The sequence below is a fragment of the Kitasatospora sp. CM 4170 genome, from assembly GCF_032110285.1.
Lineage (GTDB): Bacteria > Actinomycetota > Actinomycetes > Streptomycetales > Streptomycetaceae > Kitasatospora > Kitasatospora aburaviensis.
In genome coordinates this window covers 4,685,462-4,743,132 of the sequence record NZ_CP134877.1, presented here as the reverse complement: position 1 = coordinate 4,743,132, position 57,671 = coordinate 4,685,462, and the positions used below count along the sequence as shown (strand labels likewise).

At 72.6% G+C, this 57,671-nt stretch carries 48 protein-coding genes and 2 pseudogenes (2 of these 50 running past the window's edge); 29 read left to right on the top strand and 21 right to left on the bottom strand.

Annotated features, from left to right (window positions below; genetic code table 11):
- From yidC to RMN57_RS20080, 6 genes are all read left to right on the top strand, one after another.
- Window positions 1-179, top strand: the final stretch of a protein-coding gene (gene yidC, locus RMN57_RS20105; protein ID WP_313764731.1) for a membrane protein insertase YidC. The gene continues 994 nt to the left of window position 1, outside the view; the window shows 179 of its 1,173 coding nt (coding positions 995-1,173); its start codon lies off the left edge, out of view; its stop codon occupies window positions 177-179.
- Between the two features lie 84 nt (window positions 180-263).
- Complete coding sequence (locus RMN57_RS20100) at window positions 264-794, top strand: R3H domain-containing nucleic acid-binding protein (RefSeq protein ID WP_313764730.1); 531 nt, start codon at window positions 264-266, stop codon at window positions 792-794.
- Window positions 795-973: 179 nt separating this feature from the next.
- Window positions 974-1,846, top strand: a complete 873-nt coding sequence (gene rsmG, locus RMN57_RS20095) for a 16S rRNA (guanine(527)-N(7))-methyltransferase RsmG (protein WP_313764729.1) — start codon at window positions 974-976, stop codon at window positions 1,844-1,846.
- Between the two features lie 217 nt (window positions 1,847-2,063).
- Window positions 2,064-3,074: a ParA family protein gene (locus RMN57_RS20090; protein ID WP_313764728.1), complete on the top strand. Its 1,011-nt coding sequence runs from the start codon at window positions 2,064-2,066 to the stop codon at window positions 3,072-3,074.
- Window positions 3,071-4,171 (top strand): ParB/RepB/Spo0J family partition protein, encoded by a 1,101-nt coding sequence (locus RMN57_RS20085; RefSeq protein ID WP_313764727.1) that lies wholly within the window; start codon window positions 3,071-3,073, stop codon window positions 4,169-4,171. Before RMN57_RS20090 ends, RMN57_RS20085 begins: the two co-directional genes overlap by 4 nt.
- 141 nt (window positions 4,172-4,312) lie before the next feature.
- Entirely contained in the window at window positions 4,313-4,930 is a 618-nt protein-coding gene (locus RMN57_RS20080; RefSeq protein WP_313764726.1) for a GNAT family N-acetyltransferase, read from the top strand.
- 147 nt (window positions 4,931-5,077) lie between these two features.
- Here the strand turns inward: RMN57_RS20080 and trxA are convergent, their stop codons facing one another.
- The 7 genes from trxA to RMN57_RS20045 form a co-directional block, all read right to left on the bottom strand.
- On the bottom strand, window positions 5,078-5,404 hold the full coding sequence (gene trxA, locus RMN57_RS20075; RefSeq protein ID WP_313764725.1) for a thioredoxin: 327 nt from the start codon (window positions 5,402-5,404) through the stop codon (window positions 5,078-5,080).
- A 139-nt stretch (window positions 5,405-5,543) separates the two neighbouring features.
- Window positions 5,544-6,509, bottom strand: coding sequence for a thioredoxin-disulfide reductase (trxB, locus tag RMN57_RS20070; protein WP_313764724.1), 966 nt, complete (start codon window positions 6,507-6,509; stop codon window positions 5,544-5,546).
- Between the two features lie 275 nt (window positions 6,510-6,784).
- Window positions 6,785-7,855 (bottom strand): hypothetical protein, encoded by a 1,071-nt coding sequence (locus RMN57_RS20065; protein ID WP_313764723.1) that lies wholly within the window; start codon window positions 7,853-7,855, stop codon window positions 6,785-6,787.
- Window positions 7,852-8,622 (bottom strand): RNA polymerase sigma factor SigM, encoded by a 771-nt coding sequence (gene sigM, locus RMN57_RS20060; protein WP_313764722.1) that lies wholly within the window; start codon window positions 8,620-8,622, stop codon window positions 7,852-7,854. Before sigM ends, RMN57_RS20065 begins: the two co-directional genes overlap by 4 nt.
- A 44-nt stretch (window positions 8,623-8,666) precedes the next feature.
- Window positions 8,667-10,583: a serine/threonine protein kinase gene (locus RMN57_RS20055; RefSeq protein ID WP_313764721.1), complete on the bottom strand. Its 1,917-nt coding sequence runs from the start codon at window positions 10,581-10,583 to the stop codon at window positions 8,667-8,669.
- A gap of 316 nt (window positions 10,584-10,899) precedes the next feature.
- Entirely contained in the window at window positions 10,900-13,431 is a 2,532-nt protein-coding gene (gene murJ, locus RMN57_RS20050) for a murein biosynthesis integral membrane protein MurJ (protein WP_313764720.1), read from the bottom strand.
- 58 nt (window positions 13,432-13,489) lie between these two features.
- Window positions 13,490-15,967, bottom strand: coding sequence for a DUF6049 family protein (locus RMN57_RS20045; protein WP_313764719.1), 2,478 nt, complete (start codon window positions 15,965-15,967; stop codon window positions 13,490-13,492).
- Between the two features lie 564 nt (window positions 15,968-16,531).
- Here RMN57_RS20045 and RMN57_RS20040 point away from each other — a divergent pair.
- The gene (locus RMN57_RS20040; protein ID WP_313767891.1) at window positions 16,532-17,941 is read left to right on the top strand and encodes a CCA tRNA nucleotidyltransferase; all 1,410 of its coding nucleotides are present in this window, start codon (window positions 16,532-16,534) and stop codon (window positions 17,939-17,941) included.
- A 129-nt stretch (window positions 17,942-18,070) separates the two neighbouring features.
- Here RMN57_RS20040 and RMN57_RS20035 read toward each other — a convergent pair whose 3' ends face one another.
- The 5 genes from RMN57_RS20035 to RMN57_RS20015 all read right to left on the bottom strand — a co-directional run bounded on the left by RMN57_RS20035 (window position 18,071) and on the right by RMN57_RS20015 (window position 23,336).
- Window positions 18,071-19,135, bottom strand: a complete 1,065-nt coding sequence (locus tag RMN57_RS20035; protein WP_313764718.1) for a hypothetical protein — start codon at window positions 19,133-19,135, stop codon at window positions 18,071-18,073.
- 37 nt (window positions 19,136-19,172) lie between these two features.
- Window positions 19,173-19,856, bottom strand: coding sequence for a hypothetical protein (locus RMN57_RS20030; protein WP_313764717.1), 684 nt, complete (start codon window positions 19,854-19,856; stop codon window positions 19,173-19,175).
- A gap of 94 nt (window positions 19,857-19,950) precedes the next feature.
- Window positions 19,951-21,288 carry an MFS transporter gene (locus RMN57_RS20025; RefSeq protein ID WP_313764716.1) on the bottom strand — a complete coding sequence of 446 codons (1,338 nt, stop codon included), beginning with the start codon at window positions 21,286-21,288 and terminating at the stop codon, window positions 19,951-19,953.
- 134 nt (window positions 21,289-21,422) lie between these two features.
- On the bottom strand, window positions 21,423-22,505 hold the full coding sequence (locus tag RMN57_RS20020) for an inositol-3-phosphate synthase (protein WP_313764715.1): 1,083 nt from the start codon (window positions 22,503-22,505) through the stop codon (window positions 21,423-21,425).
- 129 nt (window positions 22,506-22,634) lie between these two features.
- The gene (locus RMN57_RS20015) at window positions 22,635-23,336 is read right to left on the bottom strand and encodes a PadR family transcriptional regulator (RefSeq protein WP_313764714.1); all 702 of its coding nucleotides are present in this window, start codon (window positions 23,334-23,336) and stop codon (window positions 22,635-22,637) included.
- A 377-nt stretch (window positions 23,337-23,713) separates the two neighbouring features.
- On the opposite strand from RMN57_RS20015, the gene RMN57_RS20010 reads away from it, so the two are divergent.
- A complete protein-coding gene (locus RMN57_RS20010) occupies window positions 23,714-26,374 on the top strand; it encodes a transglycosylase domain-containing protein (RefSeq protein ID WP_313764713.1) in 2,661 nt (886 codons plus the stop codon).
- 146 nt (window positions 26,375-26,520) lie between these two features.
- Window positions 26,521-28,176: a glycosyltransferase 87 family protein gene (locus RMN57_RS20005; protein WP_313764712.1), complete on the top strand. Its 1,656-nt coding sequence runs from the start codon at window positions 26,521-26,523 to the stop codon at window positions 28,174-28,176.
- Window positions 28,177-28,183: 7 nt separating this feature from the next.
- Here RMN57_RS20005 and RMN57_RS20000 read toward each other — a convergent pair whose 3' ends face one another.
- From RMN57_RS20000 to RMN57_RS19985, 4 genes are all read right to left on the bottom strand, one after another.
- Window positions 28,184-29,218, bottom strand: coding sequence for an alanine racemase (locus RMN57_RS20000; protein ID WP_313764711.1), 1,035 nt, complete (start codon window positions 29,216-29,218; stop codon window positions 28,184-28,186).
- A gap of 53 nt (window positions 29,219-29,271) precedes the next feature.
- The gene (locus RMN57_RS19995; protein ID WP_238860433.1) at window positions 29,272-30,390 is read right to left on the bottom strand and encodes a peptidoglycan bridge formation glycyltransferase FemA/FemB family protein; all 1,119 of its coding nucleotides are present in this window, start codon (window positions 30,388-30,390) and stop codon (window positions 29,272-29,274) included.
- A gap of 210 nt (window positions 30,391-30,600) precedes the next feature.
- Window positions 30,601-31,554, bottom strand: a complete 954-nt coding sequence (locus RMN57_RS19990; protein WP_313764710.1) for an IS481 family transposase — start codon at window positions 31,552-31,554, stop codon at window positions 30,601-30,603.
- 116 nt (window positions 31,555-31,670) lie between these two features.
- Window positions 31,671-31,967, bottom strand: coding sequence for a hypothetical protein (locus RMN57_RS19985; protein WP_313764709.1), 297 nt, complete (start codon window positions 31,965-31,967; stop codon window positions 31,671-31,673).
- Between the two features lie 299 nt (window positions 31,968-32,266).
- On the opposite strand from RMN57_RS19985, the gene rpsF reads away from it, so the two are divergent.
- The 4 genes from rpsF to rplI all read left to right on the top strand — a co-directional run bounded on the left by rpsF (window position 32,267) and on the right by rplI (window position 34,030).
- Entirely contained in the window at window positions 32,267-32,557 is a 291-nt protein-coding gene (gene rpsF / locus RMN57_RS19980; protein WP_148643846.1) for a 30S ribosomal protein S6, read from the top strand.
- A 97-nt stretch (window positions 32,558-32,654) separates the two neighbouring features.
- Window positions 32,655-33,251 carry a single-stranded DNA-binding protein gene (locus RMN57_RS19975; RefSeq protein ID WP_238860429.1) on the top strand — a complete coding sequence of 199 codons (597 nt, stop codon included), beginning with the start codon at window positions 32,655-32,657 and terminating at the stop codon, window positions 33,249-33,251.
- Between the two features lie 78 nt (window positions 33,252-33,329).
- Window positions 33,330-33,566, top strand: coding sequence for a 30S ribosomal protein S18 (gene rpsR, locus RMN57_RS19970; RefSeq protein WP_030304537.1), 237 nt, complete (start codon window positions 33,330-33,332; stop codon window positions 33,564-33,566).
- Window positions 33,567-33,583: 17 nt separating this feature from the next.
- Window positions 33,584-34,030, top strand: a complete 447-nt coding sequence (gene rplI / locus RMN57_RS19965; protein WP_313764708.1) for a 50S ribosomal protein L9 — start codon at window positions 33,584-33,586, stop codon at window positions 34,028-34,030.
- Window positions 34,031-34,169: 139 nt separating this feature from the next.
- On the opposite strand, the gene RMN57_RS19960 is transcribed toward rplI, so the two are convergent.
- On the bottom strand, window positions 34,170-35,498 hold the full coding sequence (locus RMN57_RS19960) for an MATE family efflux transporter (RefSeq protein ID WP_313764707.1): 1,329 nt from the start codon (window positions 35,496-35,498) through the stop codon (window positions 34,170-34,172).
- Between the two features lie 529 nt (window positions 35,499-36,027).
- Between RMN57_RS19960 and dnaB the strand changes: the two genes are divergently transcribed.
- From dnaB to RMN57_RS19935, 5 genes are all read left to right on the top strand, one after another.
- On the top strand, window positions 36,028-37,572 hold the full coding sequence (gene dnaB / locus RMN57_RS19955; RefSeq protein ID WP_313767890.1) for a replicative DNA helicase: 1,545 nt from the start codon (window positions 36,028-36,030) through the stop codon (window positions 37,570-37,572).
- Window positions 37,573-37,836: 264 nt separating this feature from the next.
- Complete coding sequence (locus RMN57_RS19950; protein WP_313764706.1) at window positions 37,837-38,487, top strand: TnsA-like heteromeric transposase endonuclease subunit; 651 nt, start codon at window positions 37,837-37,839, stop codon at window positions 38,485-38,487.
- On the top strand, window positions 38,484-40,601 hold the full coding sequence (locus RMN57_RS19945) for a helix-turn-helix domain-containing protein (protein WP_313764705.1): 2,118 nt from the start codon (window positions 38,484-38,486) through the stop codon (window positions 40,599-40,601). Before RMN57_RS19950 ends, RMN57_RS19945 begins: the two co-directional genes overlap by 4 nt.
- The gene (locus tag RMN57_RS19940) at window positions 40,598-41,716 is read left to right on the top strand and encodes an AAA family ATPase (protein WP_313764704.1); all 1,119 of its coding nucleotides are present in this window, start codon (window positions 40,598-40,600) and stop codon (window positions 41,714-41,716) included. Before RMN57_RS19945 ends, RMN57_RS19940 begins: the two co-directional genes overlap by 4 nt.
- Entirely contained in the window at window positions 41,713-44,070 is a 2,358-nt protein-coding gene (locus tag RMN57_RS19935) for a TniQ family protein (protein ID WP_313764703.1), read from the top strand. Before RMN57_RS19940 ends, RMN57_RS19935 begins: the two co-directional genes overlap by 4 nt.
- A gap of 19 nt (window positions 44,071-44,089) precedes the next feature.
- On the opposite strand, the gene RMN57_RS19930 is transcribed toward RMN57_RS19935, so the two are convergent.
- On the bottom strand, window positions 44,090-44,470 hold the full coding sequence (locus RMN57_RS19930; protein WP_313764702.1) for a hypothetical protein: 381 nt from the start codon (window positions 44,468-44,470) through the stop codon (window positions 44,090-44,092).
- A gap of 101 nt (window positions 44,471-44,571) precedes the next feature.
- Here RMN57_RS19930 and RMN57_RS19925 point away from each other — a divergent pair, with 101 nt between their 5' ends.
- Window positions 44,572-44,901 carry a hypothetical protein gene (locus tag RMN57_RS19925; RefSeq protein WP_380234873.1) on the top strand — a complete coding sequence of 110 codons (330 nt, stop codon included), beginning with the start codon at window positions 44,572-44,574 and terminating at the stop codon, window positions 44,899-44,901.
- Window positions 44,902-44,913: 12 nt separating this feature from the next.
- Window positions 44,914-45,327, top strand: a complete 414-nt coding sequence (locus RMN57_RS19920; protein ID WP_313764700.1) for a hypothetical protein — start codon at window positions 44,914-44,916, stop codon at window positions 45,325-45,327.
- A 160-nt stretch (window positions 45,328-45,487) separates the two neighbouring features.
- On the opposite strand, the gene RMN57_RS19915 is transcribed toward RMN57_RS19920, so the two are convergent.
- Entirely contained in the window at window positions 45,488-46,054 is a 567-nt protein-coding gene (locus tag RMN57_RS19915) for a dihydrofolate reductase family protein (protein ID WP_313764699.1), read from the bottom strand.
- Between the two features lie 266 nt (window positions 46,055-46,320).
- Between RMN57_RS19915 and RMN57_RS19910 the strand changes: the two genes are divergently transcribed.
- Window positions 46,321-47,760 (top strand): acyltransferase, encoded by a 1,440-nt coding sequence (locus tag RMN57_RS19910; RefSeq protein WP_313764698.1) that lies wholly within the window; start codon window positions 46,321-46,323, stop codon window positions 47,758-47,760.
- Window positions 47,761-47,844: 84 nt separating this feature from the next.
- Here the strand turns inward: RMN57_RS19910 and manA are convergent, their stop codons facing one another.
- Window positions 47,845-49,050 (bottom strand): mannose-6-phosphate isomerase, class I, encoded by a 1,206-nt coding sequence (gene manA, locus RMN57_RS19905; protein ID WP_313764697.1) that lies wholly within the window; start codon window positions 49,048-49,050, stop codon window positions 47,845-47,847.
- 249 nt (window positions 49,051-49,299) lie between these two features.
- On the opposite strand from manA, the gene RMN57_RS19900 reads away from it, so the two are divergent.
- From RMN57_RS19900 to RMN57_RS19880, 5 genes and pseudogenes are all read left to right on the top strand, one after another.
- Window positions 49,300-50,061 (top strand): polyprenol monophosphomannose synthase, encoded by a 762-nt coding sequence (locus RMN57_RS19900; RefSeq protein ID WP_313764696.1) that lies wholly within the window; start codon window positions 49,300-49,302, stop codon window positions 50,059-50,061.
- A gap of 186 nt (window positions 50,062-50,247) precedes the next feature.
- Window positions 50,248-51,195 carry an MBL fold metallo-hydrolase gene (locus RMN57_RS19895; RefSeq protein WP_313764695.1) on the top strand — a complete coding sequence of 316 codons (948 nt, stop codon included), beginning with the start codon at window positions 50,248-50,250 and terminating at the stop codon, window positions 51,193-51,195.
- Between the two features lie 97 nt (window positions 51,196-51,292).
- Window positions 51,293-51,856 (top strand): annotated as a pseudogene (locus tag RMN57_RS19890) (molybdenum cofactor guanylyltransferase); the annotation flags it as partial.
- 103 nt (window positions 51,857-51,959) lie between these two features.
- Window positions 51,960-52,305: pseudogene (locus tag RMN57_RS19885) on the top strand (DUF6457 domain-containing protein); the annotation flags it as partial.
- The gene (locus RMN57_RS19880) at window positions 52,302-53,507 is read left to right on the top strand and encodes a molybdopterin molybdotransferase MoeA (protein WP_313764694.1); all 1,206 of its coding nucleotides are present in this window, start codon (window positions 52,302-52,304) and stop codon (window positions 53,505-53,507) included. The pseudogene RMN57_RS19885 and the gene RMN57_RS19880, both read left to right, overlap by 4 nt.
- Window positions 53,508-53,543: 36 nt before the next feature.
- Here the strand turns inward: RMN57_RS19880 and RMN57_RS19875 are convergent, their stop codons facing one another.
- On the bottom strand, window positions 53,544-54,653 hold the full coding sequence (locus RMN57_RS19875) for a potassium channel family protein (RefSeq protein WP_380234823.1): 1,110 nt from the start codon (window positions 54,651-54,653) through the stop codon (window positions 53,544-53,546).
- A 154-nt stretch (window positions 54,654-54,807) separates the two neighbouring features.
- On the opposite strand from RMN57_RS19875, the gene RMN57_RS19870 reads away from it, so the two are divergent.
- The 3 genes from RMN57_RS19870 to RMN57_RS19860 all read left to right on the top strand — a co-directional run.
- Window positions 54,808-55,785 (top strand): NAD(P)H-quinone oxidoreductase, encoded by a 978-nt coding sequence (locus RMN57_RS19870; protein ID WP_313764693.1) that lies wholly within the window; start codon window positions 54,808-54,810, stop codon window positions 55,783-55,785.
- Between the two features lie 201 nt (window positions 55,786-55,986).
- A complete protein-coding gene (locus tag RMN57_RS19865; protein WP_313764692.1) occupies window positions 55,987-57,078 on the top strand; it encodes a hypothetical protein in 1,092 nt (363 codons plus the stop codon).
- Between the two features lie 296 nt (window positions 57,079-57,374).
- Window positions 57,375-57,671 carry the 5' portion of a bacterial proteasome activator family protein gene (locus RMN57_RS19860; RefSeq protein ID WP_313767888.1) on the top strand. The gene runs 261 nt beyond the window's last position, so only the first 297 of its 558 coding nucleotides appear in the window; it begins with the start codon at window positions 57,375-57,377; the stop codon falls past the right edge of the window.

Sequence of the window (57,671 nt, the reverse complement as noted above, 5' to 3'; positions counted from 1 at the left end):
CCGAGTCGGCCCAGGCCGTTCCGGCCGACTCCGGCCAGGCCGTCCCGGCCGAGTCCGGCAGCAGCAAGCCCGCCGCCGCCCGACCCGCCGGCGGTAAGCCGGCCCCGGCCCGGCAGAGCGGTCGGCAGCAGCCCCGGCGCGGCGGCCAGGGCGGCCAGCGGCCGAAGAAGAAGTCCTGACCCGACCGGACCCGGACCGTCCCGGCGGCCCACGAACCTCGTTCCCGGCCCACCACCCGGGCCCATCCCCGAAGGAGTCCATCAGTGACGGAAGGCACCACCTCCGCCGTCGAGGTCGAGGCCGCTGCCAGCGCCGACGAGGGCCTCATCGCCCGTCTGGAGCAGGAAGGCGACATCGCGGCGGACTACCTGGAGGGTCTGCTCGACATCGCCGACCTCGACGGTGACATCGACATGGACGTCGAGGGCGACCGCGCCCTGGTCTCCATCGTCAGCGACGGCAACGACCGCTCGCTGCAGCGCCTGGTCGGCCAGGACGGCGAGGTGCTGGAGGCGCTGCAGGAGCTGACCCGGTTGGCTGTCCACCGGGAGACCGGCGAGCGCAGCCGCCTCATGCTGGACATTGCCGGCTTCCGGGCCCGCAAGCGTTCGGAGCTGGCCACGCTCGGCGCCCAGGCGGCCGAGCAGGCGAAGAGCACGGGGGAGCAGGTCAAGCTGCGGCCGATGACGCCGTTCGAGCGCAAGGTCGTCCACGACGCGGTGGCCGCGGCCGGTCTGCGCAGCGAGTCGGAGGGCGAAGAGCCCCAGCGGTGCGTGGTCGTGCTGCCGGTCTGAGCCCGGAGTCGACGACGGCCGCCCCGGCGGTCGGCGGTCTTCAAGAGGACGCGACCCCGTCCGCTTCGTGCGGGCGGGGTCGCCGTCCCTCCGCCGGGTGTCACGGCCCGGCGGGGAGATGTTTCACGTGAAACGGTGTGAAGAGCGGGTCGGTGGATCCGGGGAGCGGAGAGGTCGAGATGGACACGGAGAGCGCGGCTGCCGGTGAGCCGGTGACGGGCGTCGGCGGTTCGGCCGCTGAGGGCCCGGCCGGTTCCGCCCAGGCGGACCAGGCCGGCGAGGGCCAGGTCGCCGACGGCGCGGCGGCCGCGGAGCTGACCGAGGCCCCGCCGGTGGCACGGGAGGTCTTCGGCGACCGCTTCGACGCCGCGGTCCGCTACACCGAGCTGCTGGCCACGGCCGGCGTCCGGCGCGGGCTGATCGGCCCGCGCGAGGTGCCGCGGCTCTGGGACCGCCACGTGCTGAACTGCGCGGTGCTGGCCGAGCTGCTGCCGCCCGGTTCCACCCTGTGCGACGTCGGTTCGGGGGCCGGGCTGCCCGGCATCCCGGTCGCGCTGGCCCGCCCGGACGTCTCGGTGACGCTGCTGGAGCCGCTGCTGCGCCGGACCACCTTCCTGGAGGAGGTCGTCCGCGAGCTGGGGCTGGAGAACGTCACCGTGCTGCGCGGCCGGGCCGAGGAGATGGTCGGCAAGCTGGCCGTGGACGTGGTGACGGCCCGCGCCGTGGCTCCGCTGGAGCGGCTGGCCGGCTGGGGTCTGCCGCTGCTGCGTCCGCACGGCCAGATGCTGGCGCTCAAGGGCGACAGCGCCGAGCAGGAGCTGGCGGAGTCGCGGGCCGGGCTGGCCAAGCTCGGCGCGGTCGAGTGGTCGGTCATCTCGGTCGGCGAGGGCACCCTGGAGACCTCGACCCGGGTGGTCCAGGTCAAGGCCGGGGAGAGCCCCGGCGGGGTGAAGGCCGCCACCCGGCGGGCCAAGGCGGCCCGGGCCGGGCGCACCGCCGGTGCCGCCCGGGGCGCCGAGCGCGGTCGGGGCGGGCGGCGCCGCGGCCGCTGACGCGGGTGACGCTCGACACGGGCGGGTGGTCCTCCGGACCGCCCGCCCGTTGGTCGTTTCGGGGGACAACCCGGCAATCGGAGTGTCGCACCGTCAGAAATCCGACATTGCGGGCATGGTGTTTCACGTGAAACGTCGCTCCCTGCTTTCCGGAATCCTCTCTCGCAGCCGGGCGGCGACTGTTGCCGCTCCGGTTTCACGTGAAACACTGAGCCCCATGCAGGACTCGGAGACCATCGACCAGATCGATGACACGCCCATCGCGCGTGCTGCCCAGGCTGCGGTCCAGGCGATCGGCCGGGCGGGCGAGGGGCTGCCCCGGCCCGCCGCGACCAGGGTGATCGTCGTCGCCAACCAGAAGGGCGGGGTGGGCAAGACCACCACCACCGTCAACCTGGCCGCCTCGCTCGCCATGCACGGACTGCGCGTCCTGGTGATCGACCTCGACCCGCAGGGCAACGCCTCCACGGCGCTGGGCATCGACCACCACGCCGAGGTGCCGTCGATCTACGACGTCCTGGTGGAGGGCAAGCCGCTGGCCGACGTGGTGCAGCCGGTGGTGGACGTCGAGGGGCTCTTCTGCTGCCCCGCCACCATCGACCTGGCCGGCGCGGAGATCGAGCTGGTCTCGCTGGTGGCCCGGGAGAGCCGGCTCCAGCGCGCCATCGCCGCCTACGAGCAGCCGCTGGACTACATCCTGATCGACTGCCCGCCCTCCCTCGGCCTGCTGACGGTCAACGCCCTGGTGGCCGGCCAGGAGGTGCTGATCCCGATCCAGTGCGAGTACTACGCGCTGGAGGGGCTCGGTCAGCTGCTGCGCAACGTCGAGCTGGTCCGGGCGCACCTCAACCCCGGGCTGCACGTCTCCACCATCCTGCTCACCATGTACGACGCGCGCACCCGGCTGGCCGCCCAGGTCGCCGAGGAGGTCCGGACGCACTTCCAGCAGGAGGTGCTGCACACCGCGATCCCGCGCTCGGTCCGCATCTCTGAGGCGCCGAGCTACGGGCAGACGGTGTTGACCTACGATCCGGGTTCGACCGGTGCGCTCTCCTACCTGGAGGCCGCCCGGGAGCTGGCGATGCGCGCGGCGGGCGTCGCCGGGGCCGCCGGCTCGCTGGTGGGCCAGCAGCGCGACGGCCAGCAGAACGGCCGGCCGCAGGGCGTCGGCGAGACGGGGCACGGCGCCCCGATGGCACAGCACGGTACGACGGAGGGCAATCGGTGAGTGGTCGCAGGGGTCTCGGACGTGGGCTCGGGGCGCTGATCCCGGCCGCCACACCGGCGGCCGGCGGGGCGGCGCAGCCCGCGACCGCCACGCCCGCGCCGGGCTCGACGGTGCCCGTGGTGACGGTGTCGCCGACCGCGGTGCCGGTGCTGCCGACCGGGCGGGGCACGGTGGCCGCCAAGGTCGCCGCGGAGAGCCTGCGGGGGCAGGCCGACCGGGCGGCCGAGTCCGCCGGGTCGGAGCTCGCCCCGGTGGACGGCGCGCGCTTCGCGGAGCTGCCGCTGGACGCGATCACGCCCAACCCGTGCCAGCCCCGCGTGGTCTTCGACGAGGACAAGCTGGCCGAGCTGGTCGCCTCGATCAAGGAGGTGGGCCTGCTCCAGCCGGTGGTGGTGCGGCAGGTCTCGCCCGAGCGCTTCGAGCTCATCATGGGCGAGCGGCGCTGGCGGGCCTCCCGGGAGGCCGGTCTGGAGCGGATCCCGGCGATCGTCCGGGCCACCGAGGACGACAAGCTGCTGCTGGACGCCCTGCTGGAGAACCTGCACCGGGCGGAGCTGAACCCGCTGGAAGAGGCCGCCGCCTACGACCAGCTGCTGCGGGACTTCTCCTGCACCCATGACGAGCTGGCGGACCGGATCGGCCGCTCGCGCTCGCACGTCTCGAACACGCTGCGGCTGCTGAAGCTGTCGCCGGCCGTGCAGCGGAGGGTCGCCGCCGGGGTGCTGACCGCGGGCCACGCCCGGGCGCTGCTCGGGGTGCCGGACGGCGAGCGGCAGGACCAGCTGGCCCGGCGGATCATCGCCGAGGGCCTCTCGGTGCGGACCACCGAGGAGATCGTCGCGGTGATGGACCGCGAGGAGAAGCCGGCGCGGGCGGCCGGGCCGAAGGCGGGCAAGCTGCTCTCCCCGGCCTTCAACGACCTGGCGAGCCGGCTCTCCGACCGCTTCGACACCCGGGTCAAGGTCGAGGTCTCGCAGCGCGGCGGCAAGCTGGGCAAGGGCAAGGTCGTGCTGGAGTTCGGCTCAGTGGAGGACCTCAACCGGATCCTGGACAGTCTGGCCCCCGGCGAGGACGGGCTCCGGCTGTCGCAGGGCTGATCGGCTGTCGCAGGGCTGATCGGGCCGAGGGCGCTACCCGGTGGGTGCATGTTCCACGTGAGCGGTGTTTCACGTGAAACATGCACCCATCGGCGTTCGGGGGGAATGCTCGACTGTGGAGTGGACGAGGAGGTGCGGGGCATGGGACGCCGGATCGCTCCGCTGACACTGGACAACCTCGCGGATCTGCCGACGACGTGCCGCTCCTGCGTGTTCTGGGAGCTGGATCCGGTCAGTGGACGGGCGGCCGTGGAGTCGGGCAAGCCCGAGCTGGAGAAGGAGGGATGGATCTCCGCGGTCCTGTTGGAGTGGGGCTCCTGCGGTCGGATCGTCTACGTGGACGACGTCCCGGCGGGCTTCGTGCTCTACGCCCCGCCCGCGTACGTGCCGCGCTCGCAGTCCTTCCCGACCAGTCCGGTCTCGCCGGACGCGGTTCAGCTGATGATCAGCCGGGTGCTGCCGGGCTACCAGCGGCAGGGGCTCGGCCGGGTGCTGGTGCAGACCGTGGCCAAGGATCTGGTGGGCCGCGGGGTGAAGGCGATCGAGGCGTTCGGTGCGGTCGGCCGGCAGCCGACGAGCTGCGTCCTGCCGGCGGAGCACCTGCTCGCGGTGGGCTTCAAGACGGTCCGGCCGCACCAGCGCTACCCGCGGCTGCGGCTGGAGGCCCGGACCACGCTCTCCTGGCGCGGGGACGTGGAGGTCGCGCTGGAGCGGCTCCTCGGCGGGGGCCGCAAGGAGCCCGCGCTCCGGCCGTTCTAGGGCCGGCCGCTCCAGGGCCGGACAGGGCCTGGGCGGGCAGCCGGGTCGGTACGCAACGACGAGGGCGGGGCTCCCGGTGGGGAGCCCCGCCCTCGTGGCGTTGAGGTCGTCCCGGTCGCAGCCGGGCCGGAACCTCGGTGAACCCGACTAGATGAACTCGGCGAGCTCGCGCAGCAGCGCGGCCTTCGGCCGGGCACCGGTGATCGACTTCACCGGCTCGCCGCCCTTGTAGACGATCAGGGTCGGGATCGAGATGACGCCGTACTGCGCGGCGGTCTGCTGGTTGGCGTCGACGTCCAGCTTGGCGATGGTCAGCTTGTCGCCGTGCTCGGCCGCGATCTCGTCCAGGATCGGGGCGACCTGGCGGCACGGGCCGCACCAGGTGGCCCAGAAGTCGACCAGTACGGGCTTCTCGCTCTTCAGGACGTCGGTCTCGAACGTCTTGTCGGTGACGGTGGTGGTGGCGCCGGCCACGGGGACTCCTCGGGATCGAACGGAGGGGGCTGCTGCCAGGTGAACAACGGGCGGGCCCGTTCTGTTTCTGCCTGGCGGGTGCGGGGTGGCGCGGTGGTGTTTCACGTGAAACACCACCGCGGGGTGGATCGGGTGGAGCTCAGACCGCGACGGTGGCGGCCTGCGCCTCCAGGTCGTCCAGCGCGGCCAGGTAGCGCTCGGCGTCCAGCGCGGCGGAGCAGCCGGTGCCGGAGGCGGTGATGGCCTGGCGGTAGGTGTGGTCGACGACGTCGCCGGCGCCGAAGACGCCCGGGACGTTCGTCCGGGTGGAGGGGGACTCGACCTTGAGGTAGCCCTCGGCGTCGAGCTCCAGCTGGCCCTTGAACAGCTCGGTGCGCGGGTCGTGGCCGATCGCGATGAACAGGCCGGTGACGGCCAGCTCGCGGGTCTCGCCGGTGGTGGTGTCGCGCAGGGTGACGCCGGTCAGCTTCGGGTCGCCGTGGATCGCCTCGACCGCGCTGTCCCACTCGAAGCGGATCTTCGGGTCGGCGAAGGCGCGCTCCTGCATCGCCTTGGAGGCGCGCAGGGTGTCCCGGCGGTGGATGATCGTGACGCTGCGGGCGAAGCGGGAGAGGAAGGTCGCCTCCTCCAGGGCGGTGTCGCCGCCGCCGACCACGGCGATGTCCTGGTCGCGGAAGAAGAAGCCGTCGCAGGTGGCGCACCAGGAGACGCCGCGGCCGGAGAGCTTGTCCTCGTTCGGCAGGCCGAGCTTGCGGTGCTGGGAGCCGGTGGTGACGATCACGGCGCGGGCCTTGTGGACGTTGCCCTCGGAGTCGGTGACGGTCTTGACGTCGCCGGTGAGGTCGACCGCGACGATGTCGTCCGGGACCAGCTCGGCGCCGAACCGCTCGGCCTGGGCCCGCATGTTGTCCATCAGCTCGGGGCCCATGATGCCGTCCCGGAAGCCGGGGAAGTTCTCCACCTCGGTGGTGTTCATCAGCGCACCGCCGGCGGTGACGGCGCCCTCGAAGACCAGCGGCTTGAGGGAGGCACGGGCGGTGTAGAGCGCAGCCGTGTAGCCGGCCGGGCCGGAACCGATGATGATCACGTTACGGACGTCGCTCACTGCATCTCCTGGTTCGCATCGCGACCCGCGCTAGGTGCGGGGAGGGCGGTCCTGCTCCGCCGCCCGGGACAACGACTGACCAGTCTCCCGCATTCCCAGGCGAATCCGTACCAGGTGCCCGCAGTGTGGGAGCGCCGGCAGCCCCGGGGCTGGATCGCACGGGGCCGGTCCGCCGATCCGCCGTGGAATGCCCGACGTGCGATTCCGGCCGTGGACACCGGCCTTGGTGAGCCCCTTCCGGTGGGCGGGCCGGGCGGCCGTACCTACCGACGGGTTCAGCGGGCGTCGACGGTGTGGTGCGCCAGGACCGGCCCGCAGTCGGGGGAGCGCAGGTAGACGTCGAGCTGATCGGGCCGGCCGGGCACCCCGTACACCAGGAGCTCGGCCGGGGCGCCGGCGTAGCTGCCCCGGTCGGTGGCGAGCAGCGGGGCGTCGGCGGGCGCGGGCGCCGGGCAGGCCGGGGAGCTCTGGCCGCCGGCGATGCCCGGTTGCGCGTCGGCGGGCGGTGCGCCGCCGGTCGTGGTGGAGGGCCTCGCCGGCTTGACCGGGCCGTCGGTGGTCGGGCCGGTGCCGGCGAGCAGGTGCCGCACCTGGTCCGCCAGCTGGTCGTCGCGGTAGACGGTGCCGCCGCCCGCCTGTTCGGCCTTGGGGCTGCGGGCGGGCCCGGCGCTCGCGGCGGGGCTCGGCACGGCGCCGGCCGCGGGGGCGCCGACCGAGACCGCGGCGGTGTCCGTGGCGGTCCGGTCGGGCATGGAGAGCAGCAGTGAGCCACCGAGGCCGGCCCCGATCAGGACGGCGGCCGCACCGAGCAGCAGGCCGAACCGGCGACGCCGCGGCCGGGCGCGGCCCGGTCCCGTGCCCGCCGACGGGCCGGCCGGGCGGCCGGGTGGGCGGCCGGATGGGGCGAGGGGCGCCGAGGAGGGGCCGGGGGCGGGTCGGGACGGGGTGGCCGGGGCCGTGCCCTCCCGGTGGCCCCGGGCGGCCTTCCGGGCGCTCTGCGGGCCTGCGGCGGGCCCGTCGGCGCCGTCGTCGGTACGGCGCTCGGCCGCACCGCGCTCGGCGGCGTCGTGCTCGGCCGCGTCGCGCTCGGCCACCGCCGCCGCGAGGGCGGCGTCCAGCCGGGCGGCCACGTCGGCGGGCACCGTCGGCGGCTCGACGGAGCCCAGCAGTGCCCGGACCTCGCCGAGGGCCTCGACGGTCCCACGGCACTCGGCGCAGCCGTCCAGGTGCCGCCGGAGCGCCTCGGTCCCGGCGGCGGACTCGATCAGCCCCTCGGCCAGGTCCGCCAGCTCGTCGTCGGAGGGGTGCGCCGCGGTGGGCTCGGGGGAGGAGAGGGGGGCCGTCATCGCGTGCTCGCATCTCCTTCCAGAACCGGCCGGGCGGTGTCCGGGCCTGTCCTTCTGACGGTACGGGCGCCGGTCGGGTTCCCCGGTGGGGCGGTTCCGCCCCGGGGCGCGGGGGCGGTGCCGCCGGCCCCCCGCTCGGTTTCACGTGAAACGGCGCCCGCCGCCGGTGCCGCGCCGTCCGTGCGGACGCCGTCCTCGCGGAGGTGGCGGACCAGTGGCAGCAGCCGGGCCCGGCCCCGGGCGCAGCGGCTCTTCACCGTCCCCACTGGCACGCCCAGTACCTCGGCGGCCTCCGCGACCGGGTAGCCCTGCATGTCGACCAGGACCAGCGCGGCCCGCTGCTCGGCCGGCAGCTCGGCCAGCGCCGCCGCCAGCTCCCGGTGCACCTCGGCCCGGACCACCGGGGAGTCGGCCGGCTCGGCCGAGCCGACCAGGGCGTCCAGCCGCTGCGGGTCGTCGTCCAGCGGGTTGGTGCGGCGGGTGGCGGTGCGCCGGGCGCGGTCCAGGCAGGCGTTGACCACGATCCGGTGCAGCCAGGTGGTGACGGCCGAACGGCCCTGGAAGGTGTGGGCGCTGCGGAACGCCGAGACCAGGGCGTCCTGGAGCGCGTCGGCGGCCTCCTCGCGGTCGCCGAGGGTGCGCAGCGCGACCGCCCAGAGCCGGTCGCGGTGGCGGTTCACCAGCAGGCCGAAGGCGTCCCGGTCGCCGGCGACGTGCCGGGCGAGCAGCGCCGCGTCGTCGTCCACCCGGTCCGCGCCGTCCGTCACTGCCACCCCTCGTGGTGCCGTCGTTGTCCTGGCGCCGCCGCCGGTCAGCCGAAGACCTTGACCTCGGCGACGTAGCCGCGGAACTTGCCGTCCGTATCCTTCGGCAGGCTGGTGAGCCAGATCAAGAGGTAGCGGGTGGTGACCGGGCTCTCCAGGGTGAACTCGGCGCCGGTGCCGCTCTTCTTCCCGGCCACGGTGAAGGCCTCGGGCTGGGCCGCGGCGGGGTTCGCGGCGGCCTGGGGGCCCGGGATCCGAAGCTCGGCGATGGTGTTCCCGACGAACTGGACGTTCACCGTGCTGACCGACTGCTGGGAGCCGAGGTCGACCAGCAGCCCGGTGCCCGCCTTGAGCGGCGGCTTGGTGCCGAACTGTTCGTTGTAGCCCTTGGTCGTCCAGGTCGTGCTCGGGTCGCCGTCGAAGGACTTCGGGAGCAGGTACGTGGACTCCGGTGAGTCGCCCAGCGGGTTGTACGAGATCGCGTCCTTGACCTCGATCGGCACCGGGGTGTGGGTGGCGGCGTGCACGGTCGGCGCGGCGCTGGACGGCCCCGGGGTGGCGGCTGCGACGGCCGTGCCGTTGTGGCGCAGGCTGTCGACCAGCTGCCAGGAGGCGACGCCGATCGCGCCGAGGGCGACCGTCCAGGCCGTCACCTTGATCGCCCGGCGCAGCCGCCGGCGGGTGCGCCGGACCGGGGCGAGCCGGTTGGGGGCCGGGGCGGTGCCGGGGGCGGCGACCACCCGGGTCGGGTTGGGCGCGGTGGGCAGTGCGTGGGTGTTGTGGCGCGGCGGGGCGCTGAAGGCGGGCAGCTCCGGTTCGGGCTGCCGGATGCGCGGCATCAGGGCGATCGCCTTGGCCAGCTCCTCCGGCGTGCGGATCGGCCGGGCGTGGTGCGGGGGGTGGTCGAAGAGGGCCCGTGCGGCCAGCTCGGACAGGCCCTTGTGGACGCCGGCCCGGACCTGGTCCGGCGGCACGTCGCGGAGGTTGCGGGGCAGGCCCTGGAGGTCGTAGCGGTCCTCCGGGTACGGCCAGCGGTGGGTGAGCGCGGCGAACAGCAGGGCGCCGATCGCCCGGGTGTCGGTCCGCTCGGCGTCCTCGGCGTCGCCGTCGGCGGGCAGTCCGCGCAGGGCGGCGTCCACCGCGATGCCGTTGATCCGGTACTGGCCGCTGTCGGTGCGCAGCACGCAGCGCGGGGTGAGCCGCAGGTGGGCCTGCCCGCGTCGGTGGGCGGCGGCAACGGCGTCGGTGACCTGGCGGACCATCTGGTACGCCTCGTGCGGCTCCATCGGGCCGTTGGCGAGCAGCTTGGCGAGGTCGGAGGCGTGCGGCAGCCACTCCCGCACGACGTAGACCAGCTCGCCCTCCTGCACGGCGTCCAGCACCTGGACGAAGCGCGGGTCGCCGAGCAGCGCGGCGGACTTGGCGGCGGCCAGCACCCGGCGGGCCCGCTGGTGGCCGGAGGCCATCAGGTGGACGCCGACGGCGCGGCGCAGCTTCTCGTCGACCGCCCGCCAGCTGCTGAAGGTCTCGGTCTGGGAGATGCACTCCTCCAGCCGGTACCGGTTGCCGATCTTGTCCCCGCTGTGCCGCAGCGGGGCCGGCAGGGTCTGCGGCAGGGTGCCGGTGTCGCGCGGGTCGTGCGTGGGCTGCGGGTCCTGCGGCGGGCGGGCCGGGCGTGCGCCCGCGTCCCGGGCCGCTGCCGCGGCAGCGGCCGCCTTCGCCCCGCCGGCGGCGAGCTCGGCGCGGATCTCGGCCGCGGAGAGCGGCGCGGTGATCTCGGAGGTCTCCTCGGAGGAGGGTGCGGGAGAGGGCTCGTCGTCCGGTGCGGTCCCGGTGCGCGCGGCCTCGGGGGACTGCTGGGCCGTCTCGCCGGCGAGCTCGTCGATCGCCGCGGCCAGTGCGGCCTCGTCCGTCGCCCCGTCAGCTGCTGACGTGTCGACGACCGCCTTGGTGCCATCAGCCACCGTGGTCCTGCCTCCCCTTGTGTCGCCCCGGCCTGAGAGAGTCGCTGGAGCGGACGGGCCGAGGCTCGGCGCTCCAGGACAATTGTGCCCACTCTTCTCCACCGGGTACGACCGCTGGAAGGGTCGGTCGGTTGCGTGATGGTGGAGAGATGTGGTGCAGATCCGACACTGGGCCGCCATCTCCGGCCCGGGAGGACCCGGGGCGCGGAGGGCGGCCCAGTACTGACGTGTGCCCTCGCCCGTCGGGCGGAAGGCTCCGGCCTCCGGTTGACGCCCGGTCAGGGCGCCCGCCGGTGAGGCCGGCCGGTGCGGTTGATCAGCGGCCGAGTCGGCCGCGAACCATGCCCAGCATGGCGTTCAACTCCTCGATCCGCAGCTTCTTCGCGATCAGCACGAAGACCGCCAGCTGGAGGCCGCCCGCCACCACGAGGGTGAGCACGCTGCCCAGCCAGCCGCCGATAACCTGCTGGACCGCCAGGCTGACGCCCACGCCGACCAGCGCGGCCGGCACGCTGGCGGTGGCCAGCCGAGTGTAGGTCTTGCCGATCCGCTTGGTGTCCAGGCCGCCGATCTTCTTCTTCAGCTTTGGCACCGCGACCGTCACTCCGACGGCGTAGGCGAGACCGTAGCCGAACGCCATCCCGGTCACGACCCACTCGGCGGGCAGGGTGAGCCAGCAGACCAGCGAGAAGACGGCCTGGCAGGCCGCCACCCAGACGGTGTTCGAGAACGGCGTCCGGGTGTCCTCGTAGGCGTAGAAGCCGCGCAGCATCACGTACTGCGCCGAGTACGGGATCAGGCCCAGGGCGAAGGCGGAGAGCATCAGGCCGACGTTGGTGGCGTCGTTGAGGACGCTCTCGCCGCCGCCCACGGCGTAGATCGAGCGGCCGATCGCCGGGCCGAGCGAGAGGAACAGGAAGGCGGCCGGGACGACCGCCACGGCGGTGGTGCGCAGCCCGTACGAGAGGTCGTCGCGCACCGCGCCGGCGTCCTCGTCGGCCGCGGCCCGGGAGAGCCGGGGGAGCACCGCGCTCATCAGCGAGACGACGATGACCGCCTGCGGCAGCTGCCAGATGAGCAGCGCGTTGGAGAAGGCGGCCAGGCCGACGCCGTCGTGGCCGGAGTCGTGGGCGGCGATGCCGGCCGAGGTGGCCAGCTGGGTGATGACCAGGTAGCCGGCCTGGTTGGCGAGGACGAAGAAGAACGTCCACTTGGCCAGCCGGGCGGCCTTGCCCAGGCCGTGGCCGCGCCAGTCGAACCGCGGCCGGTAGTGGAAGCCGGCCGCCCGCAGGTACGGGATCATCGCCAGCGCCTGGACGGCGAGGCCCACCAGGGTGCCGATGCCGAGCAGCCGGACGCCCTCGGGGGTGATCGTCTCCGGGGTGACGCCGGGGTTGCCGAAGGAGCCGAAGACCCAGATGTAGGCGCCGAAGGTGAAGATCACCACGATGTTGTTGAGGACCGGGGTCCACATCATCGCGCCGAAGCGGCCACGGGCGTTGAGGATCTGGCCCATCACCACGTGGATGCCCATGAAGAAGATGGTCGGCAGGCAGTACCGGGCCAGCGCCACCGTGGTGTCCGCGCTCGCCTGGTCCTTCATCAGCGGATGGGCGATCAGCTGGACCAGCAGCGGGGCGCCCAGCACGGCCACGAAGGTGACGCCGGCCAGGCCGACCATCACCAGGGTGAGCAGCCGGTTGGCGTAGGCGGTCCCGCCGTCGGCGTCGTTCTTCATGCTGCGGACGAGCTGCGGCACGAAGACGGCGTTCAGGGCGCCGCCGCCGATCAGGATGTACAGCAGCGTCGGCAGGGTGTTGGCGGCGTTGTACGAGTCGCCCATCACGCCGATGCCGATCGCGGTGGCGATCACCATGGTGCGCAGGAAGCCGGTGCCGCGGGAGACCAGGGTGCCGGCCGCCATGATGGCGCTGGAGTTGAGCAGGCTGGCGACCTTGCCGCCGCCGCCCGCCGGGGGCGCCTTCGGCGCGTGCTCCTCGGCGGCCAGCTCCTCCAGCGGCTCCACCGCGGGCGGCACCTGCACCGCGGCCACCTGCATGGTGGCCTCCTCCTCGGAGAGCGGCGGGTCGAACTCGATCGGCGGCACGAACGGGTGCTGCCCGTCCGGGCCCTGCGGGCCGTCCTGGTGGCCGCCGCCGTGGCCGTGGCCGCCCGTACCGCCCGGGTACCCGGCGGCCGGGGGGAACGGTGCGGCCGGGGCGAACGCGGCGGGCGCGGCGGGCGGCCGGGGCGCGCCGGACTGCAGCGGCTGCTGGGCCGGCGGCCGGGCCGGGGCCTCGGCGACCGGACCGGCGGGGGCGGCCTGCTCGGCCCGCGCCCCGCCGAAGAGCGCGTCCACGCCCACGTACTCGGTGGTTTCGGAGTCCCAGGCGGAGTGCGCCGGGCCCGGCTGCCACTGCTGCTGCTCCTCGCGCGGCCCGCCCCACTGGCCGCCGACCGGCGCCGGCTGCTCCCAGCCGGCCCGCTCCCCCTGCCAGGCCTCGGGCGGCGCCGCCGGCTGCTGCTGCACCGGGGTGTCCCAACCGGGCTGCACCGGCGGGACCGGCGGGGAGAACGGGGCCGCCGGCGGTACCGGCATCGGGTAGTCGCCGCCCTGCGGGGGCAGCTGCGGCGGCACGTCGTACGCGGCGGCCGGCTGCTGCGGCGCAGCGGGCCGGTCGGCCCGCAGGCCGTACGGGTCCTGGCCGTCCTGCGGGCCCTGGTACGCCTCGGCGGCGTACGGGTCCTGGGCGTAGGTGTCGGCCACGTACCAGTCGCCGGACGGCGACTCGGCGCCCGGCCGGCCCTCACCGCGGCCCGGCGGCCGCTCCTCGCTGCGCCCGGTCATGTCACCTCTTCGCTGTCGTGGGGGAGGCCGTCCCGGCGTCGGGCGGGTATCGGCGGTATCAAGGACCAACCTTCTCATCACTGGCGGCCCGATCCCGGCCATCGGCGCCGCTGCCGCGCGGTGTCTGCGCAGCTCCGCCGCGTTCCGGGAGCCCGTCGGCGGGCGCTCCGCCGTCCTCCTCGGCCCCGTCCTCCGCCGGGGCGCCCGTACGGCCCTCCTCCGGGGTGCCCGCACGGCTCTCGGCCGGGGCGTCCGTACGGCCCTCCGCCTGGGCGTCCGCCGGGGCACCCGCGAGCGGGGTGTCCAGGGGCGCGTCGCCCTCGTCGTCGTTGGCCACCCGGCGCTTGCGCTGCCGGAAGAAGCGCAGTGCCGCCAGCAGGAGCAGCAGCAGGGCGCCGCCGAAGACGTAGAGCACGCCGTTGGTCACCGAGGTGACCTCGACCTGGAAGGTCTGCGGCTCGCCGTACAGCTCCGGGTTCGGGCCGGTGGTCATGAGCTGGGCGGTCACCGTCACCGGCCCGTTGTTGTGCGCCTGCGCCGGGAACCGCAGGGTGGCGCTCTGCGCGGCGGGGAGCACCAGCTCCTCGGACGGGCCGATCTGGAGCCGGTTGGCCTGGGTCGGGGTCACCACCAGCTTGAGGTTGGTGACCGCCTGGGTGAGGTCGTTGCGGACGCTGACCTGCAGCACGCCGGTGTCCCCGGCCAGGGTGATCACGTTCTTGTGCGGCACGTACACCGCGTTGGTCAGCTCGTCGAGGTAGTCGGACACGCCGGTGCGGTAGACCGACCCGGCGGGTGCCTGGGTCCGCCATTCGGTGGACATCGAGCGGACCATCGCCGCACTGAACGGACCGCGCACCCGCTGCGGCAGGGTGAGCACCCGCATCAGCGTCTCCAGCCGGTGCTGGATGTCGATGGTCTTGCTCAGGTCGACGGCCGGCAGCTCCGAGGAGCGCGCCTGGGCGGGGTAGTCGACGGCGGGCGGGACGGCGGTGTTGGCCTTCGGATCGGCCGCCCCCTGGGTGAGCACGTCCAGCTTGACCGGCTCCGCCCACTTGCCGGCCTCCGCCGCCTGGACGGCGGTCGCCAGCACCTTGGCCGTGTTGGCCGTCAGCTCGCGCGGCGGCATCACCAGCAGGCCGCGCGGGTTCTGCGGCTCCTGCCGGGAGATCACGAAGGTCTCGGCGAGGAAGCGCTGCACCGCCAGGGTCTGCGCCTGCGGCGTGTTCAGGTCCGTCTGGAAGAGCGCGGAGACCTCCTCGTCGGCCACCACCGCGGTCTGCCCGTTGCCGATCGGCCGCACGGCGGTCGGGGTGTACTTGAGGGCGTCCGGCTCCGGCAGGCTCGCACCGTTCACCAGGACGGTGCCGCTGCCGGTGCGGTGCGCCAGCGCCGCGATCTGCTGGTCCAGGTAGCCCTGGTAGGGCCACGCGACGTCCGAGCGGGTGTCGACCGACAGCCGGAACTCGACGGTCAGCCGGCCCGCCACGGCCGCCTTGTCGAGCGCGGTGTCCACGCCCGCCAGCTCGGCCGCGTTGTGCGCGATGGAGGCCAGGTCGGGGTCCGCGTACGGCAGCGAGACCACCTGGCTGCCCTGCTTGGCCACCGCGGCCCGCAGCTTGTTCAGCCAGGCCGAGGCGGCGGCGGAGCCGTTGCGGAGGACGGTGTTCTCCTCCTTGGCCGCCTGCTTGGGCTTGCTGTTCTTCTTGCCGTTCTTGTCGCCCTTGTCGGCGCCCGGCTTCTGCACCCGGTACGGCTTGGTCATCGCGAACGCGGTGTCCAGCAGGTCCGGATCGATCACCCAGGTCAGGCCGGACAGCGACGAACCGGTCTCGACCAGCTCGTAGAGCCGGCCGCCCGGCGCGAACTCCGCGGCCAGGCTGTCGTCGCGCAGCACCGGAACGGTCTGGTCGTTGTCGGACATGGTCTGCGCGACCAGCACCGGCGCGTGCACCAGCGGCCAGAGCGTGGTGACCTTCGACGGCTGCGCCTCGTTCGGCGACGGGGCGTAGGGGAGGAAGGTGCGGGCGATGCCCAGCGCGCGGTCGCGCTGGTTGTCCCCGGTCGAACCCCAGGTGTCCACCGCCAGCTCGTACACGCCCTCGGCGGAGAACCCGAGGTCGTTCACGGCGACGCTCAGGGTGTACGGCTGGCTCTGGCCCGGGGCCAGCTCGTTCAGCGCGTACTGCGGGCTGTCCAGCTCGATGCCGTCGGCCCCGACCGGGTTGGTCCGCGAGGCGACGCCGGCCAGCTCGCTGCGCGTGGTGAGAGGCTTGCCCGACCACGGCTTGCGGACCGCCGCGTGGGCGCCCTTGAGCACCGACTTGCCGGCGTTGGTGATCTGCCCGCTGATCGTCACGGTGCCGTTGGGCAGGGCCACCGGCTTGTTGACCGACTCGATGGTCATCACCACCGGGGCCTCGGCCGAGGCCCCGGACTCGGAGGCCGGGCGCGGGCCCCCGGCGGGCGTCGCGGCGGCCGGGAGGGCGGGCAGCAGCGCCAGCGCGGCGCCCAGCGCGGCCGCCACCCGCCGCACGGCGCGCTTCCCGGAGCGGCCCCGCCCACGACCCCGTCCGGTGGCCGCTACGCGGAGCGCGCGCCTGTCGTCGGCTCGCTCGCTACGCTCGCTGACGCGGCCGACCTCGCTGCGCTCGGCCGGCGCTTCGCGAAACGCGCACTTCTCGTCGGCTCGCTCGCTACGCTCGCTCACGCGCTCCGCCCTCGCCGTTCTCGATCGCTCGCTGCTGATGCTGCTGTGCTGCTGTGATGTCGCGGAAGCCCTGCGGGCCGAACCTGCCGGCCGTGGGGATCAGCGGTGAAGAAAGTGCGGCCGCCCGCGATCCGGGAGGCCGTTCCGGCGCGCGGCACCGCGGGCCCTCTTCGGTGCCCGCGACCCGCTCCACCGGCATGGTAACGATCCAGCCAAGGGTGCAGTGTTGCGGGCTTGGGGTGAGCGCCGCAAAACGCGCGGGCAGGGGGGCCTTCGGGCCACGTACCCTTGTGAGCCGTGTCCACTGCCAATGAGCCCACCGCCCACGAGTCCGGCGTCCATCATTCCAGCACCGCCACCCAGGTCGTACCAGGCCTGAGCGAGGCGCAGATGCTGGGCCTGCAGGAGCTGCTGCGGGTCTCCCCGGTCGCCGACGAGATCGCCCGCCGCTTCCAGGCGGCCGGACACCGGCTCGCGCTGGTCGGCGGCTCGGTCCGGGACGCCCTGCTGGGCAGGCTCGGCAACGACCTCGACTTCACCACCGACGCCCGCCCGCACCAGGTCCTGAAGCTGGTCAAGGGCTGGGCGGACGCCGTCTGGGACGTCGGCATCGCCTTCGGCACGGTGGGTGCCCGCAAGGACACCCCGCAGGGCTCCTTCCTGATCGAGATCACCACGTACCGCTCCGAGGCGTACGACCGCACCTCGCGCAAGCCCGAGGTGACCTACGGCGACACCATCGAGCAGGACCTCGTCCGCCGGGACTTCACCGTCAACGCGATGGCCGTCGACCTGCCCGGTCGCGGCTTCGTCGACCCGCACCGCGGCCTGGAGGACCTGGAGGCCCGGGTGCTGCGCACCCCCGCCACCCCCGAGGAGTCCTTCTCCGACGACCCGCTGCGGATGATGCGGGCCGCCCGCTTCGCCGCCCAGCTGGACTTCGACCCGGCTCCCGAGGTCGTCGCCGCGATGACCGCGATGGCCGACCGCATCGCGATCGTCTCCGCCGAGCGGGTGCAGGCCGAGCTGAACAAGCTGCTCCTGGCCGCGCACCCGGTCAAGGGCCTGCGCCTGCTCGTCGACACCGGCCTGGCCGACCACGTCCTGCCCGAGCTGCCGGCGCTGCGCCTGGAGCGCGACGAGCACCACCGGCACAAGGACGTCTACGAGCACTCGCTCACCGTCCTGGAGCAGGCGATCGACCTGGAGCAGGACGGCCCCGACCTCACGCTGCGGCTCGCCGCGCTGCTGCACGACATCGGCAAGCCGCGCACCCGTCGCTTCGAGTCGGACGGCCGGGTCTCGTTCCACCACCACGAGGTGGTCGGCGCCAAGATGACCCGCAAGCGGATGCGCGAGCTGAAGTACTCGAAGGAGCTGACCGACGACGTCTCGCGCCTGGTCGAGCTGCACCTGCGCTTCCACGGCTACGGCGGTGGGGAGTGGACCGACTCGGCGGTGCGCCGCTACGTCACCGATGCCGGGCCGCTGCTGGAGCGCCTGCACAAGCTGACCCGTTCCGACTGCACCACCCGGAACAAGAAGAAGGCCGCGACGCTCTCCCGGACGTACGACGGCCTGGAGAAGCGGATCGAGGAGCTGAGGGCCCAGGAGGAGCTGGACGCCGTGCGCCCGGCGCTGGACGGCAACCAGATCATGGAGCTGCTGGAGCTGAAGCCGGGCCCGCAGGTCGGCAAGGCGTACAAGCACATGCTGGAGCTGCGCCTGGAGCACGGCCCGATGGAGTACGACGACGCGGTCGTCGCGCTCCGCGCCTGGTGGGCCGAGCAGCAGGGCTGACCGGCAGGGCTCATCGGCAGGTCTGATCGGCAGGACGCGGACCCCGAAGGCCCGGAACACGGAAGGGGTGGCCCCGGAAACCTCCGGGGCCACCCCTTCCGTCGTACAGCCCGTGGCGGGAGCCCGCGGTCAGCCGTTGACCGCCTTCAGGCAGAGCACGTAGCTCAGCGCCTCGGACGAGGACGTCCTGGTGTAGCTGCTGTCCGACTCGGGCACGTTGTCGCAGCCCTTGTCGTCGCTGGTGGCCAGCAGCTTGCGGAGCACCTTGTACTGGGCCCGGGAGTCGCTGCAGGGCAGCATCGTGATCCGCGGGTTGGGGTCGTGCGTGGCGCTGGTGCCGTTCTCGTTGCGCAGGCAGTCGCCGGCCTTGGCGCGGTCGATGTCGCTGGGCACCGTGGAGGGCACGGCCGGGGCGGACGGCTTGGCCGCGCCGGGGGTGGTGATCTCGGGAATCGGCGGCATCGAGAACGACGGTATCGGCGGGAAGGTCACCGCGGTCGGCGAGGGCAGCGAGATCGGGCGGTACGGCCGGCTGTCGTGGTCGGTCGCGCCGAGCAGGGCGCCGGTGGTCACCAGGATGATGAACGAGGTGATCGAGAGGACCGGCAGCAGCAGCATCAGCATGTGCGGCCGCTTGGTCAGCGGGACGCCGGGGTCGAGCTGCGGGCCGTGGGTGCCCGGGGCCGGCGGCGGCAGGTCCTTGATCTTGTTGTGCGCCGCGAGGTTCCGCAGCAGGGTGATCGGCGTGATGATCGAGGACAGGTAGCCCCACCAGCCCTGGACCAGGGTGCGGGCCGACATGTCGCGGACCACCGCGGTGCCGCAGGTGCGGCAGAACGGCCCGGGCTGCTTCAGGAACCGCATCACGATGATGATGCCCTGGTGCCCGCGGACGGTGGTGTCCACGGCGGGGAACCCGCCGCAGAAGCGGCAGACCGGGCCGCCGTGCGGGGCCTGCTGCGCGTACCCGGCCTGCTGCGGGTAGCCGTAGCCGGGCGGGGCCGCCTGCGGCGGCACGCCGTAACCGGGTGCGGCCTGCTGCGGCGCGGCCGGGTAGCCGTAGCCGGGCGCGCCCGGGGCGGGTGCCGCCGGGGCGGGCGCCGGCCCGCCGTACGGGTTGCCGAAGGCGTAGGGGTTACTGCTGTCGGCGGGCGGTGGCGCGCCGTACGGCATCTGGGGAGGTGGGACGGACAAGGGGTTCCCCCGTGGAAAGGTCGGACTGGCGTAGGGGTCAGGACTTCTTGACCGGCGGTGCGCCGGTGGTCAGCGGGCCGAGGCAGAGCACGTAGCGCTTCTTGTTCCAGCGGCGGCCGCTCTTGCCGGAGACCGTGCTGGTGGTGCCGGCGGTCTGCTTGCAGCGGTTGGTGTCGGTGGTGCCGGTGTGCTTGGCCAGCACCTTGTAGTTCGCCTTGCCGTCGGTGCACTTGACGATCTCGACGTCGCGCGAGCCGCTCGCCTTGACGCAGTCGCCGGCCGAGGCGCTGCTGACGCTCGGCCCGGTGACGAAGTAGCCGACGATCAGCGCGATGCCGCCGACCACGGCCACGCCGACCTTGAGCTTGGCCTTGGCACTGCCCTTCTTCGCCGGAGCCGATGCCGGTACCGGCATCGGAGGCAGCGGCGCCGTCGGCGGCTGACCGTACGGCTGCTGCTGGCCGTAAGGGGGCTGGCCGCCGGGCGGCGGGCCGTACGGGGGCTGCTGCCCGTACGGGGGTGCGGGCGGGCCCGGCTGGGCCGGTGCGCCCGGGTGGCCGTAGGCCGGCGGCTGGCCGTAGCCGGCCGCGACCGGCTGCGGCGTGCCGTACTGCGGAGGCTGAGCACCGTAGGGCTGGGGGACCTGGGGCGCGCCGCCCGGTGGCGCCTGCGGATAGCCGTACTGGGGCGGCGGCCCGTAAGGGCTGGGCGGTGTGCTCATCAGATTCCCCCGAACAGAGTGCTGTCGCTCCGACAGATCTGACGTACCTTAGCGACTCCGCCCGACGCCGCCGGTTTCGAGGGTGCGAGGGTCCTCAGAGCGCCTGGTCACCGGGGAGCGGGCCGCTGCGCCGCGCGGCCCGCAGGTAGAGCACGGCGGCGAGCGCGTACACCAGGGCGACGCCCGCCACCACCGCGACCGAGCGGCCGGAGAGCGGCAGCACCAGTGCGGTGACCAGCGCGGCGGCCACGAAGGCGACGTTGAACAGCACGTCGTAGATGGCGAAGACACGGCCGCGGAAATCGTCCTCGACCGACTCCTGGACCACGGTGTCGGCGCAGATCTTGGTGCCCTGGGTGACCACGCCGAGCAGCAGGGCGGCGATCAGGCAGGGCACCAGTGAGAAGCCGAGCCCGAGCGCGGGCACGAAGACCACGGGGGCGGCGAGGCAGAGCGTCATCCAGCCGGCCAGGCCGATCCGCCGGGTGCACCAGGGGCTGATCAGCGCCGCGACGAAGAAGCCGGCGGCGGAGAGGCCGACCGCCTGGCCCAGGGTGGCCAGCCCGGCCGCGCTGTCGTTCGGGTCGTTGAACGTGTACCGGGCGAGCATGACCACCATGACGATCAGCACGCCGTAGCAGAACCGGGCGGCGGTGACGGCGGCCAGCGCGTGGACGGCCGGCCGGCAGTCCCGGACCAGGTGGGTGACGGCCGCGCCCAGGTCGCGGGCGGCCTGCGCCAGCGCCCGGCCGAGCGCGGGGCGGTCGGGGTGGTGCTCGGGCCCGAGCAGGTCCCGGTGCATCCGCCGGGCGGCCAGCGCCGCCGAGAGGTAGAGCAGCGCGGCGACGGTGACCAGCGCCGCGTCGGCCCGCGGCCCGGGGGGCATCACCTGGTGCAGCACGAAGCCCAGACCGCCGCCCGAGGCCGCGGCGACGGTTCCCAGGGTGGGGGAGAGCGCGTTGGCGGTGACCAGCTGCTGCTGGCGCACCACCCGCGGCAGTGCGGCGGACAGTCCCGCCAGGATGAACCGGTTGAGCGCCGTGACCAGCAGCGCCGAGGCGAAGAACAGCGAGGTCGGCGCCTCGGCCAGGAGCAGCGCCCCGGTGACCAGGCCGAGCCCGAACCGGGCGAGGTTGCCGTAGAAGAGCACCTGGCGGCGGCGCCAGCGGTCCAGCAGCACCCCGGCGAACGGGCCGATCACCGAGAACGGCAGCAGCATCACGGCCAGGACCGAGGCGATGTCGGCGGGGGAGGACTGCTTCTCCGGGGAGAAGACCACGTAGGCGGCGAGCGAGACCTGGAAGACGCCGTCGGAGAGCTGGGAGAGCACCCGGGCGGTCAGCAGCCGGCGGAAATCGCGGCCGCGCAGCAGGTCCAGGAGCGTGGCGCGGTGCGCGGACTGGTGGGTGCTGCCGTTCTCCGTGATCGCCACCCGCCCAGACTGCCATGGAACCGGCCTGTGTTTCACGTGAAACATTCGCCGGGAAAAGGTGAACGGGCCCACGGCGGACCGTGGACCCGTTCGGTGGCGGTGAGCGCCGGGGTTCAGCGCTCAGTGCCCGAGCTTCAGCGCTCGACCTCGCCGCGGATGAACTTCTCGACGTTCTCCTTGGCCTCGTCGTCGAAGTACTGGACCGGCGGGGACTTCATGAAGTACGAGGACGCCGACAGGATCGGGCCACCGATGCCGCGGTCCTTGGCGATCTTCGCGGCGCGCACGGCGTCGATGATGACACCGGCCGAGTTCGGGGAGTCCCAGACCTCGAGCTTGTACTCCAGGTTCAGCGGGACGTCGCCGAACGCACGGCCCTCAAGGCGGACGTAGGCCCACTTGCGGTCGTCCAGCCAGGCCACGTAGTCCGAGGGGCCGATGTGGACGTTCTTGGCGCCCAGCTCACGGTCGCGGATCTGCGAGGTGACGGCCTGGGTCTTGGAGATCTTCTTCGACTCCAGGCGCTCGCGCTCCAGCATGTTCTTGAAGTCCATGTTGCCGCCGACGTTCAGCTGCATGGTGCGCTCGAGGATGACACCGCGGTCCTCGAACAGCTTCGCCATCACGCGGTGCGTGATGGTGGCGCCGACCTGGGACTTGATGTCGTCACCGACGATCGGCACGCCGGCCTCGGTGAACTTGTCCGCCCACTCCTTGGTGCCCGCGATGAACACCGGCAGGGCGTTCACGAAGGCGACCTTGGCGTCGATGGCGCACTGGGCGTAGAACTTGGCCGCGGCCTCGGAGCCGACGGGCAGGTAGCAGACCAGGACGTCGACCTGCTGGTCCTTGAGGACCTGGACGACGTCGACCGGGGCCTCGTCGGACTCCTCGATGGTCTCCAGGTAGTACTTGCCCAGGCCGTCGAGGGTGTGGCCGCGCTGGACGGTGACGCCGGTCGGCGGCACGTCGCAGATCTTGATGGTGTTGTTCTCGCTGTTGCCGATGGCGTCGGCCAGGTCGAAGCCGACCTTCTTGGCGTCGACGTCGAAGGCCGCGACGAACTCCACGTCACGGACGTGGTAGTCGCCGAACTGGACGTGCATCAGGCCGGGGACCTTGCCGGCCGGGTCGGCGTCCTTGTAGTACTCGACACCCTGCACCAGCGACGCGGCGCAGTTGCCCACGCCCACGATGGCTACGCGAACCGAACCCATTCCGGTTGCTCCCTGTGATCTCATGAGGGCCGCCGGGAATCGGCGGCACTCGTCCTGCTTCTTCGATGACTGCTTGACGGGCGCGCGAGGCGCCCACTCCTGCCGCGTGGCACAGGGCTGACGCGGTGGTCAGCGCTCCTGGGCGGAGCGCCCCGGGCGGTCGTACGGTGGCCCGGGCGGATCCGGGGATCCGGCCTCCTCGCCACGGCCGTCCGAAGTCTTGTCGGGTACTGCGGCGCCCGGCCCGCCGGCGGTCGGTCCGGTCCGGCCGGTGCGGTTGGCCCGCTCGGTCTCGATCAGCTCGTTGAGCCACCGGACCTCGCGCTCGACCGACTCCAGGCCGTGCCGCTGCAGCTCGACGGTGTAGTCGTCGAACCGCTCGCGCGCCCGGGCGAGCGAGTTGCGCATCCGCTCCAGGCGCTCCTCCAGCCGGCTGCGGCGGCCCTCCAGGACGCGCATCCGCACGGCCCGGTCGGTCTGGCCGAAGAACGCGAAGTGGACGCCGAAGTGCTCGTCCTCCCAGGCGTCGGGGCCGGAGTCGGCGAGCAGTTCCTCGAACCGCTGCTTGCCCTCGGCGGAGAGCCGGTAGACGATCTTGGACCGCTTGCCGTTGAGCGCGGTGGCCGGGACGTACTCGACGTCCGGGTTGTCCTCGACCAGGAAACCCTGGGCCACCAGGCTCTTCAGACAGGGGTAGAGCGTTCCGTAGGAGAACGCGCGGAACGATCCGAGCAGGACGTTGAGTCGCTTGCGCAGCTCGTACCCGTGCATCGGGGCGTCGTGGAGCAGACCGAGAACGGCGAACTCCAGCACTCCTGAGCGCCTGCCCAATGCCGTCGTCCTCCTTCCCCTCGGTCCGTCCGCGGGCCGCCACCGGCGGACGCCGCTCCGATGCCCTCAGTGGCGGTATGCCGCTTCGATGTATCGGCTCGATATATCGAGAACAGTAAACCTGGGCCCCCGGTGGAGCAAGAGGGGCACGCGTGAATGTGATCACAAGGCGACGCGCGGGTGTGCTTGGCAACGGGCGTGTAATGATCTGCTGCCGTTTTGCGGGTATTGGCGGCTGATGCCCGATTGGTTGTGTTTCTGTCCTGCGTACGCTGTCGCGTGTGCACGAGGACCACCTCCGGGGTTAGGGCGGTTGCGGGCATCGGACGTGGACCCTGCCTTCAGGCTTCGACCGCCTGGCGAGGAGTAGCTGGAACATGAGCGAACGACGGCGCAGGTCGCCCAACGGAGACGGGCAGCCGCCGGGCGACGGCGGCGGGACGGGCGGAGCCGACCGCGACGAGCTCAGCTCGGAGGGCTTCCGGCGGCGCTCCCCGGGCGTCCGGGAGACGGCCCAGCAGCCCCGGATGACCCGCGCCGAGATGCGCAAGGCGGCCGGCAAGCGCGGCGCGGGCGCTCCCGCGGCCCCGGCCGCGGCCGCGGCCGGCCGGGGCGGCAAGCCGGGCAAGAAGCGGTTCATCGACTACCCGCGCTTCGGCAAGCAGGGCTTCCGTCGCTGGCTGCCGTCCTGGCGGCTCTGGCTCAGCACGTTCCTGATCGTCTTCGCGGCCTGTGTCGGCACGGTCTTCTTCATCTACCAGAGCACCACGATCCCGCCGCTCAAGGATCTGGTGAAGGAACAGAACAACATCTACTACTGGGCCGACGGCACGGAGATGACCCGCAAGGGCGAGACGAACCGTCAGATCGTCGAGCTCGCCGACATCAGCCCCAACCTGCAGAACGCGGTCATCGCGGCGGAGAACGAGAGCTTCCGCACCGACAGCGGCATCGACCCCAAGGGCATGATGCGCGCGGTCTACAACATGGCCAGGGGCGGCCAGACCCAGGGCGCCTCGACCATCACCCAGCAGTACGTCAAGAACGCGTACCTCACCCAGGAGCAGACCCTCACCCGCAAGGTGAAGGAGTTCTTCATCACCCTGAAGGTCAATCAGGACATGGAGAAGGAAGACATCCTGAAGGGGTACCTGAACACCAGCTGGTTCGGCCGCGGCACCGGCGCCCAGGCCGCCGCCCAGGCGTACTACGGCGTCAACGCCAAGGACCTTGACCTCTGCCAGAGCGCGATGCTGGCCGGTCTGCTCAAGGGCGCCGCGCTCTACGACCCGAGCATCAAGGGCAACCACGAGCGTGCCGAGGCACGCTGGAAGTGGATCCTGGACCGGATGGTGGAGACCAAGAACGCCACCCCCGAGGAACGGGCCAAGTGCACCACGTTCCCGGACCCGATCAAGCCGGTGCCGTCGACCAACATGAACGGCCAGATCAGCTACCTGGTCGACGTCGCCAACCGGTACGTCACGGCCAAGGACCCGAAGATCGACCAGCAGGCGCTGGCCAAGGGCGGCTACAAGATCTACACGACCTTCGAGAAGGACAAGGTCGACGCCCTCAAGAAGGCCGTGGACGACGTCCGGAACGAGACGCTCAACCCGCAGAAGCGCCCGGACAACGACAACTGGGTCCAGTTCGGCGCGGCCAGCATCCGCCCCGGTGACGGCGCGATCGTCGCCATCTACGGCGGCGACGGCGTGGAGAACCAGCACTTCGACAACAACGCGGACGCCCAGGGCGTCCAGGTCGGCTCGACCTTCAAGCCGTTCGTGCTCGCCGCCGCGATGCAGGTCGGCGTGCAGACCTCGACCGACGACAAGGGCAAGCCGAAGCGGATCAACGCCGACAGCCGCTACCTCTCCGACGACATGTCCGAGATCCGCCGGCCGGACGGCTCGCTGATCATGGACGACACGACCGGCAAGCCGTACCGGCAGAAGAACGAGGACAAGGGCAAGCGCGGCTACGTCTCGCTGCGGCAGGCCATGCAGTGGTCGTACAACGTCCCGTTCGTCCAGCTCAACCAGGACGTCGGCGGCCAGGTCGTGGCCGACACCGCCGAGAAGATGGGCGTGCGCAAGGAGAGCTTCGTCGACACCAAGACGACGACCTTCCCGCTCGGCACCTCCGGTATCAGCCCGATCCGGATGGCCGACGCCTACGCGACGCTCGCCGCCAGCGGCAAGCAGGCCGACCCGTACTCCGTCACCAAGGTGGAGTTGAACGGCGTCGACCGCCCGGGGTTCAAGAAGCCCGAGCTGAAGCAGGCGCTGGAGCCGGCCGTCGCGGACAACGTCACCGACGTGCTGGTGAACGTGGCCAAGAACGGTACCGGTTCGAAGTCCAACGCGCTCGGCCGCCCGGTCGCCGGCAAGACCGGTACCACCGACCAGAACAAGTCGGCCTGGTGGGTCGGCTACACCCCGCAGCTGGCCACCAGCGTCGCGATGTGGCGCGAGGACCCGGCCAAGCACGAGCGGCTCTCGCTCAACGGCACCGGCGGCAAGGACTCGGTGCACGGTGGTGACACCCCGACCGACGTCTTCACCCGTTACATGAAGGCCGCACTGGCCAACGAGAAGAAGCTGGACTTCCCCAACCCGCAGCCGGTCGGCAGCCAGGTGGACTCCTCGGGTGCGCCGAGCACGGCCACGCCGAGCACCTCGCCCTCGGCCACCGAGACCGCCCCGACCCAGGCCCCGGACCCGGGTGCCCCGCAGCAGCCGCAGCCGACCACCACCCAGGGGCCGGCCTGCGTTCCGGGGGTGGACTGCCCGGGCACGGTGCCCACGCCGTCGGCGACCAAGACCCACCCGACGCCCGGTGGCGGAGGTGGCAACGGCGGCGGTGGCGGCGGTTCGACCACGGCGCCCTCGCCCACCTGTCTCCTCGGGCTGTGCCCCTCGCCGCAGCCGACGCCGAGCTCCACCGGCTCGCCGACCGGCCCGACCGGCAAGCCGACGAAGCCGACCACGTCGCCCAGCGCGACCGGTGCCGGCGGCGCCCAGGCGGCGCCCTGACGGGCGGTCGGCCCTGACGCGCGACGGCGGTGGCGGTCCTCCTCGGAGGGCCGCCACCGCCGTTTCGTCATGTTTCGCCGGATCGCACCGGGACCTGCGAGGGGTCCTCCTCGTCCAGTCGCGGGAGGTGCGGCAGGATGTCCGGCATGACGTCGAGCGCTCGTGACGATTCCGCCGGCCAGATCGGGCCCATCGAGGGCGCCGGTCCCGATCCGGCGGCGCCCGGAACGGGCCCTGCCGACGCCACGGCCTCCGCCGGTGCCGCGGGAGCCGCCGGCGCCCCGGACCGGTCCGGGGCGGCCGCGCCGCCGGCCAACACGGTGGTCGTCCCGGCCGACGAGGACCCGGTCGCGGCGGCCGGCAGCGAGGTGATCGGCGGCCCGCCGGGGCGGCGCGCCCTGCTGGGCGTCTCCTGGTGGATCCCGGCGCGCTTCCTGGCGCTGGTGGTGATCGTGGTCTCGGTGCTGGGCATGGTCCGGCAGCTGCCCTGCTACGACGGCGCATGGTTCCAGCCGGGCTCGCCGCAGTACATCCACGCCTGCTACAGCGACATCCCGCACCTGTTCTCCGGACGCGGCTTCGCGGCCGGCCTGCACCCGTACGTGGACCGGATCCCGGGTACCTCCGGCGATCTGCAGTTCCTGGAGTACCCGGTGCTGACCGGTCTCTTCATGCAGATCGCGGCCTGGGTGACGCCGGGCGGCGGGACGACCATGAGCCAGGAGCAGTGGTTCTGGGCGATCAACGCGGGCCTGCTGATGGCCTGCGCGGTGGTCGCCGTGGTGGCGGTCTCCCGGACCCACCGCCGCCGCCCCTGGGACGCCCTGCTGTTCGCCCTCGCGCCCTGCCTGCTGCTGAACGCCACCGTCAACTGGGACCTCCTGGCGGTCGCGCTGGCCGCCGTCGCACTGGCCTGGTGGGCCGGCTCGCGGCCGCTCTGGGCCGGCGTCTTCATCGGCCTGGCCACCGCGGCCAAGCTCTACCCGGTGCTGCTGCTCGGCCCGATCCTGGTGCTCTGCTGGCGCGCCGGGAAGTGGCGCGAGTTCCGCGCGGCGCTGGGCGGCGCGGTGGGCGCCTGGCTGCTGGTGAACCTGCCGATCATGCTGGCCAACTGGCAGGGCTGGTCGACCTTCTACGTCTTCAGCAAGCACCGCAAGGAGGACTACGGCTCCTTCTGGCTGATCCTGATGCAGGGCCGGGGCGTCGCCCTGGAGAACCTCGACCTCTACATCGCGGTGCTGATGGTGCTCTGCTGCCTGGCGATCGGCTGGCTCGGCGTCTCGGCGCCCCGCCGCCCGCGCCTGGTGCAGCTGGCCTTCCTGGTGGTGGCCGCGTTCGTCCTGGTCAACAAGGTCTACTCGCCGCAGTACGTGCTCTGGCTGATCCCGCTCGCCGTGCTGGCCCGGCCGCGCTGGCGGGACTTCCTGATCTGGCAGGCCTGCGAGGTGCTCTACACCCTGGGCATCTGGTCCCACCTGGGCTTCGTCACCGGCCCCAAGCAGCACGGGATCGGCGAGTCCTGGTACCACTTCGCGATCGTGCTGCACCTGGCCGGGACGCTCTACCTGGTCACGATGGTGGTCCGCGACATCCTGTTCCCGGACCGCGACCCGGTGCGCTGGGACGGCAGTGACGACCCGTCCGGCGGGGTGCTCGACCACGCCCCGGACGTCTTCGTGCACGGCACCGCCCGGCGGCTGCAGGAGGAGGCGAGCTACGCCGGGTACGCGCCGGCCGGCCCCGAGCAGTGGCTGGACGAGCCACCCGCCGCGGAGCCGGCCGGGAGTACCGCGCGTCGGTAGAGCGCCGTCAGCGGTCCACCACCCGGTCGAAGTGGGTGGTGGTGTGCCGCACCTGGAGGGTCAGCTCGTCGCCGATCGCCGGCGGCTTGGTCTCGTTGTCCAGGAGGAGCAGCGAGACCTGCATGTGTGGCGGCTCGGCGAACCAGAGCTGCTTGCCGGACCAGTGGAACGGCGACTTGGTCTTGTTGACCGTCGCCAGGCCGGCCCGGGCGATCCCCTTCGCCCGGGAGGACATGCCCTGCACGTACTTGGGCGCCTCCAGGCCGATGCCGTGCGCAGTCCCGCCGGCGACCACCAGCAGGTGGCCCTCGGACGGCGCCGGGTGCTGGCGGTAGCCGTAGCGGTCGCCCTTGGCGACCCGGGTGACGTCCAGGACGGTCGCCCGGACCTCCAGCGCGCCGTGGTCGCCGAGCCAGAGCCGGGTGCCGATCCGGGCCCGGAAGACGGTGTCCGGGTAGCGCTGCGCCAGCTGCTCCATCCCGGCCGCGCCGAGGTGGCTGACGAACACGGTGTGCACCGGGATCCCGGCGGCCCGGGCGGCGTCCACCCAGTACGCCACCTCCTCCACCGGGCTGGAGCCGTCCGGCCGGTCCATCGGCAGGTGCAGCGCCAGGCCCTCGAAGGAGACGCCGTCCAGCCCGGCGGCGACCGCGGGCAGGTCGGCGGCGCCCACGCCGTGCCGGCGCATGGTGGTCATGCACTCCACCACCACCCGGGCGCCGTGCAGCGCGCGCAGGGCGTCGACGCTCGCCACCGTCCGGATCACCCGCGCGTGCGGCAGCGGCAGCACCTCCTCGCCGATCCGGTACGGGGTGAGCACCAGCAGCTCGCCGCCGTACCAGTCGGCCGCGTCGGCGGCCTCGTAGGCGGTGCCGACCGCCAGCACCCCGGTGCCGAGCAGGGTCGCCTCCTCGGCGAGCCGGTGGTTGCCCAGGCCGTAGCCGTTGCCCTTCGCCACCGGTACCAGGCCGGGGAACTCGGCCAGGACGGAACGCTGGTGGGCGCGCCAGCGTTCGGTGTCGAGGTAGAGCGACAGCGTCATCGGGTCATCTCCCAGGGGTGTCGGTCACGGCGGGCGGGCTGCTCGGCGGCGGCTCAGCGGCGCGACATGTAGAGGTCGAGGGCCTTGTGGAGCAGCTTGTTGAGCGGGAAGTCCCACTCGCCGAGGTACTCGGCGGCCTGGCCGCCGGTGCCGACCTTGAACTGGATCAGGCCGAAGAGGTGGTCGTTCTCGTCCAGGGTGTCGCTGATGCCGCGCAGGTCGTAGACGCCGCCGCCGAGGGCGTAGGCGTCGCGCATCATCCGCCACTGGACCGCGTTGGACGGCTTGACCTCGCGCTTGTGGTTGGCCGAGGCGCCGTAGGAGTACCAGACGTGCTCGCCGACCACCAGCATCGTGGTCGCGGCCAGCGGCTCGCCCTCGTGGTAGGCGATGTAGAGCCGCATGCGGTTCGGGTCCTCGGCGGTGAGGGCCTTCCACATGCGCTGGAAGTACGACAGCGGCCGCGGGGTGAAGCGGTCGCGCTCGGCGGTCACCAGGTACAGCTGGTGGAAGATCGGCAGCTCGTCGTAGCCGCCCTGGACCACCTCGACGCCGCTCTTCTCGGCCTTCTTGATGTTGCGGCGCCAGAGCTGGTTGAAGCCCTTCTGGATGTCGTCCAGCGAGCGGTTGGCCAGCGGCACCTGGAAGACGTAGCGGGGCTGGACGTCGCCGAAGCCGGCGCCGCCGTCCTCGCCCTGCAGCCAGCCGGCCTTGCGCAGCCGGTCGGCCACCTCGAAGGCGCGCGGCTCGTACCAGTCGGCCTCGATGTCGCGCAGGCGCTTGGCCTGCTTGCCGGCGATGGCCTCCTTGATGGTCGGCGCGTTCCAGCGGCGGATGACCACCGGCGGGCCCATCTTCACGGAGAAGGCGCCCTGCGACTTCAGGTGCGCCAGCATCGGCTGCAGCCAGCGGTCCAGGTCGCGGTCGAACCAGTCGATCACCGGGCCCTCGGGCAGGTACGCCAGGTAGCGCTTGACCTTCGGCAGCTGCCGGTAGAGCACCAGGCCGGCGCCGACCAGCTGGTTGGCCTCGTCGATCCAGCCGATCGACTCCGAGCGCCACTCGGCCTTCACATCGCCCCAGGACGGCACCTGCATGTGGCTGGCCGAGGCACGGCTCCTGATGAAGGCGAGGTGCTCCTCGCGGGTGATCGTCCTCAGGCGCAGGCTCATGCTCGGTGCTCCTCGTCGGTCGGGCTCGGTGGGCCCCAGGTTCTCGGGGTGACTTTATCTCCCGGTGCCCCTGCGGCTGCGGGCGCGGCAGCGCCCCCGTCGCGTACCTGTCTCCTGCATGTAGGTACGCGACGGGGGCGCCGGGGGTTCCTGGCGGGACGGCCGGGACGGCCGGCCGGGGGAGCGCCGGGGGTGCCGGGGTCTGTCGCCCTAGCTGTTCTGACTCGTGAGGTTGGGGACGCGGCTGGCGGGTGGCTTGCCTGCGAGTGCTGTGTGTCCGCGGTGGTGATTGTAGGTGTGGAGCCAGGCGGGGTAGGCGTCGCGGCGTTCCTGTTCGGTGCGGTAGGGCCTGGCGTAGGCCCATTCGTCGAGCAGGGTGCGGTTGAAGCGTTCGACCTTGCCGTTGGTCTGGGGCCGGTAGGGCCGGGTTCGCTTGTGCGTGATGCCTTCGGCCGCGAGGGCATCGCGCCAGGTCCGGGAGCGATAGCAGGAGCCGTTGTCGGTCAGCACGCGCTGGACGGCGATCCCGGCCCGGGCGAAGAACTCGCTTGCCCGGGCCCAGAAGGCGGTGGCGGTCTCCTTGCGCTCGTCGGGCAGGATCTCGCTGTAGGCCAGGCGGGAGTGGTCGTCCACGGCGTTGTGGAGGTAGCTGTAGCCCGCGCCGGAACGGGTCTTGCGGCCGGCCTCACGGCCCAGGATCTTGTGGCCGCCGCCGTCGGGGATGTTGCCGAGCTTCTTGATGTCGACGTGGACCAACTCGCCCGGTGCGGCGCGTTCGTAGCGCCGCACCGGGCGAGCGGTCGCGCGGTCCAGGTGGGCCAGGCGGGCGAGCCGGTAGCGGGTCAGCACGCGGTGCACGGTCGCTGGGTTGAGCCGCAGCAGGTAGGCGATGCGGGCCGGGCCCCAGCGGCGCAGGACGCGGACCTTGATGATCCGCCGCTCGGTGCGCGACGGGGTCCGCCGGGGGCTGCGGTGCGGGCGGCTGGAGAGGTCGCTCATACCGGCCTCGCCCAGCGCCCGGTAGCGGTCCGCCCAGCGCTTGGCCGTGGTGGGCGAGACCTGGAAGCGCTCGGCGGCCCGCCGCAACGGCCAGCCGTCGTCGACCACGCAGCGGGCCAGGCGCAGGCGTCCGGTCTCGGTCAGCGGTGCGTTACGGTGTGGCATGAGGGCCTTTCTGGCTGAGGTGCAGATGTCGCAATCCACACCGAGCCAGAAGGCCCTCACTCATTTCAAGATCACCACGCCGTGAGCCCTGTCACCAACCTCCGTGGTCAGTACACCTAGCCCCAGAGGCCTCCCCTGGCGATTCCCAGGTAGAAGCCCCACGCGGAGGCGACGACGCCGATCATCAGGACGAACCGCTCGGCCGTGGTGACGGAGACGAACTGGCCCCAGAGCCCGGAGACGATGCCGAAGAGCCCGGTCCACGAGCTCATGATGTGGAGGTTGTGGAAGAACGAGGTCGTGAAGGCCAGCACGCCCAGGACGGCGGTGATGCCGACCAGGGTGTTCTCCCGCGGGTGGCGGTGGCCGTCGGTGTTCAGGGTGAGCGGGAGCCCGTGGATGGTGAGAGCCATGAGTCCTACCTCCTGGCGAGGAGACGAACGAGCAGGAAACCCGTTCCGTCCAGATTGCGGCGGTTGCGCGGGTCTCACAACCCCTATGCGTTTTGTTCGGCCGTCCGGGTGCGGGTAGGCTGTGCGGTCTGCACTGGTGTAGTTGTGCCCCCTTCTGCCCTCTTGAGGGTCGGCGGGGCCGATTGTCCGACCCGGCCGCTACGGTGAGCCGGTGTCGTCACTGCTCCGGTGCCGACGCTGCACAACCCTCCTGCCACGGAGAGACCGTGGCCGCTGAGTCCAAAGGAGGTGGGTTACTCATGCGTCACTACGAGCTGATGGTCATCCTCGACCCCTCGGTCGAGGAGCGCGCTGTCGCCCCCCTGATCGAGAACTTCCTCACCGTCGTCCGCAACGGCGGCGGCAAGGTGGAGAAGGTCGACACCTGGGGTCGTCGCCGTCTGGCTTACGAGATCAACAAGCAGTCCGAGGGCATCTACTCGGTCATCGACCTCAAGGCCACGCCTGAGGTCGTCAAGGAGCTCGACCGCCAGCTGGGCCTGAGCGAGTCGGTTCTGCGGACCAAGGTCCTGCGCCCGGACACCCACTGAGCCACCCGCTGAGGCCCTCGGGCCTCGGGTAGCTCGCGTCCGCTGTTTCACGTGAAACAGCGGTGAACGGAACTCTTCCGGAGAGGTCATCACCACCATGGCAGGCGAGACCGTCATCACCCTCGTCGGCAATCTCGTCGACGACCCCGAGCTGCGCTTCACCCCGTCGGGTGCGGCGGTCGCGAAGTTCCGCATCGCGTCCACTCCCCGCACCTTCGACCGCCAGACCAACGAGTGGAAGGACGGCGAGAGCCTCTTCCTCACGTGCAACGTCTGGCGGCAGCCGGCGGAGAACGTCGCCGAGTCGCTGCAGCGCGGCATGCGCGTCATCGTGCAGGGCCGGCTGCGCCAGCGGTCTTACGAGACCAAGGAAGGCGAGAAGCGGACGGTCTTCGAGGTCGAGGTCGACGAGGTGGGCCCGAGCCTGCGTTCGGCGACCGCGAAGGTCACCCGGGCCAACCGGTCCGGCGCTCCCGGTGGCGGCGGCTTCGGCGGCGGCCAGCAGGGCGGCGGCCAGGGCGGCGGCTGGGGCGGCGGTGGCGGCCAGCAGGGCGGCTGGGGTGGCAACTCCGGCGGCCAGTCCGGCCCGTCCGACGACCCCTGGGCGTCCAGCGCTCCCTCTGGTGGCAACCAGGGCGGCGGCGGCTGGGGTGCCCCGTCCGGCGGCGGTTTCTCCGAAGAGCCCCCGTTCTAGAGCTGACAGATTTCGTGCGGCCCGGCAGCCGGCGTCCCAGGACGCCCGCCGGGGCGTGAACCCCAAATGGAGCACACAATGGCGAAGCCGCCTGCTCGCAAGCCGAAGAAGAAGGTTTGCGTCTTCTGCAAGGACAAGGTCAACTACGTTGACTACAAGGACACGAACCTGCTGCGGAAGTTCATCTCCGACCGCGGCAAGATCCGTGCCCGCCGGGTGACCGGCAACTGCACCCAGCACCAGCGTGACGTCGCCACGGCCGTGAAGAACAGCCGTGAGATGGCGCTGCTGCCCTACACCAGCACCGCGCGCTAAGAGAGGGTGACCGAATAATGAAGATCATCCTCACGCACGAGGTGCCGGGTCTCGGCTCCGCCGGCGAGGTCGTCGAGGTCAAGGACGGCTACGCCCGCAACTACCTGGTCCCGCGTGGCTACGCCATCCGCTGGACCAAGGGCGGCCAGAAGGACGTCGACGCGATCCGTCGCGCCCGCAAGATCCACGAGATCCAGACCCTCGAGGCCGCCAACGAGGTCAAGGGCAAGCTGGAGGGCGTCCAGGTCAAGCTGGCCGTCCGCTCGGGCGAGGCCGGCCGTCTGTTCGGCTCGGTCACCCAGGCCGACGTCGTCGAGGCCATCAAGGCCGCCGGCGGCCCGGTGGTGGACAAGCGCGCCGTCGCGATCGCCTCGCCGATCAAGACCGTGGGCACCCACAAGGTCTCGGTCAAGCTGCACGCCGATGTCCTGGCCAACCTGGACGTCGCCGTCGTCGCCGCCTGAGTTTCTCGGTAGCGGCCCGAGGGCCGGTCTCCCCCTTCCCGGGGAGGCCGGCCCTCGGTCGTTCCCGGGGCCGGGCGGGCAGGGCCTGCACCGCGCCGGCGCGCGCCGATGGGACCTGCGCCGCGTCGGTGGGCCCCGGTCAGGCCCGCACCGCTCCGGTGACCAGCCACTTGCCGCCGCGGGCCCGCCAGGCCAGGAAGCCGCCGCGGACCAGCATGAACAGGTTCATCGCCCACCACAGCCCGGCCAGCCCGGCGCCGGTGGCCGGCACCGCCAGGGCCACCGGGGCGAACACGGCCAGCGTGCCGAGCATCGCCCAGGCCAGGTAGGGGCCGTCGCCGGCGCCCATCAGCACCCCGTCCAGCACGAAGACCAGGCCGGCGACCGGCTGGCAGAGGGCGAGCAGCAGCAGGACGGTGTTCAGCTGCGCCTGCACCGCCGGGTCGGGGGTGAACAGCGGCACGTACAGCGGCCGGGCCACCACCACCAGCAGGCCGAGCACCAGGCCGGAGCCGATGCCCCACTCGATCATCCGCCGGGTGGCCGCCCTGGCGGCGGGAACGTCCGAGGCGCCCAGGCAGCGGCCGATGATGGCCTGGCCCGCGATCGCGATGGCGTCCAGCGCGAAGGCGATGAACAGGAAGACGGTCATGGCGATCTGGTGCGCGGCGATCGCGTCGTCGCCGAGCCCGGCGGCCACCGCGGTGGCGATCATCAGGACCGCGCGCAGGCTCAGCGTGCGGACCATCAGCGGGCCGCCGGCCTTCGCGCAGGCCCGGATCCCGGCTGCGTCCGGCCGCAGCGAGGCCTGCTCCCGGCGGGCCCCGCGCACCACCACGAACAGGTAGGCGGCGGCCATCCCGGTCTGCGCCAGCACCGTGCCCCAGGCCGAGCCGGCCACGCCGAGCCCGGCGCCGTACACCAGGCCGAAGTTCAGGACGAGGTTGGCGGCGAAGCCGGCGATCGCCACCGCCAGCGGCGTACGGGTGTCCTGCAGGCCGCGGAGCACGCCGGTGGCGGCCATCACCATCAGCATCGCCGGGATGCCGAGCGCGCTGATCCGCAGGTACGTGACGGCGTACGGCGCGGCCGTCGCGGAGGCGCCCAGCACGTCGGCCATCCAGGGGGCCAGCAGCAGGGTGAGCGCGACCACGCCGACCGAGAGCGCCAGCGCGAGCCAGATGCCGTCGATGCCCTGCTGGACGGCGGCCCGGCGGTCCCCGGCGCCGATCCGCCGGGCCACCGCGGCGGTGGTGGCGTAGGCGAGGAAGACGAACACCCCGGTGGCGGTGGTGAGGGCGGCCGAGGCGACGCCGACGCCGGCCAGCTGCGCGGTGCCGAGGTGGCCCACGATGGCCGAGTCGGCCATCAGGAACAGCGGTTCGGCGACCAGGGCGCCGAACGCGGGCACGGCGAGCGCGAGGATCTCCCGGTCGTGCCGGCGGCGGGCGGTGGTGGGGGCGGTCATGCGGACAAGGCTACTCATCCACAGGTAATGACCGCCAGGGCCTGTGAGGCATTACTCGAAATCCTGAGCGACGGCTCCGGCGCGGTGTGTGTCCACGGCCACCCGGCCGTGTGTGAAGTATTTCTCATGCACAGCCCCGGAAGGGGGTAGCCGCAGGTCAGCGAGTTGACGGTGGAGCGATCGTCGGGTTATCCACAGGGCTTTCCACAGGGGTGTCCACAGGATTGCGGCAGTTCTCCACAGCCTGGGGGCGGCCGTCCACACCCCCTGTGGATAACCACCTTGGCGCAAGGGCGTCCGGCGCTTTAGCGTGGGCCCTCCGCCCGACACTCCCGCCCGCCCCCTGGCGTCCGTTCCGTCGGTGCGGTGCCGTAGAAAGAGGAGCGCGGCGAGGGAGGAGCGCGGCTCCGTCCCACCCAGCCACCGGCAAGGCCAGCTCCAACTCGCACCACTCGCTGATCGGGGAACACGCGTGACCGGCCCCCAGTACGACGACCACGACGCCCCGCCGCCGGAGGAGGACTGGCCGATCTCGGACGACCCCTTCCCCGCCGGCGCCTTCGCCGACGCGCCGTTCCCGGACGGCCCCGGCGACCGGCTGCCGGTCTCGCGCGGGCGCGGCAACGGCCAGGGCCCGGGCGGCTTCCAGGGCGGCGGTTTCCAGAAGGGCGGCAAGGGCGGTTCCGGGGGCTTCCAGCGGGACGGCAAGCGCCGCCAGGGCGAGGACGAGCGCCCCGACGGCGGCGACGGCTTCGAGCGGGTCCCGCCGCAGGACCTCGCCGCGGAGCAGTCCGTCCTCGGCGGCATGCTGCTCTCCAAGGACGCCATCGCCGACGTGGTCGAGGTGCTCAAGCCGGCCGACTACTACCGGCCCGCCCACGAGCTGATCCACGGCGCGATCCTCGACCTCTACGCCCGCGGCGAGCCGGCCGACCCGATCACCGTGGCCGGCGAGCTGACCAAGCGCGGCGAGCTCCAGCGGGTCGGCGGCCCGGGCTACCTGCACACCCTGGTCAACTCCGTCCCGACCGCCGCCAACGCGGAGTACTACGCCGAGATCGTCCACGAGCGCGCGGTGCTGCGCCGGCTGGTCGAGGCCGGGACCCGGATCGCCGGCATGGGCTACGCCGCGGAGGGCGACGTCGACGAGATCGTCAACGCCGCCCAGGCGGAGATCTACGCCGTCACCGAGCAGCGCACCAACGAGGACTACGCGCCGCTGGCCGACATCATGGAGGGCGCCCTCGACGAGATCGAGGCGATCGGCTCCCGCAACGGCCAGATGTCCGGCGTCCCGACCGGCTTCGCCGACTTCGACGCGCTGACCAACGGGCTGCACCCCGGGCAGATGATCGTCATCGCGGCGCGTCCCGCCATGGGTAAGTCCACCCTCGCGCTGGACTTCGCCCGGGCCTGCTCGATCCACAACAAGCTGCCGAGCGTGATCTTCTCGCTCGAAATGGGGCGCAACGAGATCGCGATGCGCCTGCTCTCCGCCGAGGCCCGGGTCGCGCTGCACCACATGCGCTCCGGGAACATGACGGACGACGACTGGACGCGGGTCGCCCGCCGGATGCCGGACGTCAGCGAGGCGCCGCTGTTCATCGACGACTCCCCGAACCTGTCGATGATGGAGATCCGGGCCAAGTGCCGCCGGCTCAAGCAGCGCAACGGCATCAAGCTGATCGTCATCGACTACCTCCAGCTGATGCAGTCGGGCGGCTCGCGCCGGGCCGAGAACCGCCAGCAGGAGGTCTCGGACATGTCGCGAAACCTGAAGCTGCTGGCCAAGGAGCTGGAGGTGCCGGTGATCGCGCTCTCGCAGCTGAACCGTGGCCCCGAACAGCGCACCGACAAGCGGCCGATGGTCTCGGACCTCCGCGAGTCCGGCTCGATCGAGCAGGACGCCGACATGGTCATCCTGCTCCACCGCGAGGACGCCTACGAGAAGGAGTCGCCCCGCGCCGGCGAGGCCGACCTGATCGTCGCCAAGCACCGTAACGGCCCCACGGCCACCATCACGGTCGCCTTCCAGGGGCACTACTCGCGCTTCGTGGACATGACCCGGGACTGACCGTGCCCGCTGTAGGGTCTCAAATTTCGTGTCCTAATCTCAGGTCTGACGGCCAACCAGTGGCAGATAGGACGCGGTTCTGAGACTGGCAGGTCAGGCCCGTCACTCGATGGTGTGATCTCGTCGTAGCGCGGACCGTCCGAGGTCGGCGTGCTGGCACCGTGGCTGTACGGGTAGTTGCCCGGGAGCCGGGGGTGCGAGGTGGGCGTTGACGCTGCGGCAATCAGCGTTCGTCTTCGTGGCGAGGTCGTCGAGGACCTGGCGTTGGCGGGGGTATCCGTCGGGCTGCTGCGGTCGGCCGTGCCGTGGCGGACCTTCCGCTGGTACATGGGCCAGAGGCACTACTCGGGTACGTACTGGTCTGCGACGATGCGCGACCACGTGATCTACGAGTCGCGCCTGGAGCTGGCGAGGTTGGTCTTCGCCGACTTCGATCCCTCCGTTCAGCACATCGTGGCCCAGCCGTTCCTGCTGAAGACCGTTGTGGACGGAGAGGTACGCAAGCACATCCCGGACTATCTGCTGATCACCGAGCAGGGGCCCGTGGTGGTGGACGTCAAACCGCGCCACCGGCTGGCCAGGTCGGAGGTGGCCTTCACCTTCGAGTGGACCCGGAGGGTGGTGGAGTCCCGGGGGTGGCGCTTCGAGGTCTGGAGCGAGCCGCCGGAGGCGAGGCTGGAGAACATCCGCTTCCTGGCCGGTTACCGCAGGGACTGGCTGTTCGGCCCCGCGCTGCTGGACGAGCTCCGCCGACTGGATCTGGACGGAGTCCCGTTGAGCCAGGCCGCTCGCTGTCTGCCCGGCCGACCTGAGCCCCTTGTGCGGTCCGCGATCTGCCACCTGCTGTGGACGCACGACCTCCTGACCGATCTCGACCAACCCCTCGGCCACGGGGTGTTGAGGAGGTCAGCGTGAGCTGGGCCGGAGTGCGGGTGGGAGTTGGTACGCGATTCCGCTACGACGGGGAGACCGTCGAGGTGGTGGAGATGGCCGCGACCACGGCGGGCAACGAGGTGGTCCTGAAGGATGGCAGGGGTCGGCTGCTGCGGCTGTCCTTGAAAGAGCTGCTGTTCTCCGATCGGGCCGCTGTAATCCCTGATCAGACCAGCCTGGCGGGCGGGGATACCGAGGAGATCGCGTCGGTGGTGCTGGGCCAGCTCCATGAGGACGAGCGGCGGAAGTTGATGGAGCGGGCCGAGCATGTCCGCGAGGTCCTGACGGGGTATCGCTCGGGCTGCCGGGAAATGGCGCGGGAGGGCGAACCTCGTGCTGAGTACGCGCTCGGGAGGCCGCTGGAGGCCAAGTACGCGGCGAAGGCAGCGGAGCTCGGGGTTGCTCCGCGCTCGGTGAGGCGGTGGGTCACCGCGTTCCGCGAGCACGGTGAGGCCGGGCTGGCGCCCAAGAACGTACCGAGCCGGACGTCCCGGGTCACGGCGGATGAGCGGTGGGTGGAGACCGCGCTGGAGGTGATGGTCGAACACACCGGGGAGTCGAAGCCGTCGCGCACGATGGTGATCGAGCGCACCAGGGCCAGGGTGATCGCCCGGTTTGGTCCGGGGGCGGTGCCGCAGCCGAGCCGGGCGACCGCGTTTCGGCTTCTGGCGGAGCTGGAGGACCGGCACCCGCTGTTCCGGCTGAGTACGAAGCGCAACCGGGATATCGCGGACCGGCCCGAGGGGGTTTACGGCAAGTTGCGGCCGACCAGGCCGGGCGAGTACCTGCTGATGGACTCCACCCGCCTGGACGTGTTCGCGTTCGATCCGCTGACGCTGCGGTGGGTGCAGGCCGAACTCAGTGTCGGCATGGACTGGTACACCCGCTGCATCACTGGGATCCGTCTCACGCCGGTTGCCACGAAGTCGGTGGACGTCAGCGCGGTGCTCTACCAGTGCTTCCGGCCTCGGCTGGCCGGACGGGACTGGCCGCGGCACGCGGTCTGGCCCGAGCACGGCATCCCACGCACCGTCCTGGTCGACATCGAGGCCGTCGACGGGCCGGGGTTCGCCTCCCCTCCGCTGGTGCCGGAGACGGTGGTGGTCGATCACGGCAAGGTTTATGTGTCGGAGCATCTGACCAGCGTCTGTCGTCGGATGGGCATCTCCATCCAGCCGGCGAGGCTGCGGACAGGGCGGGACAAGGGCCCGGTCGAGCGCTATTTTCGTACGCTCCGCGAGGGCCTGCTGCAGGTGTTGCCCGGCTACAAGGGGCCCGACATCCACTCCCGCGGCGAGAGGCCGGAGGACGACGCGTTCTTCTTCCTCGACGAGTTGGAGGCGATCATCCGCGAGTGGACCGCGGTGGTCTACCACTGCCGTCCCCATTCCGGTCTGGTCGATCCGGGCTTGCCCGGGCTGAGGATGTCCCCGGCGCAGATGTTCGAGCACGGCATGGCCAGGGCCGGCTACATCGAGGCACCGCGGGACTCGGATCTGGCCTTCGAGTTCCTGCCCACCAAGTGGCGCACGATCCAGCACTACGGCGTCGAGATCGACCGCCGCCGCTACAACGGCGCTGGCCTTCCCAGTCGGGGCGCCAAGAGCCCCTACGGCGGCCCGGTCAAGAACGGCTGGCCGTTCCAGGTCGACCCCGACGACATCACCCGGATCTACTTCCGCGACCCTGACAGCCGCCGCTGGCACACCTTGGTCTGGGAGCACGCCCCGTCAGCGCGGATGCCGTTGAGCGAGGACGCGCTGGCGTTCGCGCGGAAGCTGGCCGCCTCGAAGTACCGCTACCCGGACGATCGGCTCGCGGTCGCCGACCTGCTGGAACGGTGGAACCTCGGGCTGGGCACGACACTCGCCGAGCGGCGGATGGCCCTGCGGCTCTCGCGCGAGCAGGCGGCCATCGAGCTGCCGGAGACCGGGGCTCAGCCGGCTCTCCCGCTTCCGTCCGTCCGCGAGGCCCTGAAGGCAGAGCCAGCCGCGGACGAGCCCGGGATGCCGGAGGCCGGCGATGACGATGACGCCGATCTGGAAGACCTCGCCGGCGAGGACGACTTCTACGCCGACGCCCTGGAGGACGTGTGACTGCCGTCGGCCTGCCGAGCTTGGGCAACCTGGCCTTGTCGCGGAAGGAGGACTTCAAGGCATTCGCCGAAGCCCCGCGCCGAGTCCAGCCCGAAACGCTGGCCCGGGCCGGGCTCGGATCGCTGAGCCCCAAGGCGCGAGCGGAGTATGACCGGTTGCGGCGGGAATGGCACGCGAACCTCGGGCCGATCAAGACACCGCAACTGTCCGAGCTCCACGAGGACTTGTGGGACATCGTCGACAGCAACGCGCAGGACGGGGACAAGGCCAAAGGGGCGGTGGCCGTGGATGCCTTTCCGGGCCTGGGGAAGACTACCTCGGTGCTGGCCTTCGCCCGGGAGTTCCATGGCCGGGAGATCGCCGAACAGGGCGAATTCACCGCCGCAGGCCACGAGCGCTGGCCGGTCTGCCGGGTCGGCCTGACCGGCAACACCGGTATGAAGGACCTCAACCGGGCCATCCTGGAGTTCTTCGGGCACCCAGGACGCTACCGGGGAACCACCACCCAGCTCGGCCAGCGAGCCCTGGACTGCGTGCTGTCGTGCGAGGTCCGCGTCCTCGCACTGGATGACCTGCACTTCCTGAAGTGGGGCAACGCCAGCGGCGTCGAGGTCAGCAACCACCTGAAGTGGATCGCGAACGAGTTTCCGGTGACCTTGCTGATGATCGGTGTCGGACTCGCGGACAAGGGCTTGTTCAGCGAGGGGGAAGCCGGCGGTGACGCGGCCCTGGCCCAGACCGGGCGCCGCACCACCCGTCTGGGCATGCGACCCTTCACGATCACGAGCGAGGCTGGCCGCCGGGAATGGCGGCAGATGCTCAAGACGCTGGAACAGCGCGTGGTCCTGGCCGACAAGTGTCCGGGCATGCTCGCGGACGAGTTGTCGGACTACCTCTTCGCCCGCAGCACCGGACACATCGGCTCGCTCATGACGCTGATCAACCGAGGCTGCCAGCGGGCCATCCGATGCGGCGACGAGCGGCTCAGCCGCGACCTTCTGGACCGGGTGAAGAACGATGAGGCATCCGAGAACGCCCGACGAGAGCTCGAAGCCGCCTTAGACGGCAGGAAGTTGACCAGCCGTCCCCGGTCTCGCGCCAAGACGGTGGCGTGATCACGGTGCCGCGGACTCTTCCGGTCCGACTGCAACCCGTTCCCGGCGAGGCACTCGACTCCTGGCTCGAGGCCGTGGCCTGCCGCCTGGACACCCCGCTCGGGGACGTCATGGCCGAGTTCGGGCTCCCCGTCCGGCCCAACACCAGGGGCGCATGTCTGCTCGACATCCCGTGGGAGTGGACCATCCTGTTGCGCTCAGCCGAGGTCGATGCCATCGCGAAGGCGAGCGGACTGACACCGGGACGGATCACGGGCATGACCTTGGCCCACTACGACCAGCGGGCCGTAGTGATCGACTCCGTCAAGCGGCAAGTCGCCCGCGGCCAGTTGTGGGGGCGAGGTCGCGCGTCGCGCTTCTGCCCGGACTGCCTGGCAGTGACCGGCGGCCGCTGGCAGCTGTCCTGGAGACTGAGCTGGAGCTTCGCCTGCACCATCCACCATCGGCTTCTCGCCGACCGCTGCCCCGGATGCCACCGAGTACAGCGCGAACGTCCCCATTCGAGGCACGCGATTCCGAAGCCCGGACGATGCGCCTGCCGGCAGCCAGGGACGAACCGCAATGATCCTGTCTCCCGCTGCCACCACGAACTCGCCGCTGCAAAAACCCTGCAGCTGCCCGCGGACCATCGGGCGTTCAAGACGCAGGCACTGCTGCTGGACATGTTCGAATCGGGCATCGCGAGCTTCGGCGTCTTCGCCGGTGACCCCATGCCGTCGGCCGTCGCTCTCGCGGATATCAAGGCAGTCGCCGGCAGGATTCTCGCGCCTGCCGTCCGGTCAGGTCTGCAGGCGGTGGCGCCCGGTGACCTGGCCGCCGCACACCTCGGCACGCTCACCCCACCGGACGGCACCGCGAGACCGGCCGAGGCCCGCCCGGGCTACATGGCACCACCGGACGCCCTGACCACCGCGATCGCGGTCACTACGGCGGTCGACATCCTCGACCAGCCCACCATCACGCAGGCAGGAGAAGCACTGCGTTGGGTGACCGACGCGACGCGCGACGCGGCCGGACACTCGACCCCCACGAACATCGAAAGCTGGGGCCGAAACATCAGCACCCGGCTGCGGGCCGTCTACCTCGCAGCTCTCGATCCATCGTTACGGGTGACCGACCAGATCCGTTACCGCACCGCCGCCTTGGTCCCCTGTTTTCCTTCCACCTCGGCCTCGTCCGACGCTCGCCGCAGCCGGAAGATCCCCAGTGCTCTGTGGCCCGAGTGGTCGCTACTGCTCTGCCCGGTGAAGAGCGCCTACAGCAGGATCATGCGCCCGGCCCTGGCAGGATCGCTGCTGCTGTTCGGCAGCCGGATCGACCTTCCGGACGCGGCGAAGCTCCTCGGCTCGGCCACCGACGACTCGAACATCTCCCGCATCCTGCAGATCCTGCGGGCAGGCGCGCACTGGCCGGGCATCCTCCACGCGCTCACCCGCCTCGCTGAGCACCTCGACGCCCACCCCGTCCCGATCGATTACGCCCGCAGACGCGGCATCGACTACGACCATCTCCTCCCCGCCGCCCACTGGAAGCAGATCTGCCGCCGCACCGGAGCCCCACTCGGCCGCGAGCACCGCCACCAAGTCGTCCGGAACCTGCTGTTCCAGCGGATCAGCGGCATGCCCGAGCACCTCGCTCCGGCTGCCTACGTCATCAAGGACACGCCAAGGCGCACGTATCTGAGCGAGTTCACGGCCAGCCTCACCCCCGCCCTCGCCGCCGCACTGGACGACGCTGCCCGGGCATTCCTGCACGATCAAGGAATCCGGGGCGAGCCGGTCGCTTGGCATCCACCCACCTCGCTCATGGACGGCCTCGACCTGCCCGGCCCTGATCCCGCCGCGGTGGACATTGAGCTGATGCACGAACTGGTCATGGCGGCGCAGAGCAACATCAGCACCATCGCCGAGCAGCTCGGCACCTCCGTTGAAGTCCTTCGGCACCTTCTTCAGCGGCATCCACCACCGCCTCCACCGCTGACCAGTCACCAGTTCCGAGCACGCGGACAAGCCATCGCCGCAGCCCAAGCCGTACTCTCCCGAGAAGAGTTGACACGTCTCTACTGCGACGAACGGCGAAGCCTCGGCGAGATCGCTGAGGGCTTCGGACTCAACCGCATCACCCTGACCCGGCTCGCGAACGAGTACGCCATCCCACTTCGCCGATACCGGACAGCCCGCACGGTCATCGACCGCACCTGGTTCTACGAGCAGTACGTCCACCACCACCGCAGCCTCGCCGACCTCGCGCAGGAGAAGGCCATGAGCCCCGCGAACATGCGACGTTGGGCGAAGATCCTCGGCGTCCCGCTCCGATCACGCGGAGAAAGCCGCCCCGAATCGGCCATCGACTGATTGCGATCGAGCCGGCAAGTCACCTCTCCGAGTCGTCCAGGCGGTGAAAGGCCCCTTCGAACTCTCCTGACGCAAGCAACTCGGCGATCACACTCACCATGCCTCGGATGCCGGGATCTCTAACGATCAGTCCGTCCGAGCACCAGAAGCACCGACCACCTGCCGCTTCTCCCGTCTCCTCCCACCTCTTCATCAACCGGTCGACCTCGGCCATCGTGAAGATCGTCGCGCTCCAGCGCGAGCCATCGGGGAGGTGGACCTCAGCATCGACGTTGCAGACCTCGTCGAGCACCTCATCAGGGCTCGGGAGGAACAGTGCCTCGAATCCTTCGGCCCGGGCACGGTAATAGGGGCCGTCCCATCCGGCCTCGGTCTGCAGATTGCTCGTCGTGGTGGTCACAGCAGGAGCATCCCAGTACTCCGGATGACCATCCAACAGGAATTGGTCGCCGCAGCGGCTGGAGAGCAGACCGCCGCCATTATGGGCTCGTGAACACATGGATGCGCTGCTACTGGGGCGAGGAGGATGTCTGGTTCTACTTCGAGGTGGACGCCGAAGGCTGGGTGACCCGGCAGGTCGAACTCCAAGGGCCGGAGCTGACCCCGATCGCAGCGGCCTCCCTCGACGAATGGCAGCAGGCCCACGACGCAGGCCGCCTCGATGAGTACAACGGCAGGTTCGGGATCACAGCCGAGCTGCCCGTCTCAGAATGGGAAGGCCACGACCCCGAGCAACTCACCGCCGAGGAGTTCGAGGAAGTCTGGGGTCCGGCCCGTCGGCAGATTGCATCCCGGCCCCACCGACCTCTCGGTCCTGCGGACGCCTCCTGACATCATCTCGGCATGACCCCGTCCCTTCCCCGCACCGTCCGAGCCGTCGACACCGCTCAGCTCCTGGACCTGGCCCAGGAGGCGGCCATGCACGGCTTCAGCCAGCGGCTCCCGGTCGACTGGCTCCAAGAGCACCTCGCTGCAGAGGCGACGCACTACCTGTTCCCTACGCTCATCCAGCGGCTGAGGCACCGTCCCGAGGTGCCGTTGCAGTGGAGGTGCCAGCAACTGCTGACCGTCAGCACCGGCGAACAGATCTGGGGTCTCCTCGACGTCCTTCCCGACACCTTCGACAAGATCCCGGAAACCTTGGACACGGCGTCCAGGAAGGACATCGTCAGCCGCATCGAGCGAGCAGTGACCGTACGTGAGTGGGTGGAACGGATCGCCGCTGATGCAGACCCTGAAGAAATGCCACGGAACTGAGACGCGAGCACCCGGACATGGGCTGAGACAGCCCAGGAACCCCCTGGTCAGGGCTGTGCTCTATGACACGAGCCGCGAGACCCTACACCCGCCGTACCGACCGTGCCCGCCGCGGGGTCCCGGACTCCGTGGCGGGACCGGCGCGCGCGGGTGCTGCTGCTCAGCGCCTCGTCTCGTACCTGGTCAGGACCACGCCGCCGGGGAACGTCCGCGTCTCCACCAGGTTCAGGTTCACCCAGCCGTCCAGCGCGGTGAAGAACGGCGTGCCGCCGCCCACCAGGACCGGATGGGTGGCGATCACGTACTCGTCGACCAGCCCGGCGCGCACGGCCGCGCCGGCGAGCGTCGCACCGCCGATGTTCATCGGGCCGCCGTCCTCGGCCTTGAGCCGGGTGATCTCGGCGACCGCGTCGCCGGTGACCAGGCGGGTGTTCCAGTCGACCTCGTCGATCGTCGAGGAGAACACCACCTTGGGCGTCTCCCGCCAGTTCCGCGCGAACTCGATCTCCGCCGGGGTGGCGCCGGGCTGCTGGTCGCCGGTCGGCCAGTAGGAGCTCATCGTCTCCCACAGCTTGCGCCCGTACAGCGACAGGCCGCTCGCCCGCTCGTGGTCGAGCCACCACTGGAACAGCTCGTCGCTCGGCGGTGCGCTCCAGCCGATGTCGTCACCGGCCGCGGCGATGTAGCCGTCCAGGGTCAGGTTCATGCCGTAGACCAGTTTCCGCATGGCCCAGCCTTCCGTCCGTGGGGGTCCGGCGTCCAGACCAGCGTGGCGCGGGAAGCCCCTCGGTGCGATCCGGGCTCGCCGGTAGCCCGGGTGCCCGGGCCCGGCGTGGTGCACTCGGACGGCCCGGGCAGGCCGCCTGACCTCGCGGGATGCGGGGGAGGTCCGTCCCCGCGGCCCGCCGGCGGCGCCGAAGGGCACTCCGGAGGGCTCAACCGTCGTCACTCTGGACGGGAGCTCCGCGGCGCCATGGACTACTGTCACCTGCCGTGAAGACGATACGACAGCTGTCCGCCCGCCGGGCCGGGGGAAGCGCGAAAGCCCAGGCGGGCAGGCCGGCCAGTCGGCTGGGCTGGCTCGACGCGCTCCGTGGCGTGGCCGCCCTGGTGGTCGCCCTGCACCACTTCGACGTCCTGAAGATGCTGCCGGACCGCATGGCCGCCTTCATCTGGTGGCACGCGGACCTCGGGCTGTACGGCGTGATGCTGTTCTTCCTGGTCAGCGGCTACATCATCCCGGCCTCGCTGGAGCGGCGCGGGGACATGCGGCAGTTCTGGATCGGCCGGTTCTTCCGGCTCTGGCCGCCGATCGTCTTCGGCATCGTGGTCGCGCTGGCCATCATCCCGAAGGGCGACGGATCGGTCGCCCTCTTCGCCACCGACCACGACCTGGTCTACCTGGCCGCCAACTCGACCATGCTGCAGGACTTCATGGGCGTCTGGAACGGCCTCGGCGTCATGTGGACCCTCAGCTACGAGATGGTCTTCTACTACATGGTCACCGCACTCTTCGCGGTCGGCCAGCACCGCCGCAGCGGCCCGCTCGCGGTCGGCTTCGCGGCGGTGGCGCTGCTCTTCGGCACCTCCATCGCCTCCCACACGCTGACCCACGACGTCACCTCGACCCGGAACCTGGTCTGGGGCTCCGTGCTGATCGTGGTCTTCGCCTTCGCCTGCATCCTCAGCGGGCGCCAGAACCTGACCCGGATCGGCGCGATCACGCTCGGCCTGCTGGGCTTCGTGCTGATGTACAACAACAGCCGGGCCCCGATGTACCAGACCCTGATGATCTTCGCGACGATGTTCGCGGGCACCGTCCTCTACCGCGCCGAGAACCGCCAGATCGACCGCCTCCAGGCGATCCTCTGCTGCGGCTTCGTGATCGCGGCGGGCGTGGCCGTCGCCTGGATGTACAACCGCGACGGCATGGAGCAGAACACCTGGACGGCGGGCTGGCGGGCCTGGGCGGGCTCCTACCTCGCGGCCTGGATCACCTTCGGGATCGGCATGGCGCTGCGCAAGCGCCGCTTCCCGAAGCCGCTGACCTGGCTCGGCGCGATCAGCTTCTCGCTCTACCTGCTGCACGTCCCGCTGGTGCACACCCTCCAGCACCTGCTGGAGGTGCCCAAGGTGCCCCCGACGACCGGCGGCAAGCTGATCTGGACGGTCGAGTACCTCGCCGTGATCATGCTGGCGAGCTGGGTGATGTACCGCCTGGTGGAGCTTCCGGTGCAGAAGCTGGGCAAGAAGGTCAGCAAGGCGGTCGACCGCCGCTGGCCGGCCGTCGACCCGCTGGTGGCCGCCGCGGCGCCGTCCGGGGCGACCGGGGCGTCCGGGGCGTCCGGGGCAGCGCCCGACCGGACCGAGCCGCCGGTGCCGGTCGAGGTCGGTGCGGGCGGTGCGGGCGGTCCCGGGCACCGGGGCCACTGACCGCCGGTCCGCATGCGCGAGGGCTCGCCTCCCCGACGGGGGAGGCGAGCCCTTCGCCGTACGGCGGGCCGCGTCAGAGGGGGTTCAGAGGGTGACGGTGGCGCGGAAGACGGTGGCGGCGGCGCCGTCGAGCCGGGTGGCGGTGCCGGTCGCCGGGAGGAAGGCGGACTCGCCGCGGGCGAGCTCCAGCACGGCGCCGTCGGCGGCGGTGAGCCGGGCGGTGCCGGCGGTGCAGAGCAGGATCTGCGGGGCCCGGCCGTCGAGCTCGCGCTCGCGGCCGTCCAGGGTGAAGCGGGAGAGCCGGAACTCGTCGATCGGCACGGGGTAGAGCTCCTCGCCCGGGGTGCCCTCGACGGGGGAGGGGAGCAGCAGGTCCGGAGCGCCGGGGGTGAACCCGACCACCTTGAGCAGCTCCGGCACGTCGATGTGCTTGGGCGTGAGCCCGGCGCGCAGCACGTTGTCGGAGTTGGCCTGGAGTTCGACGCAGACGCCGTGCAGGTAGGCGTGCGGGACGCCGGCGCCGAGGTAGAGCGCCTCGCCGGCCCGGAGCCGGACGGCGTTGAGCAGCAGGCCGGCGATCAGGCCGCGGTCCCCGGGGAAGCCGCGGGTGATCCGGGTGTACAGCGCGTAGGGGCCGTCCGGATCCTCGGCGGCGGCCTTCTCCACCGCCTCGGCGGTGTCCCGGACGGCGGCCTCGGCGGTGGCGTCGTCCATGGTGAGGACGGCGACCAGCGTGCTGCGCAGGGCCTCGGCCTCGTCCTCGCCCTCGGCACCGAGCAGGTCGACCAGCGGGGCGAGGGCGGGGACGCCCAGCCCGGACAGCAGGGCGGCCGCCTCGGCCGGCCGGCGGAAGCCGCAGAGCCCATCGAAGTCGCCGAGCGCGCAGATGAGTTCGGGCTTGTGGTTGGCGTCGCGGTAGCTGCGGTGCGGGGCGTCCGGGGGGATGCCGAGGGCGTTCTCCGCGGCGAAGCCGGCCCGCGCCTGGTCGAGGGTGGGGTGGGCCTGGATCGACAGCGGGATGCCGGCTGCCAGGATCTTGAGCAGGAACGGCAGGGCGGGGCCGAACCGCGCCACGGCGGCGGCGCCCAGTTCGCCCTCGGGGTCGGCGGCGATCAGCTCGTCCAGGGCGCGGGGCCCCTCGCCGCGGTCGGCGCGGGAGGGGGCGCCCGGGTGGGCGCCCATCCAGAGCTCGGCCTGGGGTTCTCCGGTCGGTTCCTGTCCGAGCAGCTCCGGGAGTGCCGTGACCGAACCCCAGGCGTACGGGCGGACTGTGTTGACGAGCCTGTCCATGCGCGCGGTTCTGCTCCTTCTCGAAGGCCGGGGATCGACCCTAGCCGACCGATGTCACCGCAGGGGAAACGGTGGGCGGCGGCGGGGAGTGCCGCAGCGGTTCCGGGGGTGCGAGGCAGCGGTAGTAGGATGCCAGGACGCAGTGGTTTCCACCGTGGTGACCAGGTCGGCGGGGGTTGCCGACCGGGATGCGTTCAGAGTGCGGGCACGGTGACCGGCACTTCCCGCCACCGGCCGAGAGGTTTGTACGTGACCGTGAACCAGCAGAGTTTTGCTGATCTCGGCAGGGTGCTGGTGATCATCCCGACGTTCAACGAGGCGGAGAACGTCGAGCGGATCGTCGGCCGGGTCCGCGCGGCCGTGCCCGAGGTGCACGTCCTGGTGGCCGACGACAACAGCCCCGACGGCACCGGTGAGCTGGCCGACAAGCTGGCCGCCGAGGACCCGAACGTGCACGTCATGCACCGACGGGGCAAGGAGGGCCTGGGCGCCGCCTACCTGGCGGGGTTCCGCTGGGGCATCGACAACGGCTACGACGTCCTGGTCGAGATGGACGCCGACGGCTCGCACCAGCCCGAGGAGCTGGACCGGCTGCTGGGCGCGCTGCGCGGCGCCGACCTGGTGCTGGGCTCGCGCTGGGTGCCGGGCGGCCGGGTGGTGAACTGGCCGAAGTCGCGGCTGCTGCTCTCCCGCGGCGGGTCGACGTACTCGCGGCTGATGCTGGGCGTGCCGATCCGGGACGTCACCGGCGGCTACCGGGCGTTCCGCAAGGAGACGCTGCTGGGCCTGGGCATGGACGAGGTCGCCTCCGCCGGGTACTGCTTCCAGGTCGACCTGGCCTGGCGCACCGTGAAGGCCGGCTTCAAGGTGGCCGAGGTGCCGATCACCTTCGTCGAGCGCGAGCTCGGCGCCTCCAAGATGAGCCGCCACATCGTGGTCGAGGCGCTCTGGCGGGTCACCTCCTGGGGCCTCGCCGCACGCTTCGCCAGGCTGACCGGCCGCAAGGGCTGACCCCCTCCCACCGTCCGTGACGCAGAGCGCTCGGGCCCGCCGTTCTCCACGGGCGGGCCCGAGCGCTTCTGCATGCCGCCGGGCGCGCCTTCCGGGCTTTCGGCGGCCCGTGCTCCCATGCTGTGGGGCGTACCTCCCGCGCCGCAGGGCACCGGGAGCCCGACCGCCGACCAGGAGGAGCAGCCAGTGACGCCGTCCCCGCCCGAGGAGAGCGCCGGCGCCGAGCGCGCGGACGGGGCGAACCGCGCGAACGGGGCGCCGCCGGCCCGACCGCTGGAGACCGCCGTCTTCACCGGCCCGGAGTCGGCCTTCTTCGCCACCTCCACGCTGATCCTCGGCGAGCGCACCGCGATCCTGGTCGACGCCCAGCTCACCCGCAGCGCGGGGCGCGAGCTGGCCGAGTGGGTGGCCGGCAAGGGCCGCCGGCTGCTCGCCATCGTGATCACCCACCAGCACCCGGACCACTACTTCGGGGCCGAGGAGGTGCTCCGGCTCTTCCCGGACGCGCAGCTGCTCGCCGCGCCGCCGGTGGTGGAGGGCATCCTGCGCACCGCCGCCGCCAAGGTCGCCCAGTGGAAGCCGGTGTACGGCGACGACATCCCGGACCACCCGCTGGTGCCCGCGCAGCTGCTGCCCCAGCCGCTGATGATCGACCGGCAGGTGGTCCCGGTCCTGCTGCTCGGCCAGGGCGACTGCAGCGGGTCCACCGTGGTCCACGTGCCCAGCGCCCGCACGGTGGTCGCCGGTGACTTCGTCTACAACGGCACCCACGTCTGGACCGCGGACACCACCCCGGAGCAGCGGACCGCCTGGGTGCACAACCTCGGCCGGATCGCCGACCTCGGCGCCGACCGGGTGATCGCCGGCCACCGGGCGCCCGGTCAGGACGACGACGCGGTCCGGGTGCTCGCCTTCACCGGCGAGTACCTGCAGGACTTCGACCGGCTGCTGGCCGAGCACCCGACCGATCCGGAGGCGCTGGCCACCGCGATGAACGAGCGGTACGGCGAGCTGACCCTGCCGGCCGTCCTGGAGCTGAGCGCCGCCGCCAACACCGCCCGGGAGACCGGCGAGGAGGCCCCGGCGGAGCGCGAGGCGGCCGTGCCGGCGGAGCCGGAGGACGACGAGGCCTGACGGGGCCGGGGCGGGACCGGGCCCCCGGCCCCCCCGGGCCCCCGGGCCGCCCCCGTGCCGTACCGGGCGGGGCCGGGGCGGGGCGGATACTGGCGGCATGACGCCGTACGACGTGATCGTGCCCGCCGGGGGCGCCGCCCGGCGGCTCGGTGGGGTGGACAAGCCCGGTCTGACCGTCGGTGAGTCGACGCTGCTCGACCGCGTGCTCGCCGCCTGCGCCGGTGCCCGGACCACCGTGGTGGTCGGCCCGGCCCGGCCCACCGCCGGCGTCGAGGTGCGCTGGACGCGCGAGCGGCCGCCCGGCGGCGGGCCGGTGGCGGCCGTCGCGGCCGGCCTCGCCGAGGCCACGGCGGAGATCGTGCTGCTGCTCGCCGCGGACCTGCCGTTCCTCGACGAGCGGACCGTCCGCCGGCTGGCCGGCGCCCTCGCCGCGGCGGACCGGGAGACCGAGGCGGTCGTCCTGGTCGACGCCGGCGGCCGCGACCAGCCGCTCGCCGCCGCCTACCGCACCGCCGCCCTGCGCGGCGTGCTCGCCTCCCTCGGCGACCCGGCCGGCCTGCCGCTGCGCCGCCTGACCGGCGGCCTGCGCACGCTCCGGCTGGCCGACACCGACGACGTGACCTACGACTGCGACACCTGGGAGGACCTGGAGCAGGCCCGCGACCGCGACCGCGACCGCGGGTAGGCGGCCGCCGTGGTCCTGCCCGGCCCGGCCGGCGGGGGCCGGTACGGGGTCGGTACGGGGCTGCGCACGGGGGGTGTCGTGCCGCGTGAGGGAAACGACGCGCGCCGCTCACGGGGCGAACACTCCGGCGAAACCGGCGATCGGGCAGCATGGGGCTCATGGAGCGCACGCTGGATGACTGGATCGCCGAGGTCGGAGCCGAGCTGGGGGTCGACCTGGAGGTCGACGTCCGCGGGCTGCTCGACCTCGCCCGGGTGGTGGCGCACGGCGTCGACCGCCCCGCCGCGCCGCTGACCGCCTTCCTGATCGGCTACGCCGCCGCGCAGCGCGGCGGCGGCCCGGAGGCCGTCGCCGAGGCTTCCCGGCGGACCGCCGAGCTGGCCGAGCGGTGGGCCGCCGCGGCGGCCGAGCCGGAACAGCGGTGAGCACCGTCGAGGCGCCCGCCGTGCTCGGCACGCCCGCCGCGGGGCCGTCGGCCTGGCCGCAGGCGCGGGAGACCGCCCGCCGGGCCGGGCTGCGCCCGCTGCCGCCGCAACCGGTCGACCTCGCCGAGGCGCTCGGCCACACCCTCGCCGAGCCGCTCGCCGCCCTCACCGACCTGCCCGCCTTCGACACCTCGGCGATGGACGGCTGGGCCGTCGCCGGCCCGGGCCCGTGGCGGGTGGCCGGCCGGCTGCTGGCCGGTCGGCCGGCCGAGGCGGCACTGGACGACGGGGCCGCCGTCGAGATCGCCACCGGTGCCCAACTGCCGCCCGGCGCCACCGCGGTGCTCCGCCGCGAGCACGGCGAGCTGAGCGGGGTGCTGCTGCACGACCGCGGGCCGGCCCCTCTGACCACCGGTCAGGACGTCCGTCCGCGCGCCCAGGAGTGCCGCCGCGGCGAGGCGCTGCTGCCCGCCGGCACGCCGGTCGGCCCGGCGGTGCTGGGCCTGGCCGCCGCCTGCGGCCACGACCGGCTGGCCGTCCGCCGCCGGCCGGTGGTCGAGCTGCTCGTCCTGGGCGACGAGCTGCTGGAGTCCGGGCTGCCGCGGCCCGGCCTGGTCCGGGACGCGCTCGGCCCGCTGCTGCCGCCGTGGCTGCGTGCGGCCGGTGCCGAGATCGCCGGGGTGCGCGCGGTCCGGGACGACTTCGGCCTGCTGTTGGACGCCGTCCGGCACTCCACCGCCGACGTGGTGGTCACCACCGGGGGGACGGCGGCCGGGCCGGTGGACTTCCTGCACCGGGCCCTCGCCGAGGCCGGCGCCCGGCTGCTGGTGGACGGGGTCGCCGTCCGCCCCGGCCACCCGATGCTGCTCGCCGAACTCCCGGGCGGCCGCCACCTGGTGGGCCTGCCCGGCAACCCGCTGGCCGCCGTGGCCGGCACCGTCACGCTGGCGCTGCCGCTGCTGCACGCCCTGGCCGGGCGGGTGGCCGACGGGCCGGACCTCGCTCCCGCCGCCGTCGACCTGCCCGGCCACCCCGCGGACACCCGGCTGCTCCCCGTGCGCCGCACCGCGCGCGGCGCCGTCCCGCTGGCCTTCGACGGCCCGGCGATGCTGCGCGGGCTGGCCCGGGCGGACGCGCTGGCCGTGGTGCCGCCCGGCGGCGTGGCGACGGGAGCGGCGGTCGAGCTGCTGGAGGCCCCGTGACGGCCGGCGGCCCACCGGGTGCGGTCGGGGTCGGGGTCAGCCGGCCGGCGGGGCGGCCGGGCGGATGGTGATCACCCGGTCGGTGAGCTGGAGGGTGGCGGCCTCCGGGTCGTTGTAGTTGAGCACCCGCCGGCCGCGGACCACCGCGACCACCAGGTCGGTGCACTCGCGCGGGCTGTGCCCGGCCTCGGCCCGGGTCACCGGGCGCTCGTGGACGTCGAGGCCGGTGCCGTAGGTGAGCAGGTCCTCCATCACCGCGCCGGCGTGCGGGCTGAGCATCGACATGCCGAGCAGCCGGCCCGCCGAACTGGAGCTGGTGACCACGACGTCCGCACCGCTCTGCCGCAGCAGCGGGGCGTTCTCGTCCTCGCGGACGGCGGCGACCACGGTGGCGCCCCGGTTGAGCTGGCGGGCGGTCAGGGTGATCAGCGCGGCCGTGTCGTCGCGCTCGGGGGCGACCACCACCCGCGAGGCGCGGGGGAGTTCGGCGCGGAGCAGGGTGTCGGTGCGGGTGGCGTCGCCGACCACGCCGGCCAGCCCGTCCAGGGTGGCCTGCTCGACGACCTTGCGCTGCGGGTCGACCACCACGATCTCGTCCCGGCGCACGCCCTGGCCGATCAGGGTGTCGACGGCGCTGCGGCCCTTGGTGCCGTACCCGATCACGACGGTGTGTTCCCTCATTGCGGACCTCCAGCGTCCGATCCGCCACTGCCGGCGGGTGCGTTCGGTGAGCACTTCGAGCGTGGTGCCGACCAGGATGATCAGGAAGAGCACACGCAGCGGGGTGATCACGAAGATGTTGGTGAGCCGGGCGCTGTCGCTGAACGGGGTGATGTCGCCGTACCCGGTGGTGGAGAGCGTGACGGTGGCGTAGTAGGCCGCGTCGAGGAAGCTCACCCCGCCGCCGGCGTTGTCGTTGTAGCCGCCGCGGTCGAGCCAGACCAGCACGGTGGTGGCGACGAGGACGCCGAGGGCGATCAGCAGCCGTCCGGACACCTGACGCAGCGGCGGCCGCGGTTGCTGCGCCGGCAGGACGACCCGGTCGCCCGCCTCGACGTCGGGCGCCGACCGCCCGGTGCGCCGCCCCGGCAGACGCGGTCGGAGGCCGGATCGGTCGGGCGCGGAGGGCTGCTCACCGTTCGTCACGTACCCAAGGATGGCCTGCGGGCCGGGGGCCGGGAGCCCCGGGTCGGCGGCCCGGGCGTGTCGGTGGCGCGGGTGCGCCGCCGGCGGCCGCAGCGCGCGGTTGGGCCGCGCGGGGCGCGCCCTGCGGCCGGTCGGCGCGGAGTAGCTTCGGGGCATGCATGCGATGACGATTCCTGAACCCGGCGGTCCCGAGGCGCTGGTCTGGGCCGAGGTGCCGGATCCGGTGCCCGGCGAGGGGGAGGTCCTGGTCGAGGTGGCGGCCACCGCCGTCAACCGGGCCGACCTGCTGCAGCGGCAGGGCTTCTACAACCCGCCGCCCGGCAGTCCGCTCTACCCGGGGCTGGAGTGCTCGGGGCGGATCACCGCGCTGGGCGCCGGGGTGGCCGGCTGGGCGGTCGGCGACGAGGTCTGTGCGCTGCTGGTCGGCGGCGGCTACGCGCAGCGGGTGGCGGTGCCGGTCGGGCAGCTGCTGCCGGTGCCCAAGGGGCTGAGCCTGGAGCAGGCCGCGGCGCTGCCCGAGGTGGTCTCGACGGTCTGGTCGAACGTCTTCCTCACCGCCCGCCTGCGGCCCGGCGAGACGGTGCTGCTGCACGGCGGGGCGAGCGGGATCGGGACGATGGCGATCCAGCTGGCCAAGGCGGTCGGCGCCCGGGTGGCGGTGACGGCGGGCAGCGCCGAGAAGCTCGCCCGCTGCACCGAGCTGGGGGCGGACATCGCGATCGACTACCGGGAGCAGGACTTCGTCGAGGCGCTCCGGGAGGCCACCGGCGGCGCCGGGGCGGACGTCATCCTGGACATCATGGGCGCCAAGTACCTGCAACGGAACGTGGACGCGCTCGCGGTCAACGGGCGGCTCGTGATCATCGGCCTGCAGGGCGGGGTGAAGGGCGAGCTCGACCTCAACAGCCTGCTGCGCAAGCGCGGTGCGGTGATCGCCACCAATCTGCGCGGCCGGCCGCTGGCGGAGAAGGCCGCGATCGTGGCGGCGGTGCGCGAGCACGTCTGGCCGCTGGTCGAGTCCGGGGTGGTCCGGCCGGTGATCGACCGGGTGCTGCCGCTGACGGACGCCGCCGAGGGGCACCGGGTGCTGGAGAACGGCGAGCAGGTCGGCAAGGTGGTGCTGCGGGCCTGAGGGCCTGAGGGCCTGCGGGCCCGGGCGGCCCGGCCCCGGCGGAGGGCCGCCGGGACGGCGGACGGGTACCGCGGCAGGGGGGCGGCGGTTGGTGCACAGCCGTTCGAAATGCCCGGATTGTCGGATTGTGTGAGGCTGGTCGGGAGCTGTCCCGCCGCCGACCGCGCCTGTGCGCGGCCGGCCGTCGGAAGGACCTCGATCGTGGCCGCACCTTCGAACGCGCTCCTCGGGCCGCTGCCCGCCGCGGTCCCGTCCCGCAGCCGTACCGGCCGCCGGACCCGCAGCTGCACCCGCCGCCGGATCCGATGCCGTACCGGCCGCCGACTGCGGGCGCTGCAGGCGGTGGCGGTACTCGGTCTGGTCGTGCCGCTCGCCCTCGCCCCCGCCGCGGTGGCGGTCGCGGCGGGCCCGGCCGCCCCCGCCGGGCAGCCGGTCGGGCCGGGGGCGACCTCGCCGCCCGGCGTGCCGGCGTTCGAACCGTCCGCCCCAGGACCGTCCGCCCCCGGGTCGTCCGCCCCAGGACCGTCGGACGCCGGGCCGTCGGCCGGGCCCGCCGCCGGGCCGGGGCCGTCCGCCGACGCCGAGCCGTCGGGTGCGGCCGGGTCCACCCCGTCCGCCGCCCCGGCGTCCGGGCCGGGCCGGACCGGCTCGCCCACCGCGGGGGCCGCGACCTCCGGCGCGCCCTCGTCCCCCGCCGCGGCGCCGGAACCGTCGGACGCCGGGCCGCCCGCCGCCCCGCCCGAGCCACCGGGACCCGGCGGGCCCACGGTGGCCGGGGCGTCGGGCCCGGGCCCGCTCTGGCAGTCCGCGCAGTCGCCGCACCAGGCCGGCCGCCCCCGGTCGACGGCCGCCGGGCCGTGGGCCGAGCGGGGCCCGGGGCACCGGCACCGTCCGGCCTCGGCGCCCGAGCGTGCCGAGGCGGTCCCCGACCGGACCCCGGACCGGGCGCCACTGCAGTCGGTCGAGCGGCCCGTGGAGCAGCAGGCCGGGAAGCCGGTGGAGCAGTCCGTCGAGCAGCAGGTCGGGCAGTCGATCGAGGCCGGGCAGTCGGTGCTGGGCGCCGACGCGGCAGCGCCGGACACCACCGGGGCCGGGCCGGCCGAGGACGGCACCGGGACGGGCGGCACGGCGCTCGCCGCGGGGGAGTCCGCCCCGCAGGCCGTCGCGGCCGTCCCGGTCGTCGTCCCCGCACGCTGGGGCGACGCGTCGACCCGGCAGCTGCCGCTCGGCGCCGGCCTCGGTCTGATCGGCTGCGGCCTCGGTCTGATCGGCCTGCGGTTGCGCAAGGGCTGAGCCCGCGCACCGGCCGCCCCGCACCGGACCCCGCCTGGCAACGGACCCCGCTGCGCGAGAGCCCCGCCGCCAGGAGAACCACGCTGCGCCGCCGCGCGGACTGAGTATCCGTACGGATGCCCGGAGCCCGCCCGGCGGCGTAGCGTCGTGCGTGGTGGCGGACGGTGCGGCCGGCGGGGACCGAAGGGCGGGTTCGCCGGAACCGGGGGCTTCCGTCCGACCAACCCCAGTGAGGGAGAATGTGGTTCATGACGAATCCGATGGACGAGCGCTCGTCGCAGGAGATGTACCAGGCCATGGGCGGGCAGCCGCAGGACGGCCAGAAGGTGCTGATCGTCGGACCGGACGGGCTTCCGGTGGGCGAGGGTTTCGCCGCGCCGGCGGGTGACGACGCCCAAGGCCCGCGCGAGCTCCCGGTGACCGAGATGGTGGAGCAGCCCGCCAAGGTCATGCGGATCGGCAGCATGATCAAGCAGCTGCTGGAGGAGGTCCGGGCGGCACCCCTCGACGAGGCCAGCCGGGCCCGGCTGAAGGACATCCACGCCAGCTCCATCAAGGAGCTGGAGCTCGGCCTGGCCCCCGAACTGGTCGCC

What these genes read in the sequence shown, in the direction of transcription:
- rsmG (WP_313764729.1), top strand. Translation starts at nt 974, where the DNA reads ATGGACACGGAGAGCGCGGCTGCCGGTGAGCCGGTGACGGGCGTCGGC.
- RMN57_RS20090 (WP_313764728.1), top strand. Translation starts at nt 2,064, where the DNA reads ATGCAGGACTCGGAGACCATCGACCAGATCGATGACACGCCCATCGCG.
- RMN57_RS20080 (WP_313764726.1), top strand. Translation starts at nt 4,313, where the DNA reads ATGGGACGCCGGATCGCTCCGCTGACACTGGACAACCTCGCGGATCTG.
- RMN57_RS20065 (WP_313764723.1), bottom strand. Translation starts at nt 7,855, where the DNA reads ATGACGGCCCCCCTCTCCTCCCCCGAGCCCACCGCGGCGCACCCCTCC.
- murJ (WP_313764720.1), bottom strand. Translation starts at nt 13,431, where the DNA reads ATGACCGGGCGCAGCGAGGAGCGGCCGCCGGGCCGCGGTGAGGGCCGG.
- RMN57_RS20040 (WP_313767891.1), top strand. Translation starts at nt 16,532, where the DNA reads ATGCTGGGCCTGCAGGAGCTGCTGCGGGTCTCCCCGGTCGCCGACGAG.
- RMN57_RS20030 (WP_313764717.1), bottom strand. Translation starts at nt 19,856, where the DNA reads ATGAGCACACCGCCCAGCCCTTACGGGCCGCCGCCCCAGTACGGCTAT.
- RMN57_RS20020 (WP_313764715.1), bottom strand. Translation starts at nt 22,505, where the DNA reads ATGGGTTCGGTTCGCGTAGCCATCGTGGGCGTGGGCAACTGCGCCGCG.
- RMN57_RS20010 (WP_313764713.1), top strand. Translation starts at nt 23,714, where the DNA reads ATGAGCGAACGACGGCGCAGGTCGCCCAACGGAGACGGGCAGCCGCCG.
- RMN57_RS20005 (WP_313764712.1), top strand. Translation starts at nt 26,521, where the DNA reads ATGACGTCGAGCGCTCGTGACGATTCCGCCGGCCAGATCGGGCCCATC.
- RMN57_RS20000 (WP_313764711.1), bottom strand. Translation starts at nt 29,218, where the DNA reads ATGACGCTGTCGCTCTACCTCGACACCGAACGCTGGCGCGCCCACCAG.
- RMN57_RS19995 (WP_238860433.1), bottom strand. Translation starts at nt 30,390, where the DNA reads ATGAGCCTGCGCCTGAGGACGATCACCCGCGAGGAGCACCTCGCCTTC.
- RMN57_RS19990 (WP_313764710.1), bottom strand. Translation starts at nt 31,554, where the DNA reads ATGCCACACCGTAACGCACCGCTGACCGAGACCGGACGCCTGCGCCTG.
- RMN57_RS19985 (WP_313764709.1), bottom strand. Translation starts at nt 31,967, where the DNA reads ATGGCTCTCACCATCCACGGGCTCCCGCTCACCCTGAACACCGACGGC.
- rpsF (WP_148643846.1), top strand. Translation starts at nt 32,267, where the DNA reads ATGCGTCACTACGAGCTGATGGTCATCCTCGACCCCTCGGTCGAGGAG.
- RMN57_RS19975 (WP_238860429.1), top strand. Translation starts at nt 32,655, where the DNA reads ATGGCAGGCGAGACCGTCATCACCCTCGTCGGCAATCTCGTCGACGAC.
- rpsR (WP_030304537.1), top strand. Translation starts at nt 33,330, where the DNA reads ATGGCGAAGCCGCCTGCTCGCAAGCCGAAGAAGAAGGTTTGCGTCTTC.
- rplI (WP_313764708.1), top strand. Translation starts at nt 33,584, where the DNA reads ATGAAGATCATCCTCACGCACGAGGTGCCGGGTCTCGGCTCCGCCGGC.
- RMN57_RS19960 (WP_313764707.1), bottom strand. Translation starts at nt 35,498, where the DNA reads ATGACCGCCCCCACCACCGCCCGCCGCCGGCACGACCGGGAGATCCTC.
- RMN57_RS19925 (WP_380234873.1), top strand. Translation starts at nt 44,572, where the DNA reads ATGCGCTGCTACTGGGGCGAGGAGGATGTCTGGTTCTACTTCGAGGTG.
- RMN57_RS19920 (WP_313764700.1), top strand. Translation starts at nt 44,914, where the DNA reads ATGACCCCGTCCCTTCCCCGCACCGTCCGAGCCGTCGACACCGCTCAG.
- RMN57_RS19915 (WP_313764699.1), bottom strand. Translation starts at nt 46,054, where the DNA reads ATGCGGAAACTGGTCTACGGCATGAACCTGACCCTGGACGGCTACATC.
- manA (WP_313764697.1), bottom strand. Translation starts at nt 49,050, where the DNA reads ATGGACAGGCTCGTCAACACAGTCCGCCCGTACGCCTGGGGTTCGGTC.
- RMN57_RS19870 (WP_313764693.1), top strand. Translation starts at nt 54,808, where the DNA reads ATGCATGCGATGACGATTCCTGAACCCGGCGGTCCCGAGGCGCTGGTC.